Below are 57,671 nucleotides of genomic sequence, written 5' to 3' on the forward strand. Positions count from 1 at the left end.
TACGGCCAAGAGCAAGAAATCAACATCAGCGCAAAAGCGGGTGACGATATCGAAGAGCTTGCGACTTACATTAACGGCCAAACTGACCTAGTGAAAGCATCAGTAGACCAAGACGGTAAACTGCAAATCTTCGCTGGCAACAACAAAGTTGAGGGCGAGGTCGAGTTTTCAGGCGGTCTATCTGGTGAACTAGGCTTAGGCGAAGGCAAAAAAGTAACAGTAGATACTATCGACGTAACCTCAGTTGGTGGCGCACAAGAATCTGTTGCTATCATCGATGCGGCACTGAAATACGTAGACAGCCACCGCGCAGAGCTAGGTGCATTCCAGAACCGTTTCAACCACGCAATCAGCAACTTGGACAACATTAACGAGAACGTGAATGCGTCGAAGAGCCGTATCAAAGATACAGATTTCGCGAAAGAAACGACGGCAATGACCAAATCACAAATTCTATCGCAAGCGTCAAGCTCAATCCTTGCGCAAGCGAAACAAGCGCCTAACTCAGCGCTAAGTCTGCTAGGTTAATCAATTTAACAAAGCAAGAAACCAAAGCCAGGCTCATCCCTGGCTTTTTGCTTATTGGCTATAACGATTCAGATGTGTCCTGACAGTATGTTCGATAAGGCATTCATATCGATTAGATGATCTCTTTAAATTCCAATGTTTCTGCGATGGTGGCGCAGAGACACCTGAGTCAAGCAGCTGCGCAAAATGTTGAGTCACAACGCAACCTAACTTCGGGGTTTCGAATCAACTCGGCGAGCGATGATGCGGCAGGTTTACAGATATCGAATACTCTCCATGTACAAACGAGAGGGCTTGATGTCGCCTTAAGAAATGCGCACGACGCTTTTTCTGTTGCTCAAACAGCGGAGGGAGCATTGCACGAAAGCAGTGACATATTGCAACGCTTACGCTCTCTGGGGCTTCAAGCAGCAAACGGCAGTTATGACTCAAGTGATCGGCAAAGTATTCAATATGAGGTCGTAGCGCTGCAAGATGAGCTTGATCGTGTCGCGATCACGACAACATTTGCGGATAAAAACCTGTTTGATGGATCTTACGGTTCACAAAGTTTCCATATTGGCGCGAACGCTAATTCAATCTCTTTGACGTTACGTAACATGCGTAGCCATATCCCAGAGATGGGAGGGCAGCATTATGTTGGTGATGCGGTCGATAAAGATTGGCGAGTCACTAAAGATAACCAAACCCTAAAAGTCGAATACCAAGACAGTAAAGGGCAAACCCAAACGGAATCCATTGGACTCAAATTGGGTGACCGTATAGAACAGGTCGCCACTTACATCAATGCTCAACAATCGATAGTGAATGCTTCAGTAACGGAAAACAACGAACTGCAATTCTTCGCTTCTACGATGAAGGCGCCAGAGGGTGTGGTTCTCGATGGGAGTTTAGCGGATGAGCTTGATGTGAGCGCTAGTCAATTAGTCACAATGGATGACATCGATATGTCGACGGCAGGTAAGGCGCAGCTTTCAATTGGGGTGATTGATGCAGCAATTAAGTATGTTGATTCGCACCGGAGTGAAATTGGCAGCTTTCAGAACCGTGTAAACGGCTCGATGGATAACTTAAATACTGTGAATCGGAGTGTTACAGAATCCAAGAGTCGAATAAGAGATACAGACTTCGCAAGAGAATCTACGGAAATGGTGCGTTCTCAAGTGCTCCAAGATGCGACAACTGCATTACTCGCTCAAGCGAAGCAAAGGCCGAGCTCAGCACTAGGCTTGCTCAGTTGAACGTGTTTCAGCGATGCACATCGCTCAGAAAAAAGTCAGATAATAAAAAACGCTGCCATTGGCAGCGTTTTTTTCGTGTTCGATTAAGTAAAAATTACTTAGTTACACGTAGAACTGGAGTTTCACCAACAGTTACAGAACCAGAAAGCTTGTTTAGCTCTTTGATTTCGTCCATGTTAGAGATAACAACTGGAGTTAGCGTTGACTTCGCTTTCTCTTCTAGAAGAGCTAGATCGAATTCAATTACAGTGTCGCCAGCTTTAACAGTTTGACCTTCTTCAGCGATACGCGTGAAGCCTTCGCCTTTTAGTTCAACTGTGTCGATACCGAAGTGAACGAAAAGCTCAACACCGTCGTCAGACTCGATAGAGAACGCATGGTTAGTTTCGAAGATCTTACCGATAGTACCGTTTACAGGAGCTACCATTTTGTTGCCTGCTGGCTTGATAGCAATACCGTCACCAACGATTTTCTCAGCGAAAACAACATCTGGCACGTCTTCGATGTTTACAATCTCACCAGAAAGTGGCGCGATGATTTCGATAGCACCAGCGTCAGCGCTGTCATCAGATACAAGCTTCTTAAGTTTGTCAAACAGACCCATTGTGTCATGCTCCTAAGGTTTGGTTTTATTCTGTCGAATTATAGTATACCAATATAGCTCATTAGACGACTTTTTTCGCCGTCTAATGGCCATTAAGTATTGAATTACTTGGTACTACCGATTACTGAGCTTTCTCAGCAATAAACTTTTCTACCACGGCTTCGATTTCTTCTGCTGTCGGTAGAGAAAGGGCTTCTTCAGCCATTGCTTTCACTTCTGCGAAGTTAGAGTTACGAACTACTTTCTTCACTTTAGGGATAGAGATACCGCTCATTGAGAACTCGTCCAGACCCATACCTAGAAGTAGAAGTGTTGCACGCTCGTCACCTGCAAGTTCACCACACATACCAGTCCATTTACCTTCTGCGTGAGAAGCGTCGATAACTTGCTTGATCACTGTAAGTACAGCTGGTGATAGTGGGTTGTATAGGTGAGAAATCATCTCGTTACCACGGTCAACCGCTAGTGTGTACTGAGTTAGGTCGTTTGTACCGATAGAGAAGAAAGACACTTCCTTCGCTAAGTGGTGTGCGATCGCAGCAGCAGCAGGAGTTTCAACCATAACACCGATTTCGATGTTTTCGTCGAACGCGTGGCCTTCAGCGCGTAGCTCTTCTTTGTACTCTTCGATCGCTTTCTTAAGCTCACGGATTTCTTCGACAGAGATGATCATTGGGAACATGATACGCAGTTTGCCGTGTGCAGAAGCACGTAGAATGCCACGTAGCTGATCACGAAGGATTTCACGACGATCCAGACTGATACGTACAGCGCGCCAGCCTAGGAATGGGTTCATCTCTTTTGGAAGATCCATGTATGGGAGATCTTTATCGCCGCCGATATCCATAGTACGGATGATCACAGCTTGACCGTTCATTGCTTCCGCAACTTCTTTGTACGCTTGGTACTGTTCTTCTTCAGTTGGTAGCGCAGTACGGTCCATAAATAGGAATTCAGTACGGTACAGACCAACACCTTCACCGCCGTTACGAAGGATACCGTCACAGTCTTTCACTGTACCGATGTTACCGCAAACTTCTACACGGTGACCGTCAGTCGTTTCTGCGTGTAGGTCTTTCAGTTTCGCTAGCTCTTCTTTTTCAGCTAGGAATGCTGCTTTAACCGCTTTCGCTTCTTCTAGCTCAGCTTCTGATGGGTTAACAACAATCTTGTTGTTCATTGCGTCAAGAATCAGCATGTCGCCATTCTTAACTTTCTTCGTGATGTCGTTAGTACCAACGATAGCTGGAAGCTCAAGTGAGCGAGCCATGATTGAAGTGTGAGATGTACGACCGCCGATATCACAAGCAAAACCAAGCACGTAGTCTAGGTTGATTTGTGCAGTTTCAGATGGCGTTAGGTCGTAAGCAACAAGAATTACTTCTTCGTTGATATCGCTAAGCGAAACAATGTTGATGCCTAGTGCGTTCTTAACAAAACGAGAACCGATATCGCGGATGTCAGTTGCACGCTCTTTTAAGTATTCGTCGTCTAGAGACTCAAGAGCACATGCTTGCTCTTCGATCACTGAGTGGATAGCGTGATCAGCAGTCATCTTGTCGTTTTTGATAAGTGCTAGGATTTCCTCTTCTAGCTCTTCGTCTTCAAGAAGCATGATGTGACCTTCAAAGATCGCTTCTTTTTCTTCGCCAAACGTTTCAAGCGCTTTTTGCTTGATAGTTTCTAGCTGAGCTGCAGATTTGTTACGAGCGTCAAAGAAACGCTGAACTTCAGCTTCTACTTGATCGTCAGAAATAGTGTTTGTGTTTAGGACAATTTCATCTTCTTGAAGTAGTAGTGCTTTACCGATTGCAATACCAGGAGATGCTAGGATGCCTGAAATCATAGCCTTACCTTAAGTTTGGTCAACTTTATAAAACGGGAGAATAATGGGTGCGCTAACGAATAGTTTTAGCTTAGTTTTGAGCCTATTTCCAACGAAGCCATTTTGCTTTCACAAAATGGCTTCTGGAGTAGGAGACCGGATTAGTGTAGTTGGTCCATTAGAGCAACTAGGTGGTCAACTGCTTGCTGAGCTTGTGGGCCTTCAGCAGAAATAGTAACTTGAGTACCTTTTACTAGGCCTAGTGTTTGTAGTTTGAACAGGCTCTTAGCGCTAGCGCTTTTACCGTTAGAAGTCACAGTGATGTCTGCGTCGAATGCTTTTGCTTCTTTAACAAACTGTGCAGCTGGACGAGTGTGAAGGCCGTTTTCTGCTGTGATTTCTACTTGCTTCTCGTACATGTGATATACCCCAATAAATGTATTTTTTTGTTAGTTTGTGACCAGATTTTAGCTTAACTGCTTTACATCTTGTGCGCTAGCACGGGAAGAGTTCAAAGCGCGTCAGTTCTGATACTAGTCAAAAGTTTGGTAACTACGCAACTGTTTGCGTGCGTAATCACTTTGAAACCTTTTTGTGTTCTGCTTCTTTATTTTGAAGCTAGAAATAAAACACCCTGATATTACCAAAGGTAGGGCAGGGATCAACAAAAAAGCCCCTAAACGGGGCTTTTTTAAACTAAAAATTGATTTGAACACATATTATTGTTGGTTCTCTTTTTCGGTAAAGATACCTGCAAAGAGTGCTGTACTTAGGTAACGCTCACCGGAACTTGGCAAGACAGTTACAATTGTTTTTCCTTCAAATTCAGGTAGTTCCGCAAGTCGGTTCGCTGCAACAACCGCTGCGCCAGATGAGATACCAGCTAGGATACCTTCCTCTTCCATTAGGCGACGAGCCATCTCAATCGCTTCTTCTGAGGTAACTTGCTCAACACGGTCAATAATGTCTAAATCGAGGTTACCAGGGATGAAACCAGCACCGATACCTTGAATTTTGTGTGGGGCAGGTTGGATTTCTTCGCCAGCAAGTGCTTGTGCAATAACCGGAGACTCTGCTGGCTCAACTGCAACAGAAGTGATGGCTTTGCCTTTTTCACCTTTGATGTAACGGCTTGTACCTGTGATAGTACCGCCCGTACCAACACCAGCAACGAATACGTCGATTTCACCGTCTGTCGCTTCCCAAATCTCAGGGCCCGTAGTCTTTTCGTGGATTTCTGGGTTCGCTGGGTTGTCAAATTGTTGAAGAAGTAGGTACTTCTCAGGGTTGCTTGCTACGATTTCTTCTGCTTTAGCAATCGCCCCTTTCATGCCTTTCGCCGCTTCAGTCAGCTCAAGGTTCGCGCCTAGTGCTTTTAGTAGCTTACGGCGTTCTAGGCTCATTGATTCAGGCATGGTCAATGTTAGCTTGTAACCGCGAGCAGCCGCTACGAATGCTAGAGCAACACCAGTGTTACCACTGGTAGGTTCTACAAGCTCTACACCTGGCTTAAGAAGGCCCGCTTTCTCTGCTTCCCAAATCATGTTTGCACCGATACGGCACTTAACACTGAAGCTAGGGTTACGCGCTTCAATTTTTGCGAGAACTTTGCCTTTACTTACTTTGTTTAGACGAACGAGAGGTGTATTACCAATAGTAAGAGAGTTATCTTCGTAGATTTTGCTCATAGTGATGTTCCTTCATTACACGTTGTGTGAATATGGATAGAAGAATATGCGGTATGAAAAAAAGGGAAAAGGATTAAAAAGTTATATCTTATTAGGTTGGCCCAGAACTTGATAAAAGAAAAGGGAAAAGCTGGCGCTGATCCCTTTCCTTAATCTCTAATCGACTATCGTTGGTGCTTAAACTCCGCGACCCACATAGCGGTTGCACCACATATTGCTACAGGCATGACAATGAGGTTCAAAATTGGGATCGTCGTAAACACAGACACCAATACCCCAAAGCCATAGGCCTTACCTTGCTTTTGTTTCAATTTGTAACGCATGTCGTTAAATGGGATTTTATGGTTATCAAACGGGTAGTCACAATATTGAATCGCGAGCATCCAGGCGGTAAAGATAAACCATAAAAATGGGCCTACTGTTTGTCCAAGGGCAGGGATGAGCAATAACAGGAATAGGCCTATTGCTTTAGGTAAAATGTAAAGGAGCTTTCTCCACTCACGAGCTAAAACGCGAGGAACATCTTTCAGGACGGCAGTGAAACCATCATCATTTACTTTTTGTCCCGTTAAGTACTCTTCCACTTTTTCAGCCAAGAGGCCATTGAATGGCGCGGCGATAAAGTTCGCGAGCGTGCTGAAAAAATAGGAGAAGGTAGCGAGTATCGTCAGAGCGAGTAAAGGCCAAAGAATGTAAGTTAACCAGGATAAAAACTCAGGCAGCTGCCCAATCCAGCCTTCTATCCATATATTAAGGTTTGAAAATAGATAGAAGATGGCACCACCTACAAGCAAGATATTTGCAAGTAGAGGTAAGATGACAAAGCGCCTGATTTTAGGGGCAAGTGCCAATTGTATCCCGTATAGAAAATAACCGAACCCGGTTCTCTGCTGATTGTTTTGCTTCATGTCTATTTTGGCTTCGTGTAAATGAAAACTCATTGTACCTGTGAGGACTTTTCTTTCAATGCCCTGACAAATGACGTCTTGTTAAGTGGAATCGTGGCAAGAATCACAACAAAAAACGGAACTTCTTGCATTAAGTTGTTCTAAATCTACATATAGTTTTGGTAAAGTAAACGTATCATTCAGATTTATTGCACTTGGGTTGCTGCTCAAGGAACTGCGAGTAGTAAAAACAAGTATATTGAGAGTAAATAATGCAGGAATTGCGATTCGTACTCATTGTTGTTGGCGCATTAGCCATCGCGGCATTACTGTTTCATGGTTTATGGAGCAGTAAAAAAGAAGGCAAAGCAAAGTTTGGTAACAAGCCACTTGGTAAGCTGGATGTTAACCAAGAAGACAAAAATGATCTTGTTGAGAAAGAACGAGACTTCGCTCCCGCTCCTGAAGATGACTTTGAGATCATTCGCAAAGATCGCAAAGAACCAGATTTTGGGATGGCGAGCTCTTTCGACAACAAGTTTGAATCTGACCCGTTATTCGGTGGTCCATCTGAAGTCAAACAGACGCAGCAGGAGCCGGATGACATCCCTTCATTTGTTGCAGAAAAAGATAAAGAAGAGGACGTTGAGCCTGTTGTTCAAGCAACAGTAGCTGAAGAGCCATTCCAGCCCGCTGTGGAAGAAGACGCTATTCCCGCCGCGTTTGATATTACGGAGAAAGAACAGCAAGTCGAAACGGTTAGTGAGCCTGTCGTTGCAGAGCCTAAGGAAGAGCCAAAGCCAGAACCTGAAATGCAAGTGATTGTATTGAATGTGCACTGTGCTGGTGAAGAGCCATTTGTTGGTACTGCTTTATTTGAAAGTATGCAACAAAACGGTCTAATTTATGGCGAGATGGATATTTTCCATCGTCATGTTGACTTGTCCGGTAACGGCAAAGTGCTGTTTAGCGTCGCTAATATGATGCACCCTGGTACGTTTGAGCATGCTGATCCTGCTGAGTTTACAACGAAGGGTATTTCATTCTTCATGACATTGCCTTGTTATGGCGAGGCTGAACAGAACTTCAACTTAATGCTCCGAACTGCGCAGCAAATTGCTGATGACTTAGGTGGTAACGTACTTGATGACCAGCGCAACTTAATGACGCCAGATCGTTTAGCATCTTATCGACGTCAAATAGTTGAGTTTAATGCCGCTAACGCATAATCTTAACAGCAAATAATAATAGGGCTCCGGATGGAGCCCTTTTTCTTGGATTTCCCAACCTCACCGATTGAAAATACACGGGGCTTTACTATGTCTGAATCAGTACTTCAGCGACTAGAAGAACTAAAAGAGTCGTTGCATTACCACGCTGTGCGTTACTACGTGGAAGATAACCCAGAGATCCCTGATGCCGAGTACGACCGTTTAATGCGAGAGTTACTGGATATTGAAGCTGAGAACCCTGACTTAATAACCGTAGACTCGCCAAGCCAACGTGTCGGTGGACAACCTCTCTCTGCGTTTAGCCAAGTGACACATGAAGTACCGATGCTTTCGCTTGATAACGCGTTTGATGATAGTGAACTTGATAGTTTCCACAAGCGCGCACAAGAGCGCGTGGGCAGCCAGAGTGTGAAAGAATACTGTTGTGAGCCTAAATTGGATGGACTCGCCGTAAGTTTGTTATATGAGAATGGCGTATTAGTTCAGGCGGCCACTCGAGGCGATGGTACTACGGGTGAAAACATCACAGAGAATGTGCGTACGATTAAAGCCATTCCTTTAAAACTCAGAGGTAATGACTGGCCAAATCGTCTTGAAGTTCGTGGTGAAGTCTTTATGCCGAAAGTTGGGTTTGAAAAGCTCAATGAATTAGCAAGGAAGAAAGGCGAGAAAATCTTTGTTAATCCACGTAACGCTGCGGCAGGTAGCTTACGACAATTGGATTCACGTATTACGGCTTCTCGTCCGCTTAGCTTCTATGCATACAGTGTAGGCGTGGTGCAAGGCGCAGAATTGGCAGCAAGTCATTACGAACGCTTTTTGCAAATCAAATCTTGGGGACTGCCAATGTGTCCGGAAACTAAGCGAGTTGAAAGCTTGGCGGATGTAAAAGCTTACTACCAAGATATATTGCAGCGTCGTGATGCCCTCCCTTATGAGATCGATGGTGTCGTTATTAAAATTGACGATATTGCCGTGCAAGAGCGTCTGGGGTTTGTTGCTCGCGCTCCACGTTGGGCGATTGCCTACAAGTTCCCAGCACAGGAAGAAATGACGACACTGAATGAAGTGGAGTTCCAAGTCGGTCGCACTGGTGCGATTACACCTGTTGCTAAACTAGAGCCTGTATTTGTTGGCGGGGTAACGGTAAGTAATGCGACGCTTCATAACGCAGATGAGATAGAACGTCTGCAGGTCAAGATTGGTGATCACGTTGTGATCCGCCGTGCTGGCGATGTTATTCCGCAAGTCGTATCTGTCATCAAAGAGCGTCGACCAGAAACAGCTCGAGATATTGTTTTCCCAACTCAGTGTCCTGTTTGTGGTTCGCATGTTGAGCGGATCGAAGGAGAAGCGGTAACACGTTGTATGGGGGGCTTAGTTTGCCAAGCCCAACGCAAACAAGCGCTAAAACACTTTGTTTCTCGTAAAGCGTTAGACGTTGACGGTTTAGGCGATAAAGTGATCGAGCAGCTTGTTGATCGTGAGATGGTGAAAACTCCTGCTGACTTATTTAAGTTATCAGCGGGGATTTTAACCGTACTAGATCGCATGGGGCCAAAGTCTGCGCAGAATATTGTGAATGCGTTAGAAAAATCCAAAGAAACAACTTTACCTCGGTTTTTGTATTCACTGGGGATCCGTGAAGTTGGCGAGGCAACCGCAGCAAACTTAGCAATGCACTTTAAAACGTTGGGAGCGATCCAAAATGCTACCGAAGAGCAGTTGATTGAAGTGCAAGACATCGGTGCTGTGGTTGCTCAACATATCACGACTTTCTTTAGTGAAGAACAGAACCAAGCGGTGGTTAAAGATTTGCTTGAACAAGGAATTCATTGGCCAGAGATTAATACTACTGAGCAGGTGGGGGAATTACCATTAGAAGGTAAAACAGTAGTATTAACGGGAACACTTTCTCAACTGGGGCGTACAGAAGCCAAAGAAGCCCTCCAAGCACTGGGGGCTAAAGTGACGGGTAGTGTTTCTAAGAAAACCGATATTTTGTTTGCTGGTGAAAATGCAGGTTCGAAGCTCGCAAAGGCACAAGAACTGGGTATCGAAATTAAAACAGAACAAGACTTACTCGAATTGATGAATTAAGTCTTCTCAAAAAAGCTAAAAAATAACTAAAAGCCCCGTATGGTAAGCATGCGGGGCTTTTTCTTGTTCATAATTAAGTGTTTTTTTATTGAGTAATTGATGCCTTTGTTCTTTTCAGTGATCAAGATCGAACCTTGGGTTATTGGTTTTTTTGGCTTTTTTAGTCTGCGAGTGACTTCAAGTTGATACTTTCAGGCTAAATTTAAATGTTTGATTTTAAATGATATTTTGTTGAGTTGTGTTGGTGTTGTTAAAAATAAGATCTGGATCAATAAGTTATATGGAACTTTGGAGTGGCTCATATTTTTTTAGAAAAAAAATAAGTTCCATTTGGATGTTTTTAGCTGCGAAGTTAGTCTTAATCACGTGGATACACGGTGTGTATGCAGGAACTAAAAAAGCCAAATTAGAAATAATGAGGTTTGATCAGGAATTTACTTCTCTCCTTCGGCGGCCAACTAAAGGTGAGATAGAAAAATACAGCTATATCCATTTTTAGGAGTTTTTCCATGGACAAATTTTTTAAGGTTTCAGCGTTAACCGCAGCAATGTTTGGTGTTGTTGCTGTCGCTCCAGCTACAGCGTCTACTGAAAGTGCAGCAGGTGGCGAGTACGTAGAGAAAGTGAACGAATTTATGCAAGACTCAAGTCTGAATGCATTATTCATAGTTGATACTCGTTCACGAACTCGTACAACAGGTAAGCCCGGCGGTGAAAATGGTGACCGTTGGAGTCGTCTAAACTACTCTTCTTACAACGCAATTTTAGACTTCACTTCTGGCTACCACGATGGTTGGGTGGGCGCAGATGTTGCGGCTTACTACTCTGGCGATCTTTACAACGATAGTCTTTACAATTCAAACGAAGGCTACCTATGTAACGAAATCTCAACTTGTAACAACCTAGACTGGGGTGCAGGTGATGGTCAGCAGCTTAAAGTTTACAAAGCAGCGCTGAAATTCAAAGCAAACGAAAACTTTAATGCTCGTTTCGGTATGTTACAGGCTGGTGGTAACGGTACAATCGGTAACGTTTGGAGCTTTGTACCTGGTACTTACCGTGGTTTCGAACTAAACGCTAAACTTGGTGATTTCAACCTAAGCTACTTTGGCGCAGACCAATTTACAGCACCTTGGCTGCTTCACGAAGATGATTACGCACCAGCGCTTTGGTCTGACACTTCATGGAGCTACCTACACTCTCTAGGCCTAAACGGTAACCTAACTGACAGCTTGTTTATGCAACTTGGTTTGGGTCAAGCTACTGGCGTTCAATATGCAAATGGTGTTGACTGGGGTGCAGGTCAAGTAACTAGCTACCACAACGAAACTGACAACACTTCTTACAAGGCTTACTTGAAGTACACTGTTAGTGACCGTACAACTCTAGCATTTGATTTCTACGGTGTTGACGATGATGTGAAATACGATGGTCTAGGTTTCCACACTGGTCTATCTTTGAATCAATCTTTCGGCAAGCTAGCTTGGATGTCTGAGTTGCGCTACACAGACACAGATAACCGTGCGGACTTCGTTCCTCGTACTATTCATACATATGGTATGAACAATGGTACTTGGTCTCAGTGGTGGGACGCGCTGTCTGACTGGAACAAAGCGGGTGAGCTAGCATGGTACAACCGTCTATCTTACAACCAAGGTAACGGCTGGAACTACTACCTAGGCTTTGGTTACGGTACTGGCGCTGACTCTGCAGCAAGCGGAGCATCAGGTGACTGGGATTACGAAAGCGAATACGCAGTTAACGCAACAGTATCTTACTCACTACAAAGTGGCGCGCTTAAAGGTTCTACCATTCGTTTACACGGTACAATCCTAGAACGTGATGAGTACGCAGGTGCTGGCGATGCGGATGAAACAGACTTACGTCTACAAGTTCTTATCCCTTACAGCTTCCACTAATACTTAATTAGATAATAAAAGGAGCCGCTAGGCTCCTTTTCTATTTCACTTCTCGGCCGTCGTATATTTTGCAATATAACGGTGGCAACATATGTACATTACCGTTTGGCAACTCACACTTTATCTCTGGGCCTAACGTACGACCACCGGATGCACCATTAGCATGAGTGGTTAACGGAATTATGGCAAAAGATATTACTAATAGACCAGATAAAAATCTCATAATAATCACCTTAATATAAACTTTAAATATCTACGTGCTTGTATAAACCGTGACTACGCAGAAAGGCAAGGTTGAATAGGGCTCTTATATCAAACTAAGCTCTTACTTCTTTACTATTCCCATTCCCCACCTCTAAATCGACACATTTCACTTGGAATATTCGTAACGTCGCCACTTGGCATCTTACATTCGACTATAGGTCCCAAATTAGTTGTACCGCCGTTTCCGTTGTTGTAGGCAAAGGAAGAAAAAGAAAAAATACCGCACAACATTAAAAAGAGAAGCTTATTCATAGTACATCCTCTTACTTACCAAATAAAAAGCACTCAACTTAAATGCTTATGCGTTAAGTATGTATCCGAGGATAAAAAGATCAAAAAATAATTCAATAAAGTTTTATTTTTTAAAATAAATTTAGATCGATAATTTACCTAAATATATTTCTATCTTATTGATTGTCGTGTGTTGAATAATTAAATAATAGGAAATGGTAGGTAGGGTATTAATAATATTACTAATACTTATTTTTTTCTCGATTTTAATTAAGGTAATGAAATGAAAGCAGTTGTTTAGATTAAAGTAATGGAGCATGATTTGCCCCATTACTTTGGCATAAATTAATTAGAATCAGGCTCAATGATTAAAATAATACCTTCAACATCGGTGATTCTTACGCGGGTACCGGCTGGAAGTGCTTGATCCGATTGTGCGGACCATGTGGTATCGGCTACCTTGATGCGATTGAGCCCGACGGAAAAGTCTTCTTCAAGGATAAGAGTACGCCCAATTAACTGCTTGTACTTTTGGTTCAGATCTCTTTCTTGGTCTTCTTGCTTGTCTTTAGACCATTGTCGTCGCCACCAAAGCCAGGTGGTGATTAAGCTGAAGCTTGCAAAGCAAAGCCATTGTAATTGCCAGCTCATTGGCAAAACGGTCATGATTGCTCCAACGATAAGTGCAGACACCCCGAGCCAGAGAAAATACCCTGCGGTACCAAGTAGCTCAACTGCTAAAAGAGCAAAGCCAAACGCTAGCCAATGCCAGAAAGAGATACCTTCCAGCAAACTAAAAAAGTCCATAAATTATTCTTTACCTTGCTGTTTAAACATTTCTGCTATCCCTGCAACCGAGCCCATTAGTCCGGTTGCTTCTAATGGAAGCATAATGATTTTACCATTTTCGGCTTGACCAATGCTCTTGATCGCTTCGGTATAACCCTGTGCAATGAAGTAATTGACGGCTTGCATGTCACCTTTTGCAATGGCTTCGGAAACCATGTAAGTCGCTTTTGCTTCTGCTTGCGCGGCACGCTCACGTGCTTCTGCATGGAGAATAGCAGACTGCTTTTCGCCTTCAGCTTTTAATATCTCTGATTGTTTATGACCTTCGGCCTTTAATATCTCAGCTTGGCGAACTCCTTCTGCTTCAAGAATTTCCGCACGCTTATTACTTTTCCAGAATCTAATAAAAACGTGTCAAATTTTCTTAAATCATACGAGTTGTCGGAAGACAAAAAAGTCTAATCAATTTCTATCAAGGTTTTGGCGGATAGGCGACACCCGTTACCGAGTGCCGCCCTCCTTAGAACCGTACGTGCAACTTTCACTGCATAAGGCTCAAGCCTCCACAAAGGCGTACTAAGTTACCCACCTGCCATTAAGGCAGATTTTGCAATACACACCCAAAGCTTTAATACGTGCAATCAACAGCTTTCCAATTACAGGATTACCATAGAGCGCAGTAAGAAGATGCACTAACTTCAAATGAAGTCATCATTTGCGTTTCTTCATAAATAAAGTTCTTCAAGTTTTCTTGCAACGGGAGACCAACTGGAAGTGGGCCCACTTTCGTGCCAGACATAAGTCTGTATCTGCATCATTACAATACAGCATTCGCTTTCTCCAGTATCCTCTACCTGCACAACTATCGGCAGTCTTCACAGACCGCTTTCCCAGAGGGAGCAATACAGGCTTACCCTGTTCCGTATGTCACGCAATATCAGTTTAGATGCCCACTATAATGCGGAGAGCGTATCGATCACGAAAGAGTATTGTCCAACCTCCTTCCTACTCTCGTACCTTTTGGTCACAGCGCATTAACCACTTCCGCTGTTTCATCGTATAACGCATCTTACATGGATTCACTTTCATTCATCATGCTGACACCCTAGCACTTACCCAAATTGTGGTTTTCAGGAGGAACATCTTCTCGCGATTCTGTTCCCGTTCAGTGGTTCACTGAACTTCGTTACATTGTCAGGCTCGCTGCTTTATTCAGAGCCTTAGGGTCATCTGGTGATACAGATGGTGCACTCATATAGCGGTGAACAGCGCTTCATACGACTTCAGGTCGCACGGACATAAATGAGTCAGTGGCTTTGCAAAATTCAAATTAACTCAACTATGGAAAATCCTAATAAACAAACTAAAAGACCTACCTTCCCACTCACTATAAAATCGTCACTACTTATCAGGAATTGACCGTCATTTCATTTCCCGATAATCTCAATTGTAAAACAGTTGCTTATCAACAAATTTAATAATTAGCTGAGCATTCGATCCCATGACGACTTCCAAAATCGATCTGAACGACCTACACGACAAGAACATAAACTATTTGATTGGTGCAGGTGCATCAGCAGATCTATTCCCTACGCTTGCGTTAAAGATGAAGACCGATGGCAAAAAGGAAACCATTGAAACGTTAGCAACTGAGTTCGATAAGACTGGAGCCGAACACCTCAAAGCCTTACTGTTCATGTACTACTACGAGGAATGCATCAAGCCTGTTAGTTCTGTTGATTTCACACACTTGGATGATAAAGAGCAAGTAGTAATTGATAATTATAAGAAGTTCATGAAATTGAACCTTGAAATACTTCGTAGAAAACGGGGTTACGACAGAAAGATTAATTTCTTTACTACGAACTATGACTCCTGCCTTGCCTATGCAGCAGATGAACTCTACGAAGAAAAATCCATTCGATTTAACATCAACGACGGTTCTCGGGGCTTCCATAAGAAAATTGTTGAGGCTCGTAACTTCGATTGCATGACTACTGAATCAGGTATCTTCGACAGAAATAAAGAAGTCCAACGACAAATCAACCTTATTCATCTTCACGGCTCAGCATTTTGGCGTAAGCACAACGATTCTATCCTTGTCGACTACTCATCTGCGGAGCAAATCGTTTCTGAACGTTCAATTGACAGCATTTACTATAGCGACTTCAAAGGTATGTTGGAAAGCGGTAAAGACAGCGTAGAATCGTTATACTCCATCGACATTGACGAGTCTCACGAGAATACGTTTAATCTTACTCAGCACCAATTCTACGAAGAATACAACCAACTCCCTATCGTGAACCCTACAAAATGGAAGTTCCACGAAACAGTATTTGAAGAACACTATTACCAAATGCTGCGCCACCTCAGTTACGAGTTAGAAAAACCAAATAGCGTATTGATTACTTTCGGATTCTCTTTTGCTGATGAGCACATCAGGAACTTGATTAAGCGTTCACTGGCAAACCCTACTCTACAGGTATACATCTGTTGCTACAGAGAAACCATGATCCCTGAGTTGCAGAAATATTTCTCTGACTTCAATAACATCAAATACATTGTCCATGAAGAAGGCAAAGCATTAGATTTCTCTTACTTCAATTCTCACGTCCTAACACTTGGTGAGGATGACGCATGAGCATCTTCATTGGTGAGGTAACAGCGGTAAATGGAATTCAAATTACGTTGACCGTTGATGAGACATCGAACAAAGACACCATTTTCTATGAAGGTCAGCGTTACAAAGGTATCTCTATCAGAGAGTACGTTGCTATTCAGCGTGGTTTCCGTGATATTGTGTGTATCGTTGAGGGTGAGTACTTAGATGAAACACGTTTCCAAGAGAACACCGATAGAATCGAGTACGTCCGAAAAGTGCATGTTCGCCCGATTGGCTACATTGAAAATGGAAAGTTCTTTGAAGGCATCAAGTTCTTACCGTTAATCCGTGACCCTGCATTCCTCTTACCTGAGCAAACCCTTAAAACGGTTTACTCATCTAGTGCTGAATCAGATTTCTGCATTGGATTATTGTTAAAAGAAGGGATTGAAATATCTCTACCTTGGCAAAAACTGTTTAATACTCACATTGGTATTTTCGGTAACACTGGTAGCGGTAAATCGAATACTCTGACGAAACTCTTCACTACTTTGTTCGATGAAAAGCATGAGCAAATCAAACCTGTCAGTAAGTTTGTATTGCTTGATTTCAATGGTGAGTACACCAAAGATCAGATTGTTTCTTCTTCTGAAAAAAACGTTATTGACCTCAACACTGATAAAGCAAAACATCAATTCCCGCTAGCAGATCACGAATTTTGGAACGCAGAGACTCTTTCTATTCTTTTTCAAGCCACTCCGAATACACAAAAACCTTTTATAAGCAGTGTATTGAGAGGGCGTGAAAAATATAAAGATTCTCCAAATAGTTTGTTACGCTATATCAAAGAAACGATTAGGTTCTGTTTTGTATCAACATCACAGAAGCCAGAAACTCTCGACTTGTTAAAACGAGTGGTTGGAGCGATCAATGGTCAAGGTGTATTAACAAGGCTAGAAAACATTATCTGGCATTCGAAACAAAATAAATTCAAATACGAACCGATGCATAATGCTTTCTTCGATACGCAAGAGCGGTATACCGAGATACTTGAACCATACGTGTCCAACATCACTCTTGATGAATTATCTCCGTTCGCAGAGTTCACACTACGCTGTGAGTTAAAACTCATTTGGGATGTTATGTATGGCTCCGTTCAATTTGAACACATTCAACCGCTTCTAAAACGTGCGGAATCATCTCTCAACGGACTATCCAAAGTAATTAAAGTTAAACCTAGTGATGAAGAGGATGGAGATGAAGATCAGGCACTAACCGTCATTTCACTGCGCAACTGCAACCAAGACGTGAAGAAAATCATCCCACTTCTTGTTACGAAGCACTATTACAATTCTCACAAAAAACAGGTTAAGGAAAGCCCACCAGAAAAGACACTGCACCTAATCATTGATGAAGCACATAACATCCTTTCTCAGCAATCAGTACGTGAACAGGCCAACTGGAAAGACTATCGTTTAGAGCTGTTTGAAGAATTGATCAAGGAAGGTCGCAAGTTCGGTATCTTCCTGACGTTATCGAGTCAACGTCCTGCTGATATATCGGCAACGATTATGTCTCAATTGCATAATTTCTTTATCCATCGTTTAGTTAACGACCGTGATTTGTTCTTGCTGGATAACACCATAAGTACATTAGATTCTGTCTCTCGCTCGTTAATTCCGAACTTAGCAAAAGGCTCTTGTATAATCACTGGTACTTCGTTTGATTTACCTATGCTGATTCAAGTAGATGAGCTGAGCGATATCAGCAAACCTGACAGTAATGACGTTCTTTTAGATAACCTCTGGGCAGTTAAAACCGAAGAAGAGCCTACTTGGCCTCTGAATTAGTCTAGTATAGGGTTCTTCCTAGTTGTCTACATTTTCATTTCATCCGACACTTCGAAAAACGGAGCTGAACAAAGTCGTCCTAGACCTGATGTTCTAGGACGTTTATATCAGATTGGAAAAAGTATGTTGATTCCTTGACCGTTTGTTATACGTTTATAAGAACGCAAATACCGATATTACAAATTCTTGTTCTCTTTCACCTAACCAGAGGTCTAGTAATTTACGATCGGTTGCAATAACACCGCTATTATCGTCAAATGTGGCTATATAACTTACCGTTTCAATAGGTCGAATTAAACCATTATCGTCCATAAAGTAACCTGAAGATAATAGCTCTTCTGTTACTTCATCAAAAGTTGCTCCAAATTTATCTTTTAGCCAACATGAACTTTCAGATACATCAAATTGCCCGCCACGGATTAACATCAAATTTGTTAGAGTAATAGCAGCTTCACTAAGAAAAGATGGTGTCCATTCAACTTTCGCCTCGCGTTGCAACAGCTTTTCTGATGGCTCATTTGTCCTGTACCACCAACCCACTTGTTCACCTTCTTTACGAGCAATAGCCGTTAACAATGGAGAAAGGTTCTCTGTTTCTAGTGTATCTTTCCATGGCATTGAAACGTCAAAATACAATGATATTTTTGACCAGATAATCTCTAGCATCATATAAGCAGGGTTGTGACGAGTAGACGATACAGCAATCCAATTGTTCACGCCTCTGAGAGCCATGTACGGGAACCCGTTATTTTTCACCAAACAAAAATTGTTTGCGGTTACAAGCGTAGGAAATGAAGGTATTCCAAATCCAATACCATTACTGTCCTTTTCCTCAGAAAGGATGTCAACAAACGCTTTTCTCAGCCCAGATTCGGTTTTATATCCTCCATAGCCGTGAATGATACTCGCAGGTGCATAGCATTCTTGAACAAGAGCATAAAAAAGGATGCCATCTTCAGGCTCTAAGTCATGTATGTTGTGATACTTTTCTGGTGCAGGTTTTCCCGTAATTTGCGAAAAAAGTTTTGACGCAGCAGTTAAATCAGGTTCGTAACCGTCTTCTATTAACTTTTTCTCAAAAAGCTGAGCAAACTTTTGACGTATTTTGTTTAGATGCTCAAAAGCGTCTTTGAAATCCGTTTTGTTCAGTGTTTTCTTTACTTCGAAAATACATAGCACCAGCTCGATATCATAAATATATTGTTCCGTTAAACCATACCTTTCACCGTCACCATGAACCAACATACAGTCAATTTGTTCAGGCAGCATTTCCCCAGCCACAGAAATAAAGCCTGAGACTACCTTAAGATCTAGCCCCTTAGGGATAATAAAGTTACTGTCGATTCCTTGACGAGTAATTTCTTCATATGCACTACCTAATGTCGGCATATGAGGCATTTTAATGCCTTCAACTAGCTGAGACTCTGTCGCTATAAATTGCTCCAATATCTCGGATGCTTTTTCTATCATTATGTCACCAAACTGACTGAAACGTATTACGCCTCGTTAGACAGATGATGTCAGCCGTAAAATACACAGCTTAACTCTTTCAATCCGTCAGAAATCGACGGGCAAGCCTGATGCAACCTAACGTTACATAAGCAGAGCATTGACCGTCGAATCCACAAAGTGCAGACATATTCTATCTAACTACCATAGTAAACTGAGTACATAGTTAACCATTAGCTGAAGTAGGTCAACTAATGGCATTAGTAACGAGTCAAGGTTGTTGAGCTAAGCAGCGGTTCCAATAACGTAACCATCAATGTTTTTAACGCTTTTCCTTAAAAACCTCAACGTTCCGCCTTTAGACGAAGGCCAAATTGCTTTCAAGTTTTCATCACAAATGACTTCATTTTTACCATCAGATAACTTTGTTGCCCTAAATACACACTCTCCAAAAGCTTTAGGTTGTTTGTCGGGTGCTAAACCAACCAATGTAACGAGTGTCTTACTGACGGCTAGCCCAACTCCAATATCTACTGCTGGAAGTCGATAGCGTTCGAATAACGCCTCATTAACAAGATCTCTTACATCACCTATCGCATTTTTGGCTGCTCTATGGGACGCGTATATAGCCTGCTCCCTTAAATCAGCATCTATTCGAAATAGGGCTAAAATGCCATCACCCAAGTATTCTGTGACACTTCCTTCTTCCTTGCTAACTGCATAAGCTAAAGCTGGAAGTAGTGCTGATGTTTCATAGTAGACTCTTTGCAACCCTGAGACATCTGCATATTTCGGGCTGATAGCGCACATCAGATGCTTGCTGGAGTCCCTCATATCTGCAACAAAAGCCACGAACTCATCAATAACAGTCTCTCCATCTCGAACAATGTCATGGCCCGGAATTTTTGAAGGTTCAGCAGAGTTTGTGACACTTTCGTACATAGAGTCAATCGCTATGGTACGATTTGCCTTTAGGAGGTGTCCTCCTTCCTGCCACTGCTTTTCAGCTCGATCCAGACTAGAGCCAATTATTTTTCTTAACTCATTTTTTTCGCTAACTTTAAGCATATTTTACCTACCGACTAAATTCATAAAAAAACATAAAATCAATTAAATACATCACTGAGATTTGAGGTAGATAAATGCACATAAGCCTACTGCAAACCAAATAGCAGAAAGCCTCAGAGAAAAGTTCAATCTGTGTAACTTAATCTCCCGAATATAAATCAGCTTCATATGCTCGAACGACAACTCTAGCTCAATGTCATCTGGCGTGTCAGGATATGTTGCTGCAAAGCTTGCTATATCCTTGTCAGCCTTGATGAACTCTCTGTTTAGAAGTGAGTCTAGAAATCCGAAACGATAAAGCCCGCCACTATAAAAAGTACCTTTACAGGCACTCTCATTTACGATGTGACTTGAGGGATTATCTATTGCTGAGATTGTCCTCACAAGTGAGCATATCGCTAGAAACCAAAGGGTAAAAAAGAGATAGGTAACGGCGTTATGCTCTATGAGCGTAGATAGTTGCTCTAGATAGTTCCATATCTGAGATATCTTTGAAAATGGTAAAAGTAAACCAGTTAACAATGCACCAACCTTAACATCAGTAGCGCGAATCGTTGCTTGGCAATCTTGAATGGCAGCCATAATGAAATCTGACTTACTATCCATTGTTCTTTACCCATTCATTCATGCCAATACTAATAACGTTCCCATGGTAGCAAGAACGGTTGTAATTTTTTGTTAGCAGCTTTTTGTTCGACTCCTTTAGGTTGTCATAGAATACATCCGACACCATGATTTCGTAATCAGCACCAGTTTTATTGCCATAGCCACAAAGTTTCGCTGCTTCACTGACTAGAGTTCCAAGCCATACGACTTCGTTGATACCACTGCCCTTGTAACCAGATTTGATTAACAATGAACTGCCATATGATGCACCAATACCAACAGTCAGTTCAGAGTAGTTCCGTTTTCTAAGTTTAATGTTCAGGACATCAATCAAAGAGGAAACACGAAAGGCAACTTCAAAAACGTCATCTATATCTCTTTGATATGGCGTATCAAATATCCCCCAAACACAGTCTCCTTCAATGCTAATCTCATTAACTTTTGGGTGATTTCTCATGATGGCGACCAGTTCAGAGATGTACGTTTTGTAAATCTTTGCTAGTACTGGTCTAGTATGCTTGTCATTGATGGCTTTTGAGCCTCGAATATCAACAAAAAGAGCTGAACACTTTACGTTGAAACCGTTAGTAAACGTGAGGTCATCACGCGAAGGTATTGAGTCTTTGTTTTTGTAGTTTGCGTCTGCGCCTTTTAGGATTTCGTCAATGCGCTCTCTGCTTTTGGTGAAATCATAAGCACTATAGCTCGCCTTCATTAATTTTCCCTCTTAGTCTTGAGTGCGGTATGAGGCGTGAACACCATCTTGGTCGTGGGGTAGGGACTCAAAAAAAGGCCACTCCCTATGCGCATTGTTACAAATGGTCATTATATGGCTCCTAGCGTTTCTTATTGGATTGCGAGAGGACAGAGGCAGCAAACTCTTTAGTTTCGTCGCTGTATTTGTCACTTTGGAGGATGGCAGAAGCTTTGGTTTCCATCTCCTTCCCAGTTTGTTTGCCTTTGTCTGCCTGTGACATCGCGCTCGCAGCCAAGGATTTCTTGATTTTTGATGCTTTGGGATCTGAAAGGGTTTTAGCGGCCTTAGATGCCAAGTTTTGGGATGTGGTTTTTTTATTCATAAACCCCTCCAAAGGGCTGATTATTAAGTGACCATATACTATGTAGGGGCTATTTCTGTGATTTCAATGCCAGAAATAAAATATTGTAAATCAACATGATAATGATAAAAAAATCAATAGCAGGAATCCGCTCGATAGAAGTTAGTGTTCTTATAAAGTGAAGAATCAGTTGTGAGGGGGTGACTCGAAATGAAGAAAGAATGTCAGTTTAAAAGAGCACCACTACATAAGTTTTGAGTATCTGCGAAATGAGCAATTGACGGAGAAAATGGCTAGTATTGAACAAAAAAAGAGAGGCTAATGTGTGCTTCAAGTTAGAAATACTAATCGTTGATATCATGACCTCTAACTCAACTTTGAGGCATATTTGAGCTAGCCACACGGGCTAGCTCAAACATGATGACAGCCATTAATTAGTGAGCTTTGATTTACTGACCGATTGGGTAACTAACTATAGTTTGAAAGTCAGTTAAAGCCATCATTTGGTTTCCTTTAAGTTCATGAAATGGGAATTCAGCGTACTCAATCCCAAGGGACGATAAGTTTAAATACAACTTATTATCAGACAGATGTAACTGCCTTGCATGGGCAGGATATGTCCCTTCATTCTTTTTGGTGACCATAAAAGCGATAGGAAAAAAACTAAGGAGACTAACGTTAGCAATATGTCCGTTGTTATAGAATGCGACTAACTTTGCACTAAAGTGCTTGTTAAAGGGGTAAAACCAATAGTAGATATCATGAGTATCTTGTATAGCATCATTATCTCCCAGAACAAACTCTTTCAATGGCTGGAAATACGGTGATTCTTGAGGTTCTACTTTGCACTCTTCTACTGAAGTCGCAGCTAATATGTGCCCAATCATCGCTCTTATAAACTTCACAGCATCTACATCGGTATCAATTACAGGATAAAGTGTGCCTGCGTTTCGGAAGTAGTTATTTATCTTATTTGTCAATGACTTGTATACTTTTGCAACTTCAACATCATTTGCGCCAAGGTGATGATTATTACAATGATGGCAAATTGTCTTAAATTTGCTTCCATTAGGAGAAGGGACTCCCTTCACCTTAGAGCTGCCAGTCCCTATCATTTCACATATATGACGTTGCTCAACTTTGGTAACTGTTATCGCACCTTTGGGCGGAACATGATCTGAAGATAATCGTCCATAAGAGTCGCAGATTAAGCAATACCCATTTGTAATTTTGGTATGTGCGAAGCGCTTTGAAATACTTTGACTGTACTTACCCACTATAATTTTTACTCCAAGGAATAAAAGCCTACAGACTAGACTAGGCAATTAATGTTCATTTAATCATACTGATACATTACTGGTATAAAGAAAAGTAATTCAATTAAAGGACTACAAGAATGGGGGATGTTTCAGACGTAGCTTCGAATGGGGCAAAACTGTTTCAGCCATCATAACTTCGAGTCACGTCGATAACGGAACAGCCTACATAACCATACCAATTGCTTGAGCAACATCAGCTTTTTCTTTCTTATTAAATACGCTGCATATTATGATTGTGGAACATGTGCTTTAATCTACGTTCTCCATTATGGAAGCAATCAAAAGGCTAAGGAGCATTTAAGATGTGTGATTGATTGGTACGCTAATTTTAAATCGCGCTAAGTACACTAGAAATCGACGAACGCTTCTTGAAATAACAGTTATCCTCAAACCCCAAAATTTAGGTAAATACAGTTTACAAGTAGGATCTAGAGATGAATTTTGTAGTTCTTGGTAGAAATGAAAATACTTTTCAATCAGTTAACACTGCCTTTCTGACAATCGATCATTGGAACGATTACTCCTTTGTCACAATGTTCTATCTGACAGTATACGATGAGAAAGGAATAAAACATGATATTGGTAATGTAAAAATAGCCTTTAAAGGGCAAACTACCGAGATAAGTACACATACAACACTGGGTAAACAGTTTTCCGTATTAGGTGAGCAATATTTCTCGTTAGGGTCTGATGTTAATTACTATAAAAAACTAAACCAGCTAAGCACTGCGCTTAAAGAAGCCATTTTAAAGGCTCTTGAAGATATCGTTTATAAGCCAGAAAAGATAAAAGTTATTGAAGATGAGGATGTTTTAAACACTTCTCTTTTCCGTGGTATCACTTTATCAGATGTTCATGGTCAGTTTTCGAGAGTTTTAGCTGGATTAGCTGAATTATCTGATTTCGACTTCAACTTTGTACGAAATAACTTAGAAGGCTTTTGCGACCTAAAAATACCTTTTAAAGTAAAAGTAGGTTCAATCCCAAGCACTAACATCCATGCTTTTATTGGTCGAAACGGGTGTGGTAAAACGACTATCTTAAATGGGATGATCAACGCAATAGCTAACCCTAACGATGGAAACTGCTACTTTACCGAGGATAGCTCTTTTTTTGAGTCCAGAATCCCTAATGGTTACTTCCGCTCTCTGATATCAGTATCTTTTAGTGCCTTTGACCCATTTACGCCACCTCAAGAGCAGACAGACCCTGCGAAAGGTACGAAGTATTTTTATATTGGCCTAAAGAACAGAGGCAACAAGGACGAGCTTAATTCTCTAGAAGACCTACGTAAAGACTTCGTTTCAGCGTTAATAGGTTGTTTACGTAATGAAGATAAAAAAACAATTTGGCTTGAAGCAATAAACAAATTAAGTAGTGACCAAAATTTCGAAAATATGGGGTTAAGCATTCTTAATACAAGGTATCAAAATTTAAAGCAAAGTTACCCTAGTGCTCAAGTTGATAGTGAACATTTTAACGTTTTGTTTTACAAAGATATTCATAACTACTTACGTCGTATGAGTTCTGGGCATGCGATCGTACTATTTACGATAACTAGATTAGTGGATACGGTAGGTGAAAAGTCACTCGTATTGTTGGATGAGCCAGAAGGACACCTACACCCACCTCTTCTCTCTGCATTTCTGCGTACTTTGAGCGATCTACTTTACATCAAAAATGGGGTCGCAATAATTGCTACACACTCCCCAGTTGTTCTTCAGGAAATACCAAAGTCCTGTGTTTGGAAAGTTATACGTTCAAGAGAAGTCATAAGCACGGAGAGACCAGAGATAGAAACATTTGGAGAAAACTTGGGCGTATTGACACGTGAAGTGTTTGCACTCGAGGTCGCCAATTCGGGTTATCATTCTTTGTTAACTAAGTCAGTTGATTCAGGTGCATCATATGAAGATATTTTGGCTGAATACAAAGGGCAGATTGGGCTTGAAGGTCGAACCGTCTTAAAGGCCATGGTTTTAAATAGGGAAGCTGGAAAATTACAATGAAAAAGCTAAGTCTTCCTAATATATCTTTTAATGATATGTTAACTAAGTGCTCTCAAGGAATGGAACAAGTAAATGTTCGTAAGAACTTCATTTCATTATTTCCAACCTTTCAAGCAAAAGAGCTGCAATATAGAACACTAAGTATGGGTGGGAATTTATACACTTACCCTAAAACTAAGCCTTTAACCAACACGACTCAAGTCGTTGGCCACCTTACTAAATCAAAGCTAATTAATTTATATGAAAACAACCTGAGAAATAAGGACAAACCTGCGAGAGAGTACTACGATTCATTACTAGTATCTTCTGGAGAGCGTTGCCCGTTTTGTGGCGATATTGGTCACACGAAAAACTTAGACCACTTTTTGCCCAAAGCTCATTTCCCTGAATTTTCAGTTATGCCGCTTAACCTAGTGCCTTCGTGTCGTGACTGTAACATGGGGGAAAAAGGGCAGACTTATGCAATTCGCGCAGATGATCAAGCCATTCACCCATATGTTGATAAAAACATCTATTATCAAGAGCAATGGGTGTTTGCAGAGTACATTGATGAGGATGATGGTGCACTACGTTATTACGTCCGTTGCCCAGCAGCTTGGAGCTTAGAAGACAAAAATCGGGCTGAAAACCACTTCAATAGTTTAGATCTAGCAAGCCGATACCGCTTAGAGGCAGGCAAACACTTAAGTGAAGTAATCGACCAAAGGAATGCGTTTATAGATGTAATACTCAGCTTTAATGCGCATGCTACACCACAAGCAATAAGAGATGCATTTGTTAATGCTAATCTCCAACCCATTATAAATTCAGGTCAATTTCCTAATCATTGGAAAAAAGTAATGTACCAGTGTTTAGCTAACTCGCTCGCGTTCTTTGAGAGATGAATGTAAACCTGAATTGTTCACGTTGCACGCACTTCCGGGTAATTTTTGGTAAGGTATATACACATTAGCAAAAGGTATATGAGCTGTTATTCTAACTAACAAGTGGGCAATTCTGTGCTTGTGCTCTCTGCTGGATTAAGACTGAGAAAGAACTAGGTAAACAGGAAAAATAGCTTACCATTATTAATGGTAAGCTTCATTCCCCGATCACTTTCAAGAAGTACTCCTGCAAACCCAGCCTAAACTGGCGTGTAGAGTTTGCGGCATTTTTATAAATACGCCCCTGAACATCCAACTCCATCACAGGGCAGTTTTCCCAATGCTTAGCCTGCTTGCTGTAGTCAAGGTTCCCCAGCTCTCGCCCTGCATTTTCAAGTACGTCAGGCGACATACCATCCGTCACAAGTTTATGAATAACTAGTCCTAATGCTTGCCAAACCTGAGGAGATAGTTGATACCCTGAGCGATTATTGACGAACGATTCTTTCAAAGGCTTCAGCCATCCTCTCATGAATGCTGAGATGTTATTCATATAACCACATGCAAGTACTGATGTTAAACTCTCTCCCGATTCCAATGTTATGTCTTTAGGCATCTTGCTGTACTCTTGAGTGCCAGCTCCGGCTACCGCGCCAACGAGCAACTTAAACAGAACATATTGGGTGGTAATAGTACTCTCAGACACCTTTACATGTTTAGCATCAAAGTTGACACCACCATAAGACTCGATCTCAGTCTCTTTGATTAACTGAAGAATAAATGGGCGCAATGGGAAGTCACTTTCTCCAGACAAGCTATTACCTTCACTAACATGAGGCAGATTTAGAGCTGTGTCGAAGAGCGAGCTTTTTTTAAATAAATGAACGATATCTGCGGTATTCAACCCTTTCTCATCATCAAAAATAACTCTAACTTCAACATCTTCCATTGCTAATCGTTGCCGAGCGAGGCTTTTTTGATTGATTTCTTTCACACTTAACCTTGAACTAAATAAGAAAGTCTTAATTCCTAACATTCTGCAAATAGCCACGAAGGTCAGTACATTACCAACAATATGGGTACTGCTCGAATTGAAAGTCAAAGATGACAGACTTCGAGAAGTTCCATCCAAGACAGGCTTCCCCTCAATAGCAAACGTGATAGATAGTGGTGCAAAAACCTCGCCTTTGACCACACGCTCCTCAAGCTCGGCTTGAATAGCTTTTACTTTATCTAAGTTTGTTGCATTGGTTGCTGCATCAATGATCCACTTCAATTCTGATCTAACATTCTCGGCGGAAAAATAGGCATCAATCGCAACCATCGGCATGGCTGTAATAAGAGTTTTACAAGTTTTGCCCTTAGTCGAAAGCAACATGCCAGTTATTTTTTGTTCTAAGGCTTTCAATTCTTTATATCCAACATCGTGTTTATCGCAGTTTAATTTACAAATAAAATTTGATCCGACAAGCGCGTCGGATCAATAATGTTCTGTGAATACTACCTAATTCGTACTCTTGCGCACTATGTTGCCACAGGAAGAACAAAGCATGAAAAACATGACAGAACCACGTATCGGAGATACCAATGAGATCTCAAATGCAGATCTAGAGAACTCGATTGTAAACAGCCTAGTCAGTCACTTTGACGAAAGTGAACGAACTAGCTATCTAGCCAGTTCAACCAGTCTGCTCAAAAACTCGACCGAAACACTTTCCCCCACTCAGCTAGAAGAAATTTTCAAAGAGAACGCTAAGTACTACGCTGGGGTAAAGACTATACAAACGACGCTTAAACACGCCACTATTTTCATTAGTCCTCAGCTAGCGAGAGATATGTTGACGTTTTCTAGTCGCGGCACGGTAAATAAAAAAAACAAAAACCGACGATTGAGCAAAACCAAGGTCACAAAATATGCAGAGTCGATGCGGCGAGGCGAGTGGTGTCTCACTGGCGAACCAATAATCATCTCTAATGAAGGCGAGATCCTGAACGGTCATCATCGATTAGAGGCCTCGTGCGAGGCTTGTGTAGGCTTTATAGCACCTATAACTTATGGCGTTACCGATGATTTGAGTTTTGCACATATCGACGTTGGAAACATACGTTCACGAGCACAAGTTTTAGAGATGGCAGGTGTGACGGTTAGCGCTTCAGTACTTTCTCGCGTCGCCATGCTCGCCAAAGCGTTTGACATGACTAGAAATCCATTTGCCTTTCGTGGGACGCAAGGAACATCGTTTCAACCCGCAGAAATACTTACATATGTGGAAGAGCACAATGAACTAGCTCTTTCGGTTCATTTCATCTCAGAAGTGTTTAAAAAGCATCGACTTGAAAGCCAAGCATCTGAAACGATCTATGCGTTCGCACACTACCTAATCAAAAAACAACTATCTGTTTGCGAGTATAAAGAGTTACCTCTTTGTCCCGAAACTTATCTAACTCGTGTAATCTCCTCATTAGGGCTTAGCTCTGAGGAGGATATCGAATATCAGGTTAGGAATTACCTTCAGTCAATTGTTCACGAATCAACATCTTATTCGCTTCTTTGTAAACTATCCGCGATCTTTAAAGGATGGAATGCACATCTAGGTCTTACGATTGCAGGCAATAAGATTTCCGTACGTCGAGTTGCTCGCTATAAAAAAGATGAAAATGGGAACAAAATTCCGCTTACCGCTGCTGGTAATATTAACGAGCCATTTACCGTCCCATGCGTACCCAAAGGCCCTACCCCAAAACGAATTCAGAAACAAAGCAATGTCCAAATAAAACAATAACAATAAAGGTGGTTAGGCAGGCATAGCGTAAGCCTGCCTTGTTAACTCTAGAGAGTAACGATGACGTTCGATAAGTAAGGGGGAATCTATGAGAGAGCTAGTCCAAGAACTGAGCCTGCTGGATAAAAACGCTTTGCATTTGTTTACGGTCGATAATGTGAGGATACAAGGGAATTTTGCAGAGTTTGACTTAACTATCCAAACGTCATCCCAGATTTTGAGCCAATGGCTTATAACATGTAAGCACTGCCTAAAAGCTAAGATAGATCACACAAATCTAGCCAGAGAGGTAACAATCAAATACGACATATTCATCGTTGGCAGTAGCTACTTTTCAGGGGCATATTTTGATGCCACGAGGTTAACTTCATGACTTCGGAAGACATACTTCACATAATACAAGACGAGATGGGAGAGAAGGTAATCGCATCGGTCACATTAAGTGATGCCGGAAACCTTATCGTCCAGTACGGCGATAAGGTTATGGTTTACAAAACTGCCACCTCGGCAAAGCCTGCATCTGAGCTATTAAAAATAGTGGCTGATTTCATCAACTGATTTTCCCGTCCAATCATGAGAAAAGCCTTCTAAGATGCTTGGGCTTAGCTTTTGGCCATCAAATAGTCGGCAAGCCTCACAACGTATTCTAGTTTATAGCTCATACTTGATCTTACACATCCGCTAGTTAGTCACGACTAGAGCGTACTTGTCGGCCTGCGAGTATAATAACTCACAATTGAAAGAAGTTTTTTACAAAGTGCAGGAAACTGCATTGTTTAAGATAACCGCAACCAATCCATTAAGTTAATGACGTTACTTCTGAGTCGGTCAAAGAATGTTATTCTCTAGATCATCACCTAGAAGTTTTTTACAATCGCCCATTATCTGGCTCAAACGTTGAGAACAGAAATCGAGAACCTGCTCGTTAGCCATACCATTTAACCTCGCTATATCGTGTCGTAGCTCCATGATCTCATCAAAAAAATTATCAGCAGCGTTTAGTCGCTCAATGTTTCTATCAATATTTGTCCATATTCCGAGTTGCTCCCAGCCTAACTCAACATAAAACCATAGGCTTTCATGATCTTTGTGTCCTGTTAGTTCCGATATCCGCTTCAAAATAGTTGTATAATCAGCATCTTCGAATGACTGCTGTGACCTACCAGTTTCCTGCATTTTCAGCTTAAGGTGCGAGGCAACCTGTTGAGTGATGAATCTAATTCGGAATTTTCTGAAACATAGATTTGAATCTTCAAATCCAGCAGCACTGGATAATCTAACAAAGTCCTTAGTTATGGAACTTTTGCTAATAGCCTGACCACGTTCCCCTAGAAGTAAGGTTTTAGGGTCTATATAGTCCGGATAATATTCAGATAAGGCGCTGACAAAAGCTTTTCGGCTGGATATGTAACGCTTAAATCTAAGGCTGTCTATCATTTTAAACGGAAATTTTCTGATTGGGGCTTGCTCCTTTTTCCGCTTTAAAGTAGGAATATTAAGCGATTTTGATGCTAATACTTCTTGTTCAGGTTCGATGTCTATTAGCTCTCCGGGCCTTAATCCAGTCCGTTTCATAAGAAATACAGTAAACATACGTCTAGACCGCAGATACTCGCTAGTAACAGCCTGAAGGTTGCTTGGGATGCCCTTCAACGAATTAGAGGACGCTTGATCAATAATTTTTTCAATTTCTTGTATTTGTTTCTCTGTGATTGCTGTCCTCGGTTCAACGCTGACCGACGAGGGTATAGCGCGGTGAGATAGATAATGTGAACCTGAACGGTCAAACTCTAATATAGATATCTTATTCTTGAATTTTTTGAGATTCCTAGATGCATTTTTTCTATTGTGGTTGACTTTAATCTTTACTGTAATTTGCGCACAATCCTCCTTTTCACCAATTAAGAAGGTAGATGCTCGATTTAGGAACCGCTGCTGATACCAAACAAGAAATTTCAAAGTTGTTTGAAGTATGTTAATAATAGTATTTGAGTTACGTTTTAATACTATAGGCTTATTATTATCTCGTTCACTTGATAATTGTTCTGCAAGATTAAAAATGTCATTATCAGTTAAGGCGCTAAAATTAATATTATAAGCATGACAGTATCGAATTATATGTGTAAGGTTCCTAGCATGAGCTTCCAGAGTTCCTAGTGCTACTCCATCCGTTTGTATATCTAAAATATAGGAATTTACTGCGAAGCAGGGTTTACCATCAGGAAATTTCACAAAAGGAAAATCTTCGACAACCGCACTAAATCTTGAGTACAAGATATCAGAAGGAGTGGCTTTGGAATCATCTGTTGTTACAGACTTTACAGAACGATAGAGTTGTTTGGGTTTCATTGTTCGCCACCTTCAATCACATAAAACTAGTGAACTGTATTTGTGTTGATACCAATTGCTAAAATCTCACCAAAATCCTTCCTGTGACGACGCATAATATTATCGATACGTGCATTAATTCTATCTGAAACCATTTTATCCTCTTGAAGAGATTTTATATTGGCAAGAAGTTCGGAATATGCCTTAGTCAACAATAAATTCATTAACTCTGTTTTATTTGAACTTTCTTCTAATTCTTTTCGTTTATTTTCCGAACGACTCAACTTAGAAGTAACTGTTTTTCCATTCTTCCTATACTTTATTTTTTCGTACAGTGTTGCCCTAAGTTCATTAAGAAACTTAAACCCATCTCCATCTTTGCAGTGTTCGTTTAGAGACTTATTTGCTGCCTCCTTCATTGTGTTGAGTGATATTTCTGAAAACTTATTCTTTACAGAAAGTTTTGCAAAATTTCGTTGTCCTGACAATGAAGCTATATGAGACTCGGGAATAGAGGAGGGGTTCTCTATACCTCCGAGTAAATATTTGTAACGAGAATAAACATTGTTAATACTATTACTTCGCATTATAAATAGCCTCTCCAAAAATCAGTGATATTTCAAAGCTCACTAGTTGACCATCATCAGTTTCACACTGGATAGAGTGAGGTTTTAGATAAAATCCATCTTCATTTCTAAGATCTCGCACGTACTGTTCCCATTCATTCTGATGTATAAATTCTAGGCTTGAAACACCAAAATGTTTGCATACTAACTCACGTAACGCTTCAAATGAATCATCAACGTGAGTGAAGTCGTCATATCGATCTTGTGATGACAGGCAGTGTATTGCAAAGTCTGCTTCGAAGGCGCAAAGATCTGTGCGAGGGAAGTTTGCTTCAACATATCTATAAATATGTTCTGCGTCTACATGACCTGCAATATCTCTCGCAGCATCAAGTACGTTAAACCTACCATGCCAAAAAAGTAGAATTAGAAAAAATTTTCGCATCTCATGGACTCTTACATACCACCGCCTTTTATGCTCGTCCAACCTGATTTTTAATTTATCACCGAGATTATCAAGCTTTGTGTTTAATACACCTTTTGAAACCCTGCCTACATTAGTAAGCCCAGATAAAGGAGCGTAAAAAAGTGTATCAGAGGTGTCTGTGCCCATAATAATATCGATGCCATTACCTAGCTTCTGTAACAACTCTATAGATTTAGCTGTTATGTATGGTATCGGTTTTATCACTTCCTCATAAGCCTCCCCGACATTACTCTTACCCAAGTAAAGTTTGAGATAGTATCCACCTCCGAGTTCATGATAGAGACAGTCACGTTTTAGATTAATAATCTCATCATCTCGTGATGGTTTCATGATAGCAATGAGAATAGCACTAGCAGCCATAACGTCACCTAAGCAACTAAATAGGTCATATTCTTCTGAAGTGTTTTTATTTTTTGTTTTAGATGTAGAGGTGTGAGGATATGACAAATTTAGTTCTATACATAAATCTCTATATTTTTCCAATCTGCTCAGTCTATTAAAAAGGAGTCTATTTTTTCGCATAATAGAGGCTTCAATATTTATATCTTTAATTTTTGATGGTTTATATGATTTATCTAGGAATTCCAAATATAGGTCAATTAAATTTTCACCATATTTGTACACTAGTTTCATAGCCCCGTTCATATACGACAATCCAATATCAATTGGCAATAAAGGAGTTCTTCCATCAATCTTAGTGTATTTCATTGCCGCTTTTCGGGCGGTATTAATGCTGAGGTAACATGGATTTGGTGAGGTTTCAGGCAAGTGTCTATGTGCAAATAACAGAACCTCAAAGTGACCAGTAATGGCGACTAAAGAGTTTTCGTTTGAGGGGTTATTTAGCGCATCAGTTAGTAGGGGAGTTCGATGACCATGGTAGTCTGATTTGATATTATATTTAACTAGCAGTTCACTTTCTTTTAATTCAATCTCGAACTGACGAAGAAATGCTCGCATTCTCTCAGATGACATTGATTCTTTATCACAATTCAAAATACTTGATATTCGTTGTAAATCAAAAACTAGTGCTCCCTTAAATTCACCAGACTTTAAGGGGCGCATTAAATTTGTTTCCCTTAATTTCAAGTAAATGCTTTTGCACAATTCCTCATCGATGTTTGGGATGGCGGAATATACCTCGAGTGGGCATTCTGAATTGAATGCAGATTGATAAAATAGTAATAACGCACGTTGAGGTAATTCTAAAGCAAAGGTTATCCCACCTTTTGAATAGTTTATACTGAATTGATTTAATCCTTGCTGGTCTAATAGATTAAACCCATACTTATGGGGTAAATATCTGTCTTCATATAAAACCAGAAATTTTGCTAATACTAATAAGCTCCCTGTAACATCATGCCATCGCCTGTTACCGATAACTTTTCCCGTTATAATACCATTACGGAAAAGAAATGACGTTTTTTTTATATTATCAAGAAGTATTCTGTATCTGTCATCACATAAATTGTTACCATTTGGCAATGTCACGTTCCAAGTAATATTATCAGTTTCAACACCCTTACCATCAATAATTGAACCTTTTCCCCTCTTTGTTGTGTACCATATAGGTGACTCAAAATCATTTAACAGCCAACTTGCCTTGTATTCACCACTAAAAGGTAAAACACTGTCTCTTGCATGTTCTAATATGGCTTGTATTTCATCAGCATCATCGAGTTGATAACCAGTTGTGTCAGTGTTAAACGGATATACGTTTTTTTTAGATGCAACCATTTTGAGTCCACTCAGATTTTAAGCCGAACTTACTAAATTCTTTTTCAAGGCTATCTTTTAGATTAATTGCCGTTTTATGGCACTCTTTTAATGCACTAATATCATAGCTTTCATCCTGTTCCTTTTTAGATTCACATATATGTACAATCATGTGTTTGAGGTTGATGAAATGTATAGGTGCTAAATTTGTATTGGGATCTATGAGATTTCTTTCAGTATTGTTTAGCTTGGTAGCTAAGTCGCAATAACAATATAGAACTGCCAAGGTTTTAGGGTCAATTCTCAAATTAAATACTGCATTACTATTTTCGGTCTGATCTTCACATCCAAAAATAAATGCAAATCTATCCCCTAATTTCAAGTTTATCAATGAATCTATCGGGCTGCGCCCCCTTTCAGAGCAAAAAAATATTTGTGCCATAAAATACGATAAGTCAGCCATAGATTGAAAATCAGACACCTCAATTAGATAGTCTTCATCATATGCCGATAATATGATAAGTGTTTGCTGAAATCGCCTTATTATTCTGTTATTCCACATCTTTAAGAGCACGGGTGGTATATAATTCTCTAGCGTAACTCGTTCTGTATTTCCTAGAGTTTTCGCCATTTCCCTAATGGAGCCACATTCAAACCAACGCAACACACCCATTGTATTTCGTAGCGAACTTAGTGATACGTTGTAACCTGCTAGTTCCGGATAGAGTTCAGACATGGAAACTACACCGCTATCCTTCGAGGGAATCAACAGTACACTCGCACTTCCCTTGAGTGGCCCAAGCTTCGCTCCATGCTGATACCCAAGAAATAGAAATTGATGATGGCTGTTTCCTGAGGATTTCATTAATTTTCTTACTGGCTCTGTAGCACGTATAATGAACTTAATTACCTCTCTTGATTTTTCGGTAAGCACAACCACCTTGCGGTCTGTAGCCCTCGGTTTGTCAACACTAAATAACAAAGATTCTTGGTCATCTGTGATTTTTAGATATGAGTTCCCATATTTGTTTTCTAGTTTAGCATTCAGAATAGAATCGGGGTTAATTCTGGGATGTTCATGTATCAAAATAATGGAGAGGGCTATCATGTCGAGACTAGATAAAATCCCAAGAAATCGATAGGGCAATTTATTTGATCGGAAAAGTGCGGCTTGTTCTGGGCGCAACTCTGAACAACCTCTTAGATATTCTCCTGCATATCTGATTTTTGCGGACACCTTTGATGAATTAGGTGGAAAATATGGGTCATTGCATAATTGCTCGGTACTAATAACCGAGCAATTATCTCCCCTGTCCAATAAGTATCGCAACCTTGCTAACAACCACCTATATCCGTCATGGAAAAACTCTTGACTAATTATAGAGGGAACTTTGCCGAGCTTATTGGCTTTAGGGCGACCAGTGTACCTACGGTGCCCACCTTTCGCCAAGGTGTCCTCTAAAACCCTATCTGTTAAATCTTCTACTGCGTTTTTTCCGAACTGATGATCAGCTTTTAAACAATGAAAATAGTGTAGCGCGGCGTTTAATAGGGTCTGTGTGCTATCGAGCAGTTCGTTGTATATAGTATCGAGATAATCGCTATTAGTTCTTGAATAGTCGATATTTACTAAAAGCTTGGAAACCCGCTCCTCGGCTTTTTTAGGTTTGAATTTTGTTAATAGTTGCTGGTTTTTGCTCTTAGATGCCTCAGCCCTGCTAGGTATTTTGGGAACTTGGACATCCAATGGAATTAACCCGCTTTCCTGCAAGTGCCCCAGCGTGATGCTAATACTGTGGTTCCAACAATGCGTCTTAGTTGATAATTTTTTCGTTGAGGTTAATAGATAATGACGAAAATATTCATGTAGGAAAATCTGCCAGTGCCTGACTTCTGTGGGTAGTGATGCTTGAGAGTGTGATAAATAGGCCACAAATGTAAATACGAAATTTTCAATCAGTTTAAATTGACCTTCTATGGTGTTGTATCGCCCGCTGAATTTGGCAACCTCCTGCATATAACGAATCAAGATCGATTCGTCAACGACTGTGGGTGAAGCATCGACAGATCGAGTAAGATCTCCGCCCTTGGGGTTGGCGGCTTTGAAGGTGAATTTTTTGCCTACGTTTGTAACACATAACTGGCTCATTCTGATTTAATCGCCGTGTCAAATAGTAATGTGTCAAATTTAGTAGAAGATGTGAGATATTTCCAAGAAAAAAACCATATAGATTATATGGCAAGGCTTTTTGTGGTGAGAGTGGTAGGTGCTATTTGACACCTAACGGTGTCCAGAAAATCTCACGCTCGGCTTTCATTTGCGCATTCATTGCAGCGGTCAGATCGGCTGGTGGCTGGACATCTTTAATCTCAATTCGTGTGACTTTTACGCCCCAAGGGTTTGTTGCTTGGTCAACAATCGCCAACAGCTTAGAGTTGATCATGTCGCGTTGGCTCAGCATTTCGTCCAGTTCCATTGAACCTAAAACGGTACGAATGTTGGTAAGGGTCAAGTTTCTAATAGCGTGTTCTAAGTCGTTGACTTCATAAGCCGCTTTGGCAGCATCGATCACTTGAACAAATCCGACAGCGTCAATAACCACGTTAGCGTTATCTTTTGAAATGACCTCTTGCGCAGGAATATCGAGAACGCGCTCCATCATATTTACTTTTTGACCAACTTTATCAACGAATGGAATGATCAAGTTTAAACCCGGCTTTAATGTGTGGGTGTAGCGTCCGAAGCGTTCAACTGTCCAGTTGTTTCCTTGCGGAACCGTTTTAATGGCTGAAGATAAGATAACGACAGCAAGAACGACGAAAATACCGATGGTGATCAGTGAATCAATTGGCATGAGTTATTCCCTTAAGTGCATAATATTCGATCCATTTTTACCTATTTATAGACAATAGACAATTGAAGTTCTGAGACCTTTGAGAGGTTATTGGTTTTTTATATGACAAAGGCCGGAAATCCCGGCCTTTGTTGTCTTCTTCCTAGAAGAATGCGACGCTTAGTACAAAATTGAGTAAAGCTGGCGACGATATTTGCTTGCTAATGCGTTACCTTGACCTAGCGCACTGAGAATATCCATAAAAGTCTTCTTCACTTCACCGTCTTGGGCGCCCAAGTCTTTTTTAAGAATATTCCACAGCAGTTCCAACGCTTCTTCATCCCGACCAACTTGGTTGTATTGTACCGCCAATTCACAAGCGAGTTCGAAGTTTGCCATGTCTGCTGCGTATGCTTGTTCTAGTCGCTGTAACTCAGGGCTATCTGCAGCCTGCAAATGCAGCTCGAGCTTGGCTATTAGGCTCTTGTAGTAGTTATCTTGATACTCGAGAGGGATAGCGTTCAGTAGTTCTTGGGCAATATCAAATTGTTTGGTTTCTAGCAAACAATCAGCCATCGCGAGTTTCACATCACCACGCTCTTGCAGCTCTGGCGGCAAAGTGTGGATGATGCTCAAAGCCTGAGCATGCTCACCTTGCTGAAGAAGTTCACTGACTTGTTTTAATAGTTGTTCATCTGGGCTTGGCAAATGCTTTTGTAGCATGGTAGCAATGGCATCAATTGGCTGGGGGCCTCCCAGACCATCGACGGCTTGACCATTTATAAACAGCGCGATAGTTGGCAATACTTGCACGCCAAATTGAGACGCTAAAGCGGGCTGATCTTCACAATTTAGTAGAGCAAGCGTAAATGCACCGTTGTACTGTTGAGCAAGAGATTGCAACTCAGGGAGTATCTGTGCGCTTTCTGGCTGAGCGTTGGCCCAAAAGTGGATCAAAACGGGCGTGTTCATTGATCCTTCAAGCGTTTCGCGAAAGTTCTGTTCTGTTATCTCAACGATAAATGGGGATTGCATCAGAGTATCCTTGCCTTGTGTCTTGTCGTTGATATTAGATATGGAGTTGATTTAGGTGAAATTCAAGCGACATTCACCATCAATAATGAATCATTCTATTTTGAGAAAACGTGAGGTAATAGAGTGAGGTTATTGCTGCTCAGGTGTTAGATAAAAAGAAAACGCTGCCGAAGCAGCGCAATTCTAATGCTATTTGTTAGTGCGGTATCAAAATAGGATGAACATGGTCAACACTACACCCACACTAAGCCAGTTAAGCTGATTTAATGTCATTGTTGCCTCGCAGTAGTATAAACATTGCTACAAAACGTAATGGGTGGCGATACCAAATCTAAGCAACTCAATCACTTTGGGCGAAAGAATCCCCGCTGAATTGCGTAGAAATTGATTCGTTTAGTTGAGGTTTTTTTAACCTACATGTTCATAATGACATCACATTGTTACGGTGAAATTACATTTCGACAAAACTTTTTTATGCAGCCTGTCGCAAAATTTTATCAAGTACACGGGTTGGTAATAGTCTTTTCAAGACTGCGAATAATTTAGTCGGTGTAGTAATTCGATAACGAATTTTCGGTGAAACGCTAGTTAATGCATGAAGAACTGGTGCGATGCACGACTCTGCAGGCAAAACAAATCGATTATTAGACTTGTCGTTGTTGAGTCGCTCTCTTTGTCCTTCATAAGCATGACGATGGGGGCTAGATTCAATATCAACCCACTTCTCAAAGGCTCGTAATGCATTGTTTCTAAATTGAGTTTCGATCGGTCCTGGTTCTATCAATGCCACTTTGATATTCGTATCCGCAAGCTCTAGCCTGAGCGTATCTGTCCAGCCTTCTAAGGCAAATTTTGATGCATTATAGGCACCACGGTATTTCATTGCGGCAAAACCAAGAACAGAGCTGTTTTGTATGATGCGTCCTTCGCCTTGCTGGCGCATATGAGGAAGCACCTCTCTGACCAACTGGTGCCAACCAAAAAAGTTGGTCTGAAATTGATCTTGAAGAGCCTCGGTGGGTAAGTCTTCCAGTGCTCCGGGCTGACCATAGGCACCATTATTGAACACTGCGTAAAGCTTACCTTCTGCTAACTCTAGCGCTTGCTTCACGCCCGAAGAAATGCTTTCTGGGCTATTTAGGTCTAGATTGATGCAGGTTAGCCCTTCATTAATTAGGCGCTGGACATCTTGTTCTTTCCTACAAGATGCAATGACATTAAATCCCTTGTTTTGTAGGGCGTGAGCGCACACGTAACCGATGCCGGTTGAACAACCCGTAATAAGAATCGACTTTTTCATAATTTAATTTAAGACTCAGAAACATTGATTGGAGCCATCATTCATCAGCTCCGGTCATGAAGCAAGTGCTTGAGTGCTGGCTCTATTCTGGAGTAGCTAAATTTAAAGCCCAGTTCGGTGAGTTTTTTGGGTTTGGCTCTCATGCTATCAAACAACAAGCAGGAAGATTCTCCCATTAGGAGTTCCATCGCCCATTTAGGCGTGAACAAGATATGCGGACGTTTTAGCGTTTTAGCTAGTGTGCCGCTGAATATACGATTAGTCACAGGATGGGGGGCGCACATATTGAATGCACCGTGGGCATGTGGTGTTTCAAGCAAGTACATGATAGCGCGGATCATATCTAGGATGTGAATCCAAGGCATGTACTGATTACCGTTCCCAAGTGGGCCGCCTACGCCAAGCTTGTAAGGTAATAGCATCTTTGCTAACGCACCACCATTAAGGCCGAGTACCACGCCAGTTCTCATTAGACAAACCCGAGTTTGCTCCGACTCTGCGCGCTTGGCTATTTGCTCCCACTTTGCACAAACCTCGTGAGGAAAGTCGTCGCGATTAACATGTAAGCACTCATCAAACGGATGGTCTTGTTGATCACCATAGTAGCCAACTGCCGAGCCACTAATAAAAACAGAGGGAGGTTCGGTGCTTGCGTGGATCAGCTCAACAATTTGCTCGGTAATTTTCCAACGACTTTTGCAGATTTTTTCTTTTTGCTCGCTGGTCCACCTTTTATCCGCAATAGGCTCACCTGCAAGATTAATGACGGCATCAACGTGATTGAGATCGGCGAACGACTCGAGCGAGTCAAGGTATTCGATATTACCCAGATCAGCATGCTGTAGGCGTTGTTTTGCTCGCTCTGGAGAGCGTGTAAGTAGCATAACCTGGTGAGTTGATAGCAGCTTGAGCAACTCCGAGCCAATAAACCCAGTGCCACCTGTGAGTAATATCTTCATGTTATCTCTTTGAATGTACACGTATTAGAACATTATAGTCGCTTTGTGCTTAGCTTGATCATCTCAACACCATTATTTCTGGGATAGTGACAAGCTGGCAGAGATACTATTAACTTCACATATTAGAAAATATGTAACTAAATGTTATAGATGGCGCTAGTGCATTCACGGTAGAAGAGTGAAATCTATGCCAGACTAGAAGTTATCGCTCATTGGAACGAGCGTAATCAGTTTGCACAATCAAGGAGGATAGGCATGGAAGCATTTGTTGCGCTTTTTCGAGCGCTCCTCAATAGTGCTCGTGACTTATTACCCATCATCATTGTTATCACTTTTTTCCAATTAGTCGTTTTGCAAGAGCCGCTGCCCAACCTGGTCTCCATTCTTTTTGGCTTGTTGCTTGTCGTTTTAGGATTAACCTTTTTTATCTTTGGCCTAGAACTTGGTCTTTTTCCTATCGGAGAGAGTATGGCTCAAGCCTTTGCAAAAAAAGGCAGTGTGTTTTGGTTATTAGTCTTTGCGTTTTGTTTGGGGTTTGGCACCACGATAGCTGAACCTGCATTGACCGCGGTAGCGGAAGAAGCCTCAGAAGTTGCGGCAGAGGGCGGAATGATCGCTAACTCAGAGCAGTCCATGCAGGATTACGGAGAAGGACTTCGAGTAACAGTAGCTCTCTCTGTGGGGATAGCCATCGTTATCGGCGTTTTGCGTATCTTAAAAGGGTGGCCGATTCATTACATGATCATTGGTGGCTATGTAGGCGTTGTAATACTGACGTGGTTTGCACCTGAAGCCATTATTGGCGTCGCTTACGATTCCGGAGGTGTAACCACGTCCACCATAACAGTACCTTTGGTCACTGCACTGGGCGTCGGTTTAGCGTCTTCTATTAAAGGGCGCAACCCTATGGTGGATGGCTTTGGTTTAATCGCTTTTGCCTCGCTGTTACCGATGATGTTTGTGATGGTTTACGGAATGGTCGTAACATGATTTCAATTGATCATTTCCTAGACACTTTATTATCGACCGTTCGAGACGTCGTTCCCATCGCCAGCATTATTTTTGGTTTTCAGTTAGCGGTGTTAAGGCGTCCTGTTAGCAACCTTAAGAAAGTTTTGCTTGGGTTCGTTTATGTGATTCTCGGGCTAGCTCTTTTTTTACTTGGATTAGAAATGGCATTGTTTCCACTTGGGGAGACGATGGCTGTGCAATTAACGGCGCCGGAGTTTTTACAAGAGTTCAAAGTATCGGTAGGGAAAGCCTTAATGTGGGTCGACTATTATTGGGTTTACACCTTCGCCTTTTTTATAGGCTTTAGTACCACGATTGCAGAGCCTTCTTTAATCGCTGTAGCGATAAAAGCAAACCAAGTCTCTGGAGGCAGTATCAGTATTAACGGCTTGCGCGTAGCCGTTGCGTTTGGGGTGGCAATTGGTATTGCATTAGGTAGTTACCGGATTGTCGTGGGCGATCCCATTCATTATTACATCATCGCGGGTTACATCGTCGTTGTGATTCAAACGTTTTACGCTCCTAAGCTTATTGTTCCACTCGCCTACGATTCTGGAGGCGTAACAACTTCTACCGTCACTGTCCCACTTGTAACTGCATTAGGGTTAGGGCTTGCTTCGACCGTCCCTGGAAGAAACCCAATGATTGATGGCTTTGGCTTGATCGCGTTTGCCAGTCTATTTCCTATGATCTCTGTGATGGGCTATGCGCAAATAACCCAGTGGCTGAATAAAAACGTCTCGGAGGAAGAAGAAAATGCGCTTTAAATTGATACTTGCGTTTGTTGAAGACAGCAAAACAGACAAGGTGTTGGACGCTGCACGCGATGCTGGTGCGACCGGTGCTACAGTGATTAACAATGCTCGCGGGCAAGGTTTAAATCAAAAGCGAACGTTTTTTGGTTTAACGCTAGAAGTGCAAAAAGATGTGCTGCTGTTTGTAGTCGAGGAACATCTTTCTCGACACATATTAGAGACCATTAATGAGGTTGGTGAATTCGACAGAGAGTCGGGGCAGGGCATTGCTATTCAGATCGATATTGAAGATGCAGTCGGTGTCGCGCATCAAGTAGAAACGTTGACCAAAGTGGTTGAGGATGAGTTATGAGCAGTCAAACGATAATTAGAGTTCGAGATGTAATGGCGGCTACTTATGTCATGGTTGATGGGCTAATGACAGTTTATGAAGGCATAACGCTAGCGAAAAAATACCAAGTCAAAGCACTGGTGGTGAAAAAGCGAGATGATAATGATGAATATGGCATCGTGTTGATGAATGATATCGCCAAAAAGGTGCTGGCGAATAATCGTTCTCCTCAGCGCACAAATATTTATGAAATCATGACCAAGCCCGCTTTGTGTGTCGAACCAGATATGAACGTAAAATATTGTGCACGTTTGTTTGAGCGATTTGGCATAAGCAGAGCGCCGGTCATTGAAAGTGGCGAGGTCATTGGGATGGTGAGTTATAACAATATTGTTATCAACGGTATGGTGCGAGAAGAAGTGTAATAGGTTGATATAAATGAAAAATCAACGAATTTTTTCTCAAGTCAGCGACTGTTACAAAGAACTAAAATATTTAATATATGTTAGGTTGCATATGTGTTAATTCACCATTATTCTTTGCGCCCTAAGCCTAATGTCGAGGAATCTGTATCATGCCTTTAGTCTCTTGCCCCGTGTGTGAGAAACAAATCTCAAAACGCGCTCATGCATGTCCAGGATGCGGAGAGCCCGATCCGCTGCACCATCTAGCCAAATCAAAATTTATGTCGATGGTGTTTTGGATACTGGTGTTGGTTGGAACAGCGTATGCAGCATGGTTCTATGTTTTGCCTATGGTCATTGAATCATTGCGCTATCAGTAGTATTCAAACCGTCGTAGGTTGAGCTGCTAAAAAAATGCCGTAGAATGACCTCATACTTTTTGAGGAGACGATGTCGTGAAACTATTTTTTGCCTCAGACCTGCATGGCTCTTTGCCAGCAACTAAAGAAACCATTGATCTATTTTTGGCCTCTGGTGCGCACCACCTGATTTTGCTAGGAGATACGCTAAACCATGGGCCGCGAAACCCTATTCCAGAAGGCTACAACCCTCCACAGGTAGCAGACTTATTGAACCAATACAGTGATCAAATTATTTCTGTACGTGGCAACTGTGATAGTGAAGTGGACCAAATGCTATTAAAGTTTCCAATGATGATGGATTACTCATGGGTGCTACTTGAATCTGGCAAGAGAATCTTTTTGACTCATGGTCACTTGTACAACTCTGAAAAACGGCCGCCACTGCGTGAAGGTGATATTATCGCCCACGGTCATACACATGTTCCCGTCGCAGAGATGCAAGACGGAGCCATTATATTCAACCCAGGCTCGATGACATTCCCACGTAATGGCTTACCGAGAAGCTTTGGTACTCTAGAAGACAATAAGCTAACGGTAAAAACGCCAGAAGGCGAAGTATTAGCACAAACCATGATTTAACGGTTTTACTAAGTAAAAAAATAGGGAGCGAATTGCTCCCTATTTTGTGTCTGAATGTCCTAAATCGCGTTCTGGGTCGATAATGTCTCTAACGCGCTGTTTTAGCACCTTGGCTTCAGGAAAGCCGCTGTCTTTTTTCCGTTCCCAAATTTGCTGGCCATTACAGAAAATTTCGAAGCGACCACCTGTGTCTGGGTGTAAGCTGATTGTTTCTATTTCTTCACTAAAAGTATGCAGTAATTCTTGCGATAGCCAAGTTGAACGCAACATCCAGTTGCACTGGCGGCAGTAATAAATATCAATGATTGCTTTATCCATGAAACTTTCCTTTTAATCTTTTTAAACCAGCAACTTGATGCCCACCGCAAACGTGAGAATTTCGAATGCAACTTTAATCACTCTGTTACTGTATCGAGTCGCGGCCCATGCGCCTAAACTGCCGCCTAGAAAAGAGCTTAACAATAAAACAGGTAACCAAGCCCAGTGAATAGGCGCCCCTGCCTGTACGACGGCAATGCCTCCAATGCCATTCCAAAACAGGCCGACACAAATCATGGTGTAAGCAACGGCTTGTTTGTAGTCGTAACCAAACCAGCGCACCAAAAATAGTGTCACGAGCAAACCAGAACCTGCGGTAAGAGATCCGTTAATGATGCCGATAAACAGTAAGCCAATTCCACCAATAACCCAACCAATAGGATGACGGTTGCGTATTACTTCAGCTTGGCCTAGCGATGTCTTAAGTCGCGAGTAGATACCCAGCGCTAGGATCATCGTGCCGAGCATCTTTTCCGCGATACCATCAGGGATCTGTACAATTAAGTTAGCCCCTAAAATCACGCCAATACTGCCGGACAAGATAAGGTAGAGCGCGACTTTCCATTTAATAGTGCCTGATCTTAAATGCGTGCTTGCTGCGCCTAAGCCTAAAGCGACCGAAGCCACCTTATGTGTGCCTAGCGCAACGGAGAACGGTAAGCCGAGAAAGATGAGTAAAGGGAATTGAAGCAAGCCTGCTCCGCCACCGGAAAGTGAAGCCAGCGTGTTGGCGATTAGTGAACCGAAAAAGAGAGTAGTGGTATCTAGCCAATCCATAAGCAAAACAAAGGGGGCGTCTTGCCCCCTTATCATCCAATCAAAATTAGTTTTTAAACAGTACCGAAGAACCGTGGTTCAAGCTAGTGAGCAATAGTGTTTTTTCGTTCACGACGTCAATACGACGACTTTGCTCTGCATCTAGCTTAAAAATTTGAGTAATTAAACGTAGCTGTGCTTCGGAAAAGTCTTTTGATTGAGAAGATGAAATATCTTTAAACTCCGAAGGCGAGACCAACAAATAGTTGTCACTTACTTCCCAGCGGCCTTTTTCCGAGATATTTATCGTTGATTCTGCGGTTGAACCTTGAGCGAATAGTTTTATATTTGCTACGCGAATATAGTCACCATTAGGGAGATATTTCACGTTTGATTCAACATTAACTCGGCGTAGTGGGCCGACAGTATCGTCAGGCAAGCTGTCTGTAATGACTGTCACCATGGTCGACTGCCATTCGTTTGCTGTGAGGAGCTGCTCCACTTTTAGGTCACTTCCCCAATACAACCAACTACTGAAAAGAACGGATACGGCCAAAACCGCAGATGCTAATTTAATCTTCATATTGGCCTCCTTTATTTGCAGATGTCTGTTGGATCGTTTTGACCTGCGAAAATACGCAGTGTTACGTTCTCGTAAGAGTGGTTACTGTCATGAATGTAGTTCAGAATCAGCTGGTTATTTTGTCCACCAGTGGCAATCACTTCTACTGGCAACGAGTCTTCTGCATGGTGCTTCACGTAGCGCTCAATGCATTGCTCTATTGAAGGCAACCAGTTGTTGATTTGAGGGTGATTTACAGGTGTCATCACTGGTACATTTTGATACTCACCAATTTGACGGAATTGGGATTCCGCAGGGTTCGTGAATAACAATACGCAAACAGGAAGCAGCAGAGACAAAAAGATAATGACACGCGGTAGCCAGTTAATCGTGTTAGATGCTGGCTTCGGCTGAGTTTTAGTCGGCTCTACTTGAGGCTCAATATCAGCAGTAGTATCGGTCACTACCTCTGTCGGTGGCATATCGCTCGCTTCTAACTCCACTGCTGGCGCTTCTTGTTCAGAAGCGGTTTCTTCAGCGTCAGTGTTAGAGTCAGTAGAAAATGGGCTCAAGCGTTCCACTGAACAAATGAGTTGGTAGCCACGTTTAGGTACCGTTTTAACAAACTCTGGAGATTTTGTTGAATCCTTCAACATCTTACGCAGAGTAGAAATCGCTTGAGTCAGGCTTGAGTCATCCACCTCAAAACCTTGCTCACGCCAAACAAACTCGTGAAGCTCGTTACGGGTTAAAACTTCGTTTGGTCTCTCTGCCAACATCAGAAGTATACGGCTTTCGTTGCTTCCTAATCGTACAACGTCGTTGCCGTTTTGTTGGTCAGCGAGCGAATTACTATTTGGATCAAAGGTGAACCTTTGAGCAAGTAGAAATTTGGTGCCAATGTTAGTCATTTAGTTCTTCTTAGATGGATGATGTTGTAATTATGGTGATTTATGTCACAAAATTACCGGGGCGCTTGGAGTGCGCACGACATTTTAGATGCTTTTAGACGGGTAGGATAATTAAAATTTTCTAAAAAAACACCGTTTTTAGCAATATTGACCTTGAATTTACATTTGTCAGCCACATGTTAAATGACATCTCGGTAAGGTGATTTCAAGGGGAAAGTCACAAACTTGTCCCTATGAAAAAGCCAATTAGTTTAGATGTTATGGAGCACACATGAGCGAAACCGTATCTCAAAATAAAGAAACTCGTGGTTTTCAATCAGAAGTAAAACAACTACTGCACTTAATGATCCATTCTCTTTATTCAAATAAAGAGATCTTTTTGCGCGAGCTGATCTCTAACGCATCAGATGCATCAGACAAACTGCGCTTTCAGGCGTTATCTAACCCAGATCTATACGAAGGTAATGCAGACCTTTGCGTGAAACTGTCGTTTGATGAAAGCGCAAATACCTTAACCATTTCTGATAACGGTATCGGTATGAGCCGTGATGATGTGATTGAGCACTTAGGAACAATCGCAAAATCTGGTACAGCTGAGTTTTTCTCAAAGCTATCTGAAGAGCAGAGCAAAGACTCTCAGCTTATTGGTCAGTTTGGTGTTGGTTTCTACTCGGCATTTATCGTAGCTGACGCCGTTACCGTGCGCACTCGCGCTGCGGGTCTAGCCGCTGATGAAGCGGTACAATGGCACTCAGCGGGTGAAGGTGAGTACACCATCGAAAACATTACCAAAGAGTCACGTGGTACCGACATCATTCTTCATATGCGTGAAGAGGGTAAAGAGTTTTTGAATGAGTGGCGTCTACGTGACGTTATCAGTAAGTACTCTGATCACATCGGCATTCCTGTTTCAATCCAAACTGTCGTTCGTGATGACGAAGGCAAGGAAACAGATGAGAAGAAGTGGGAGCAAATCAACAAAGCCCAAGCACTGTGGACGCGTAACAAATCTGATATTTCAGAAGAAGAGTATCAAGAGTTCTACAAACACGTATCACATGACTTTGCCGATCCCTTGGTCTGGAGTCATAACCGTGTAGAAGGTAAAAACGACTACACGAGCTTACTATACATCCCATCGAAAGCACCTTGGGATATGATGAACCGCGACCACAAATCAGGCTTGAAACTGTACGTACAGCGCGTATTCATTATGGACGATGCAGAGCAATTTATGCCGTCATACTTACGCTTCGTACGTGGTTTAATAGACTCAAACGATTTACCGCTAAACGTATCGCGTGAGATTTTACAAGACAATAAAGTGACTCAGTCTCTACGTAATGCTTGTACTAAGCGCGTGCTAACGATGCTCGAGCGTATGGCCAAGAATGACGAAGAGAAATACCAATCATTCTGGAAAGAGTTTGGTCTTGTGATGAAAGAGGGCCCTGCGGAGGACTTTGCAAACAAAGAGAAAGTTGCAGGTTTATTGCGCTTTGCTTCAACTGAAGTGGATTCTTCTGAGCAAACTGTGGGCTTGGCGTCTTACGTTGAGCGCATGAAAGAAGGTCAAGATAAGATCTACTACTTGACGGCAGACAGCTATGCAGCTGCGAAAAACAGCCCTCACTTAGAACAGTTCAAAGCGAAAGGCATTGAAGTTATCTTGATGTACGACCGCATTGATGAGTGGCTGATGAACTACTTAACTGAGTTTGATGGTAAACAGTTCCAGTCAATCACTAAGGCTGGGCTTGATCTAAGTCAGTTTGAAGATGAAGCAGAAAAAGAGAAGCAAAAAGAAACCGAAGAAGAGTTTAAGTCGGTTGTAGAGCGCACGAAGTCTTACCTAGGCGATCGTGTGAAAGAAGTTCGTACGACCTTCAAACTCGCATCCACGCCTGCTGTTGTGGTAACGGACGATTACGAAATGGGCACTCAAATGGCGAAGCTTCTTGCGGCAGCTGGTCAAGCTGTGCCGGAAGTGAAATACATCTTTGAGCTAAACCCTGAGCACGAATTGGTTAAGCGTATGGCTGACGAAGCCGATGAAGAAGCGTTTGGTCGCTGGGTTGAAGTTCTGCTTGGTCAGGCAATGCTAGCGGAGCGAGGCTCTATTGAGGATCCAACAGAGTTCTTAGGAGCCGTTAATCAACTTTTGACTAAGGTGTAATAACCTCTGCAAATCAAAAAGCTCGCATTTCGCGAGCTTTTTGTTTGTTGTCGCAAAATTTTGCATCTCAAGTGCTGAGTTAATAATCAATAGGGCGTGAAAGAGGGTACTGTTAACATTCTTTAGTCTTAATACACTCTTTGCTCAGAGAACCTGTGATAGAATCTGCGACTTGAATGTGAGTAATAAGGCGTGTATTTTTGCTCGCCTATATACGTTATACCGAAACTTATCGTTGCAGGTGCTTCTCAGGTTTGATGTCTAAGAGGTCAGCTATTGTGAGCTTCGGTATAAATCTTAAATATTAAAGAGGATAAATCATGCGCATCATTCTTCTAGGTGCTCCAGGTGCAGGTAAAGGCACACAAGCAAACTTCATCATGGAAAAATACGGTATTCCACAAATCTCTACTGGTGATATGCTTCGTGCTGCTATCAAAGCAGGTACAGAGCTTGGTAAACAAGCTAAAGCTGTTATTGACGCTGGTCAGCTAGTTTCTGATGAAATCATCCTTGGTCTTATCAAAGAGCGTATCGCTCAAGAAGACTGTGCAAACGGTTTCCTACTAGATGGTTTCCCACGTACTATCCCTCAAGCTGACGGCCTAAAAGAAATGGGCGTAGACGTAGACTACGTTATCGAATTTGACGTTGCAGACGATGTAATTGTTGAGCGTATGGCTGGTCGTCGTGCTCACCTTCCTTCTGGTCGTACTTACCACGTGGTTTACAACCCGCCTAAAGTGGAAGGTAAAGATGATGTAACTGGTGAAGATCTTGTTGTTCGTGATGACGACAAAGAAGAAACAGTACGTGCTCGTCTAGGTGTTTACCACGAGCAAACTGCGCCGCTAATCAACTACTACGGCAAAGAAGCTGAAGCAGGCAAGACTAAGTACCTTAAGTTTGATGGTACTAAGCAAGTAGCTGAAGTTAGTGCGGATATCGAGAAAGCACTATCTTAATTTGCTGAAGTCAAAAATTTAATATTTTGATATATTGAAAGCGGCCCAAGTGGTCGCTTTTTTTAGTTTACTCGTAAACATATATCTAATTAACTTCAGCTCGGCTATTCGTTACTTCGAGGTTACTTAAATATATGAACCAAGCCGTTTACCATGAATAGGATGTTATGAAAGAGAATAATAAACAGGGTGTACTCCTAGTTAACCTGGGAACTCCTGACGCACCAACCGCTCCTGCCGTAAAGCGCTTTTTAAGTCAGTTTCTTCATGATCACCGAGTGGTAGACATGACTCGATGGCTTTGGTGTCCACTATTGCACGGCGTTATCCTTCCTATCCGAGCTCCTAAAGTTGCCAAACTCTATCAATCAGTATGGATGGAAGAGGGCTCGCCGTTGATGGTGTACTCTAAACGCCAAACTGAAAAGTTAGCACAAAAGCTTGATATACCTGTAGAGCTTGGTATGACGTATGGTAACCCAAGTTTACAATCAGGCTTTGAAGCCCTATTGGCGCAAGGCGTTGATGAAGTCATTGTTTTACCTTTGTATCCGCAATACTCGGGCACAACAACGGCAGCGGTTTCTGACGGAATCACTAAAGCATTTAAAAACCTGCCGGTGATGCCAGGCTTTAGCTTTATTCGTGATTATTACAATCACCCGAAATATATTGAAGCGTTAGCGCATTCAGTTCGTGAACATTGGCAAAAGAATGGCCAGGGAGATTACCTGCTGTGTTCTTATCATGGTATTCCAAAACGCTATGCTGACAATGGTGATGTTTACCCACAGCATTGTGAAGAGACGACTCGCTTGCTTGGGAAAGCGTTAGGTTTAAGCGAACAACAAATTGGCATGACGTATCAGTCCCGATTTGGGAGAGAAGAGTGGCTTCAACCTTATACCGATAAGACCCTAGAGGCACTTCCTGCAAAGGGTGTGAAAAATATTAATGTTGTGACCCCTGCATTTTCTTCAGATTGTTTAGAGACGTTGGAAGAGATCTCGGAAGAGTGTAAAGAGATTTTCCTTGAAGCAGGTGGTGAAAACTTTACCTACATCCCTTGTTTGAACGATAGTGAACTTCATATCGAGATGATGGTTGAGTTAGTTCAATCTAAACTTTAGATACAAAAAAGGGTCGCAATAGCGACCCTTTCTACGTTTAGTTGAGCGATCAAGCAACTTGTACTTGCTGCTCTTCTACTTGCTCTGCCGTGCTGTGCGTATTTTCAGCGCCATGCATCCAGCGAACGAGTGTATTAGAGAATAGGAGCAAAATTACGCCACTTACGGTTGCGCTGACCGCAATACCACTAAAGATAGCCATAGCGCCTAACTCGCCTACGTGAGAACCCACATAGCCCGCAACATAGTTAGCAATCGCATTACAGCCAAACCATGCACCCATCATAAGTGAAGCTAAGCGAAGCGGTGCTAATTTAGTCACCAATGAAAGACCAATTGGTGATAAACACAGCTCGCCTAATGTGTGGAAGAAGAAAGCGCCGACCAACCATAACATCGATGTTTTTACTGTTGTATCTCCACCTTGTTCTAGCACTGCGCCAACCATACAAAGGAAACCAATCGCCAAGAAAAATAGTGCCATCGCAAATTTCACTGGCGAAGTAGGTTCACGTTTACCCAATTTTACCCAAAGGACAGCCAGAACTGGCGCTAGAGTAATAATGAAAAATGGGTTTAGTGATTGGAACCACGCAGCAGGAACTTCGAAACCACCAATCATGCGATCAGTATATTGTTGAGTGTAGATGTTCATCAGACCACCAGCTTGTTCAAAGCCTGCCCAGAAGACAATAGTGAATAAGCTCATGACCAGAATTACTTTTAGTCGATTCACTTCTTCTTTGGTGAGTGGCTGCTTCGTGGTGGCGTTTTTGTTGTTTAGATCTCGTTTCGCCGCTGGTTCGCGACCAATATCACCAAGCCATGATTGAGCCAGTACCATTTGCATCACTAGGCTAACCAGCATACCCACACCAGCGGCAACAAAGCCAGCTTTCCAACCGTAAGAGGTTGTCACAGAGCCAGAAACGACGCCGGCAAGTAATGCACCTAAGTTGATACCCATATAAAAGATAGTGAATGCGCCGTCACGACGGTTGTCACCTTCTTGATAAAGGTCGCCAACCATGGTTGAGATATTTGGCTTAAAGAGACCGTTACCAGTGATAAGTAGGCCAAGACCTAAATAGAAACTGTGTAGCGAACCAATACCTAAAGCATCAGCAGGAAGTGCAAGAGTAAACTGGCCGATGGCCATTAACGCGCCACCAAGCAAAATTGAGCGACGTTGACCTAAATAGTTATCTGCTAGGTAACCACCGATAAGAGGCGTGATATACACAAGCCCTGTGTATATGCCGTATAGGTCTAATGCGTCTTTGGTTGACCAGCCAAGGCCGCCATTCATTGTTGTATCAGTAAGGTAAAGCACGAGAATGGCACGCATTGCGTAGTAAGAAAAGCGTTCCCACAGTTCTGTACCGAACAATAAGAACAGGCCACGTGGATGACCAAAATATTGATGTTGGTTTGACATAAGCTCTTCTAATAATAGTTATTACATTTTTTAACGACTTCTACGTATACAATGCAATTCAACGAGTGACAAATAATAAAATTTTGCCATTCAACTATTTTTGTTTGTTAAGTGGCTGTTTTTGATTGGATTTGCAGATTATATGATGGTGTATTGGTTGTGTTACAAACTTAATTTCCATTTTTGCCTATGGACTTCTTTGTCGTAAGTTGCTGAAAAATGTCGTTAATGCGAGCGATGTATAATCATACTTTTATAGATAAACTGAATATCAATGACTCAACTTTGGCTTAATGCTAGGATAAAAACAAAATAGAATTGGCTAGTAAAAAGATGAAACGTTGGTATCTACTTTATTGTAAACGTGGGGAGCAGGTTAGGGCGAAACAACACCTTGAAAATCAAGGTGTAGAGTGCTTTTATCCAACTGTAGAAGTTGAGAAGATTTTGCGCGGTAAAAGACAAAAAGTCGAGGAACCGCTGTTTCCTTGTTACGTATTCGCTTACTTTGATTATGAGCAAGGGCCAAACTTCACCTCAGTCCGCTCTACTCGAGGTGTTGTTGACTTTGTGCGTTTTGGTGCTCAACCGAAAGAAGTTCAAGGTGACTTGGTCTTCGAATTGATGCAGCTAGAAAAGTGTTGTAATGACAATACCGTTTCTGAATGTATGCCAAAACCAGGCGATCAAATTAGAGTTAAAAGCGGTCAATTTGCGGGCATAGATGCCATCTTCCAAGAACAAGATGGTGAGAAACGCTCAATTATGCTAGTTCAGATGATCACCAAGCGTGTGCCTGTCAGCATAGACAATAGTGATTTAGATTTAAAATAGCCTAATTCCATCAAACATAAAAAGAGGTGCAAAAGCACCTCTTTTTGATCGTATCTAATTTTCTGTCTGTTTTAAAAGGATTGGACGAACCGACCCTTATCTTTATCGTAGAGAATTAGTATGAGTCGTTGTGAACGGTCTGTACTGCACGACCTGATGGGTCAACACAGTTTTGGAACGATTCATCCCATTCAATCGCCTTCGCTGAAGAACACGCTACTGAAGGGCCTCCTGGTACACACTCTGCTGCTGATGGAAGTGGGAATAACTCTTCAAAGATTTCACGGTACACGTAGCCTTCTTTTGTCGTTGGCGTGTTGTATGGGAATCGATATTGAGCTGTTTCCATCTGCTGGTCTGTCACTTTCTGTTCTGCTACTTCTTTCAGCGTATCGATCCAGCTGTAGCCAACGCCATCAGAGAACTGCTCTTTTTGACGCCATGCGATCGATTCTGGCAGGTAGTGCTCGAAGCACTCACGAAGGATGTGTTTCTCCATTTTACCGTTGCCACACATCTTGTCTGCTGGGTTCAAGCGCATTGCTACATCAATGAACTCTTTATCTAGGAAAGGTACGCGTCCTTCAACTCCCCATGCTGCCAGCGACTTGTTAGCACGAGCACAGTCGAACATGTTCAGAGCAAGCAGTTTACGCACTGTCTCCTCGTGGAACTCTTTCGCGTTTGGCGCTTTGTGGAAGTAAAGGTAGCCACCAAAGATTTCGTCAGCGCCCTCACCAGACAATACCATCTTGATACCCATCGCTTTGATCTTACGACCCATTAAGAACATAGGTGTTGATGCGCGGATAGTCGTCACGTCATACGTTTCAATGTGGTAAATCACGTCACGAATCGCGTCCAAACCTTCTTGAATCGTGTACGTCATTTCGTGGTGAACGGTACCAATTTGGTCGGCAACTTCGCGAGCTGCTTTCAGGTCAGGCGCGCCTTCTAGGCCAACAGCAAAAGAGTGCAGTTGAGGCCACCAAGCTTCAGACTTTTCATCATCTTCAATACGCATCGCTGCAAAGCGTTTTGCTACCGCAGATGTAATAGAAGAATCTAGACCGCCTGAAAGAAGTACACCGTAAGGCACGTCAGTCATTAGTTGGCGTTTAACAGCCGCTTCTAGCGCTTCAGTCAATTCTTCTTTGCTAGTGCTGTTACCTTGTACTGCTGCGTACTCGTTCCAGTCACGAACATAGTAACGTGTTGGCTCAGTATCTTTAGAGCTGTAGTAGCTACCAGGAGGGAATTCACTTACTGTTTTACATACTGGAACAAGAGCCTTCATCTCTGATGCCACATAGTAGTTACCATGCTCATCGTGACCTTGATAAAGAGGGATAATACCAATATGGTCACGGCCGACTAAATACTCATCTTTTTCTTCGTCGTAGAGCACAAAAGCGAAAATACCGTTTAGTTCTTCAAGGAGATCTGCACCCATATCTTGGTAAAGTGCAAGAATGACTTCACAGTCTGAATCGGTTTGAAATTCGTACTTTCCTTCGTAACGAGCACGAATTTCTTTATGGTTGTAGATTTCACCATTGACGGCAAGGATGAGCTTCTTATCAGGGCTGTATAGCGGCTGTGCACCACTATTTAGACCAACAATCGCCAAGCGCTCGTGCGCTAAAATAGCACGCTCTGAAGAGTAAATCCCAGACCAGTCTGGGCCACGGTGACGAAGTTTTTTCGACATCTCTAATGCGATAGGGCGCAATGCGGCTGCATCGCTTTTAATGTCTAAAATGCCAAATACTGAACACATACTACATCCTTACTAAACTAAACAATTTCTAATCGGTATGGTTTAAATTTGCCATTACTAATAAAAAAAGCAACGTTTTGTGATTAAAAAAATGATAAAAGGCCTTGTTGTATGGAAAATATTTAACTCAACCGTTGTTTTGGTGAATGAGATCAAGGTTTGGTATAAAAACTATACAAAAAAGGCTTTCTATCAATAGAAAGCCTTCCGAAAAATATCAGTGCTGTTGCTTATTTAATTGGTGTGAATTTAGGTTGAAGTTGTTTACAGACGTGTCGAGCAAAACCGCTACCAGCTTCACTATAAATATTGAATGCTGCGTCAACGCCATTTTCAAGTAAGCCTTCCAATTGATCTGGGTATTCGGCGATAGCGGCAATTTGCCCCTTATATTTTCTGCGTTTAAGCTGCTCAAGTGCTGTTTGGTTACCTTGATGATGTGGCATTGCAAGCAGAACCAGTTTTACATGACCTGTATCTAAAATTCGCTCCCAGAAATCCGGGTCGGTGGCATCACCAGAAATCACATTTCTTCCTTCTGAACGATGATGATGTGCAGCGTCTTCACGAATTTCTATACCCAATGAAATTTTGCCATAGCGTGAACGTAGCTCATCATAAGCGCCCGTTCCAATACGCCCCATACCTAAGATCAATACTTGGGCATGACCTGGGTTGATGAGTTGGTCGCGTTGATTGAGCTTTTCTACCGCTGTCTCTTGCAGCCACTTACCTGAATGTTGATAAATTTTATGGCTAAGGCGGTTAAGTGGCGCGGAAATTACAAAGGATACCGACACCGCAACCGCAATCGCAGCAAGCATATCACTTGGCATCCAGCCCATTTTATAGGCCAACCCAGCAACAATAAGACCAAACTCACTGTAGTTAAATAGTGATAAAGAGGCGAGCAAAGAGGTACGTACTCGAAACTTAAAATGATTAATAGTGACGAAGTACAAGAGTCCTTTGATTGGTAGCAGTAAGATAAATAGCAGGGCGAGAACGACGCCATTCACGCTCAATGAGGCGGATAAACCAATGTTCAAAAAGAAGCAGACTAAAAAGAGCTCCTTCATATTGAATAATGACTTGGATAGTTCTGAGGCTTTTGGGTGACCTGCGAGTAGCATGCCTAAAATTAGCGCGCCCAAGTCTGGTTTCATCCCGACCAACTCGAATAGCCCAGCACCGACAACAAGCGCGAAGAAAATACCGAATAGCACCAGCATTTCGCCGTGGCCAACTTTATCGAGCAGCTTATAGAATAGGGGACGAAGGAAAGGCAGTGCGAACAAACCGATGGCATACCATTCTGGGACTTTTCCGGTTGAAGCAGTCAGGAATACTACGGCAAAAATATCTTGCATGACCAAGATACCGATCGCGAGTGTGCCGTAGGTCGCGTTCATTTCGCCTTTTTCTTGCAATGCTTTTACGGCAAAAACGGTACTAGAGAACGATAGTGCAAAAGCTAAAAGCAGGATTTGGCTGCCGTCCATACTGGCTAGCGAAGTCAAGCCCAGTAGTTTTAAGCCGGATAACGCTAGGGCAAAAAAAGCGGTAGAGAGTATGTTGTGGGCGGTTGCCCCTCCCCATATTTCTTTGGACAGCAGGGTTTTTACATCGAGTTTGAGTCCAATAGTAAACAGAAGAAGAGTAACACCAAGATCTGCGAGAGTGACAATAACGTCATTGCTTTGGTAACCAAATGCATGCAAGCCAAATCCAGCTAGTAGAAAACCAACGAGGGGAGGGAGGCTGCATTTAAGCGCAATAAAACCAGCTAAAAAAGCGGCTGTAATTAGAATAATTTCCATACTGTTGAGCTGTATTCCTGATATACAAAAACGGGCTGTGAAAACACAGCCCGAGATTGTAACTCAATTGGTTGTATAAACTTAGTCTTCCAGTAACTTTTGTAACAAAACTCCGTTTAGCATAGCGCGTTTAATCATCGCAAATGCGCCCATCGTTGGCTGCTTATCAATGTGAGAAGCCACGATAGGGAGGTCGTTATGGAAAGTTTTAAGAGATTGATTCTCTACGTTGCGTTGAATTGCAGGGAAAACAATATCTTGTGCTGCAGTAATATCGCCAGCAATTACAATTTTCTGTGGATTAAATAAGTTAACCGTAATCGCAATCGCTTTACCTAGCTGGTTGCCCACTCGCACTAAACTCTGTTTCGCAAGTTCATCACCATTCATTGCGTGCTGACATACCGCTTCAATTGTGATGTTTTCAAGGTCGGTTAAGCTTGATTCGTATCCTTGAGTAATCAGTTGCTTCACTCGTTGAATAATCGCTGGGTTTGCAGCTACGGTTTCTAAACAGCCAAAGTTTCCACATTGGCATTGCTCACCAAGCGGGTCAATTTGGATATGACCAATTTCACCGACGTTGCGGTTAAAACCAAGAAAAACCTGGCCGTTAACGATAATACCTGCGCCAGTACCGCGGTGGACGCTAACCAAAATAGAATCCTGGCAGTCTTGGCTTGCTCCAAAGTAGTGCTCAGCCAACGCCATGCCACGTACGTCGTTGCCAACAAAGCATGCTGTATTAAACTTCTCTCCAACAATTTCACCGAGAGCAAGATTATCGATATCGGTATTAGGCATGTATTCGACCACGCCAGTTGTTGGGTTAACAAGGCCCGGTAAAGTGATGCCGATAGCGATGAGTTGATCAATTTTGTCTTCGCAACGGCTTACGAAATCTTTTAATAAATCGATAAGCCCTGCGATTAAGTCTGCTTGGTTAGTGTAGTGCAATTCATGCTGATCTTCTGCCAGCGCGGTACCACCTAAATCGTATAAACTGAACTGTACGTAATCTCGACCTAAGCGAACGGCAATCGAATGAAAAGGTTTGACTTCAGTAGTCAAAGAGATCGCACGACGACCACCAGTTGAAGCTTGTTGGGCGACCTCCTTAATAAGGCCGCGCTCTAAAAGTTGGCGGGTTATTTTGGTAACACTAGCAGGCGCGAGCTGACTCACGTCCGCGACTTGAATACGGGAGATAGGACCTTGCTGATCAATCAGCCTATATACCGCAGCGCTGTTAAGCTGTTTTACTAAATCTACATTACCAATCTGTCCGCCATTCATGCTTAATTTTGCTCGTATTGTCCGTTAACAACCGTCGCTTTTA

At 42.0% G+C, this 57,671-nt stretch carries 50 protein-coding genes and 2 pseudogenes (1 of these 52 running past the window's edge); 21 read left to right on the top strand and 31 right to left on the bottom strand.

The window, feature by feature from the left end; all coding sequences use genetic code 11:
- A partial coding sequence (locus R7044_RS16520; RefSeq protein ID WP_206946719.1) for a flagellin occupies nt 1-528 on the top strand: 528 nt, incomplete at its 5' end.
- 116 nt (nt 529-644) lie between these two features.
- Entirely contained in the window at nt 645-1,769 is a 1,125-nt protein-coding gene (locus R7044_RS16525; RefSeq protein ID WP_213880673.1) for a flagellin, read from the top strand.
- 94 nt (nt 1,770-1,863) lie between these two features.
- On the opposite strand, the gene crr is transcribed toward R7044_RS16525, so the two are convergent.
- From crr to cysZ, 5 genes are all read right to left on the bottom strand, one after another.
- Complete coding sequence (gene crr, locus R7044_RS16530) at nt 1,864-2,373, bottom strand: PTS glucose transporter subunit IIA (protein WP_005382041.1); 510 nt, start codon at nt 2,371-2,373, stop codon at nt 1,864-1,866.
- Nucleotides 2,374-2,494: 121 nt separating this feature from the next.
- Entirely contained in the window at nt 2,495-4,219 is a 1,725-nt protein-coding gene (ptsI, locus tag R7044_RS16535) for a phosphoenolpyruvate-protein phosphotransferase PtsI (RefSeq protein ID WP_005389298.1), read from the bottom strand.
- Nucleotides 4,220-4,359: 140 nt separating this feature from the next.
- Nucleotides 4,360-4,617, bottom strand: a complete 258-nt coding sequence (locus R7044_RS16540; RefSeq protein ID WP_005382043.1) for an HPr family phosphocarrier protein — start codon at nt 4,615-4,617, stop codon at nt 4,360-4,362.
- A 300-nt stretch (nt 4,618-4,917) separates the two neighbouring features.
- On the bottom strand, nt 4,918-5,886 hold the full coding sequence (cysK, locus tag R7044_RS16545) for a cysteine synthase A (protein WP_005382045.1): 969 nt from the start codon (nt 5,884-5,886) through the stop codon (nt 4,918-4,920).
- A 164-nt stretch (nt 5,887-6,050) separates the two neighbouring features.
- The gene (gene cysZ, locus R7044_RS16550) at nt 6,051-6,794 is read right to left on the bottom strand and encodes a sulfate transporter CysZ (protein ID WP_025998633.1); all 744 of its coding nucleotides are present in this window, start codon (nt 6,792-6,794) and stop codon (nt 6,051-6,053) included.
- A 251-nt stretch (nt 6,795-7,045) separates the two neighbouring features.
- On the opposite strand from cysZ, the gene zipA reads away from it, so the two are divergent.
- From zipA to R7044_RS16565, 3 genes are all read left to right on the top strand, one after another.
- The gene (gene zipA / locus R7044_RS16555; RefSeq protein WP_005382051.1) at nt 7,046-8,002 is read left to right on the top strand and encodes a cell division protein ZipA; all 957 of its coding nucleotides are present in this window, start codon (nt 7,046-7,048) and stop codon (nt 8,000-8,002) included.
- A gap of 90 nt (nt 8,003-8,092) precedes the next feature.
- Complete coding sequence (gene ligA / locus R7044_RS16560) at nt 8,093-10,105, top strand: NAD-dependent DNA ligase LigA (RefSeq protein ID WP_017634827.1); 2,013 nt, start codon at nt 8,093-8,095, stop codon at nt 10,103-10,105.
- A 509-nt stretch (nt 10,106-10,614) separates the two neighbouring features.
- Nucleotides 10,615-12,024, top strand: coding sequence for a hypothetical protein (locus tag R7044_RS16565; RefSeq protein ID WP_005382055.1), 1,410 nt, complete (start codon nt 10,615-10,617; stop codon nt 12,022-12,024).
- A gap of 840 nt (nt 12,025-12,864) precedes the next feature.
- Here R7044_RS16565 and R7044_RS16570 read toward each other — a convergent pair.
- A complete protein-coding gene (locus R7044_RS16570) occupies nt 12,865-13,326 on the bottom strand; it encodes an NfeD family protein (protein ID WP_047102904.1) in 462 nt (153 codons plus the stop codon).
- Between the two features lie 3 nt (nt 13,327-13,329).
- Nucleotides 13,330-13,695, bottom strand: a pseudogene (locus R7044_RS16575) (SPFH/Band 7/PHB domain protein); the annotation flags it as partial.
- A 1,114-nt stretch (nt 13,696-14,809) separates the two neighbouring features.
- Here R7044_RS16575 and R7044_RS16580 point away from each other — a divergent pair.
- Both R7044_RS16580 and R7044_RS16585 read left to right on the top strand, forming a co-directional pair.
- The gene (locus tag R7044_RS16580; RefSeq protein WP_222716742.1) at nt 14,810-15,949 is read left to right on the top strand and encodes an SIR2 family protein; all 1,140 of its coding nucleotides are present in this window, start codon (nt 14,810-14,812) and stop codon (nt 15,947-15,949) included.
- Nucleotides 15,946-17,760 (top strand): ATP-binding protein, encoded by a 1,815-nt coding sequence (locus tag R7044_RS16585; RefSeq protein WP_222716741.1) that lies wholly within the window; start codon nt 15,946-15,948, stop codon nt 17,758-17,760. Before R7044_RS16580 ends, R7044_RS16585 begins: the two co-directional genes overlap by 4 nt.
- Before the next feature lie 153 nt (nt 17,761-17,913).
- Here R7044_RS16585 and R7044_RS16590 read toward each other — a convergent pair whose 3' ends face one another.
- The 6 genes from R7044_RS16590 to R7044_RS16615 all read right to left on the bottom strand — a co-directional run bounded on the left by R7044_RS16590 (nt 17,914) and on the right by R7044_RS16615 (nt 23,218).
- The gene (locus R7044_RS16590; protein ID WP_222716740.1) at nt 17,914-19,230 is read right to left on the bottom strand and encodes a DUF6602 domain-containing protein; all 1,317 of its coding nucleotides are present in this window, start codon (nt 19,228-19,230) and stop codon (nt 17,914-17,916) included.
- A gap of 264 nt (nt 19,231-19,494) precedes the next feature.
- Nucleotides 19,495-20,277, bottom strand: coding sequence for a hypothetical protein (locus tag R7044_RS16595; RefSeq protein ID WP_222716739.1), 783 nt, complete (start codon nt 20,275-20,277; stop codon nt 19,495-19,497).
- A gap of 51 nt (nt 20,278-20,328) precedes the next feature.
- Nucleotides 20,329-20,883: a hypothetical protein gene (locus tag R7044_RS16600; protein WP_222716738.1), complete on the bottom strand. Its 555-nt coding sequence runs from the start codon at nt 20,881-20,883 to the stop codon at nt 20,329-20,331.
- Nucleotides 20,876-21,598 carry an adenylate/guanylate cyclase domain-containing protein gene (locus R7044_RS16605; protein ID WP_222716737.1) on the bottom strand — a complete coding sequence of 241 codons (723 nt, stop codon included), beginning with the start codon at nt 21,596-21,598 and terminating at the stop codon, nt 20,876-20,878. The genes R7044_RS16600 and R7044_RS16605 overlap by 8 nt, the downstream gene beginning before the upstream one ends.
- Before the next feature lie 121 nt (nt 21,599-21,719).
- Nucleotides 21,720-21,962, bottom strand: a complete 243-nt coding sequence (locus tag R7044_RS16610) for a hypothetical protein (protein WP_222716736.1) — start codon at nt 21,960-21,962, stop codon at nt 21,720-21,722.
- A gap of 428 nt (nt 21,963-22,390) precedes the next feature.
- Complete coding sequence (locus R7044_RS16615; protein WP_222716735.1) at nt 22,391-23,218, bottom strand: metal-binding protein; 828 nt, start codon at nt 23,216-23,218, stop codon at nt 22,391-22,393.
- A gap of 476 nt (nt 23,219-23,694) precedes the next feature.
- On the opposite strand from R7044_RS16615, the gene R7044_RS16620 reads away from it, so the two are divergent.
- Both R7044_RS16620 and R7044_RS16625 read left to right on the top strand, forming a co-directional pair.
- Entirely contained in the window at nt 23,695-25,269 is a 1,575-nt protein-coding gene (locus R7044_RS16620; RefSeq protein ID WP_222716734.1) for an AAA family ATPase, read from the top strand.
- Nucleotides 25,266-26,153, top strand: coding sequence for an HNH endonuclease (locus R7044_RS16625; RefSeq protein WP_222716733.1), 888 nt, complete (start codon nt 25,266-25,268; stop codon nt 26,151-26,153). The genes R7044_RS16620 and R7044_RS16625 overlap by 4 nt, the downstream gene beginning before the upstream one ends.
- Nucleotides 26,154-26,349: 196 nt before the next feature.
- Here R7044_RS16625 and R7044_RS16630 read toward each other — a convergent pair whose 3' ends face one another.
- Entirely contained in the window at nt 26,350-27,510 is a 1,161-nt protein-coding gene (locus R7044_RS16630) for a hypothetical protein (RefSeq protein WP_222716756.1), read from the bottom strand.
- Nucleotides 27,511-27,658: 148 nt separating this feature from the next.
- On the opposite strand from R7044_RS16630, the gene R7044_RS16635 reads away from it, so the two are divergent.
- Nucleotides 27,659-28,915: a chromosome partitioning protein ParB gene (locus R7044_RS16635; protein WP_222716732.1), complete on the top strand. Its 1,257-nt coding sequence runs from the start codon at nt 27,659-27,661 to the stop codon at nt 28,913-28,915.
- Nucleotides 28,916-29,284: 369 nt separating this feature from the next.
- Entirely contained in the window at nt 29,285-29,473 is a 189-nt protein-coding gene (locus R7044_RS16640; RefSeq protein ID WP_025621703.1) for a hypothetical protein, read from the top strand.
- Between the two features lie 270 nt (nt 29,474-29,743).
- On the opposite strand, the gene R7044_RS16645 is transcribed toward R7044_RS16640, so the two are convergent.
- The 8 genes and pseudogenes from R7044_RS16645 to R7044_RS16680 all read right to left on the bottom strand — a co-directional run bounded on the left by R7044_RS16645 (nt 29,744) and on the right by R7044_RS16680 (nt 40,140).
- Nucleotides 29,744-31,264: a site-specific integrase gene (locus tag R7044_RS16645; protein WP_222716731.1), complete on the bottom strand. Its 1,521-nt coding sequence runs from the start codon at nt 31,262-31,264 to the stop codon at nt 29,744-29,746.
- Nucleotides 31,265-31,290: 26 nt separating this feature from the next.
- Nucleotides 31,291-31,830 carry a hypothetical protein gene (locus R7044_RS16650; RefSeq protein ID WP_222716730.1) on the bottom strand — a complete coding sequence of 180 codons (540 nt, stop codon included), beginning with the start codon at nt 31,828-31,830 and terminating at the stop codon, nt 31,291-31,293.
- The gene (locus R7044_RS16655) at nt 31,820-34,033 is read right to left on the bottom strand and encodes a hypothetical protein (protein WP_222716729.1); all 2,214 of its coding nucleotides are present in this window, start codon (nt 34,031-34,033) and stop codon (nt 31,820-31,822) included. Before R7044_RS16655 ends, R7044_RS16650 begins: the two co-directional genes overlap by 11 nt.
- Nucleotides 34,020-36,161: a hypothetical protein gene (locus tag R7044_RS16660; RefSeq protein ID WP_017045489.1), complete on the bottom strand. Its 2,142-nt coding sequence runs from the start codon at nt 36,159-36,161 to the stop codon at nt 34,020-34,022. The genes R7044_RS16655 and R7044_RS16660 overlap by 14 nt, the downstream gene beginning before the upstream one ends.
- 154 nt (nt 36,162-36,315) lie before the next feature.
- Nucleotides 36,316-36,867 (bottom strand): annotated as a pseudogene (locus tag R7044_RS16665) (SPFH domain-containing protein); the annotation flags it as partial.
- 159 nt (nt 36,868-37,026) lie between these two features.
- The gene (locus tag R7044_RS16670) at nt 37,027-37,881 is read right to left on the bottom strand and encodes a co-chaperone YbbN (protein ID WP_054578026.1); all 855 of its coding nucleotides are present in this window, start codon (nt 37,879-37,881) and stop codon (nt 37,027-37,029) included.
- A 472-nt stretch (nt 37,882-38,353) separates the two neighbouring features.
- On the bottom strand, nt 38,354-39,181 hold the full coding sequence (locus tag R7044_RS16675) for an SDR family oxidoreductase (protein WP_025766996.1): 828 nt from the start codon (nt 39,179-39,181) through the stop codon (nt 38,354-38,356).
- Nucleotides 39,182-39,225: 44 nt separating this feature from the next.
- A complete protein-coding gene (locus R7044_RS16680) occupies nt 39,226-40,140 on the bottom strand; it encodes a TIGR01777 family oxidoreductase (RefSeq protein ID WP_205390754.1) in 915 nt (304 codons plus the stop codon).
- A gap of 255 nt (nt 40,141-40,395) precedes the next feature.
- On the opposite strand from R7044_RS16680, the gene R7044_RS16685 reads away from it, so the two are divergent.
- From R7044_RS16685 to yfcE, 6 genes are all read left to right on the top strand, one after another.
- The gene (locus tag R7044_RS16685; RefSeq protein ID WP_005382077.1) at nt 40,396-41,130 is read left to right on the top strand and encodes a DUF1538 domain-containing protein; all 735 of its coding nucleotides are present in this window, start codon (nt 40,396-40,398) and stop codon (nt 41,128-41,130) included.
- Nucleotides 41,127-41,918 (top strand): DUF1538 domain-containing protein, encoded by a 792-nt coding sequence (locus R7044_RS16690; protein WP_205390755.1) that lies wholly within the window; start codon nt 41,127-41,129, stop codon nt 41,916-41,918. Before R7044_RS16685 ends, R7044_RS16690 begins: the two co-directional genes overlap by 4 nt.
- Nucleotides 41,908-42,258, top strand: coding sequence for a P-II family nitrogen regulator (locus R7044_RS16695; protein WP_005382084.1), 351 nt, complete (start codon nt 41,908-41,910; stop codon nt 42,256-42,258). The genes R7044_RS16690 and R7044_RS16695 overlap by 11 nt, the downstream gene beginning before the upstream one ends.
- Entirely contained in the window at nt 42,255-42,662 is a 408-nt protein-coding gene (locus R7044_RS16700) for a CBS domain-containing protein (protein ID WP_031781352.1), read from the top strand. Before R7044_RS16695 ends, R7044_RS16700 begins: the two co-directional genes overlap by 4 nt.
- A gap of 149 nt (nt 42,663-42,811) precedes the next feature.
- The gene (locus R7044_RS16705) at nt 42,812-43,021 is read left to right on the top strand and encodes a hypothetical protein (RefSeq protein WP_005382086.1); all 210 of its coding nucleotides are present in this window, start codon (nt 42,812-42,814) and stop codon (nt 43,019-43,021) included.
- A gap of 75 nt (nt 43,022-43,096) precedes the next feature.
- The gene (yfcE, locus tag R7044_RS16710) at nt 43,097-43,642 is read left to right on the top strand and encodes a phosphodiesterase (RefSeq protein WP_005389637.1); all 546 of its coding nucleotides are present in this window, start codon (nt 43,097-43,099) and stop codon (nt 43,640-43,642) included.
- A gap of 39 nt (nt 43,643-43,681) precedes the next feature.
- On the opposite strand, the gene R7044_RS16715 is transcribed toward yfcE, so the two are convergent.
- From R7044_RS16715 to R7044_RS16730, 4 genes are read right to left on the bottom strand one after another with little or no spacing between them, the layout of a single operon-like run.
- Entirely contained in the window at nt 43,682-43,960 is a 279-nt protein-coding gene (locus tag R7044_RS16715) for a SelT/SelW/SelH family protein (RefSeq protein ID WP_005382088.1), read from the bottom strand.
- Nucleotides 43,961-43,981: 21 nt separating this feature from the next.
- Nucleotides 43,982-44,737 (bottom strand): sulfite exporter TauE/SafE family protein, encoded by a 756-nt coding sequence (locus R7044_RS16720; protein WP_017819959.1) that lies wholly within the window; start codon nt 44,735-44,737, stop codon nt 43,982-43,984.
- A gap of 46 nt (nt 44,738-44,783) precedes the next feature.
- Nucleotides 44,784-45,299, bottom strand: a complete 516-nt coding sequence (gene toxS / locus R7044_RS16725; RefSeq protein WP_005382091.1) for a transmembrane regulator ToxS — start codon at nt 45,297-45,299, stop codon at nt 44,784-44,786.
- Nucleotides 45,300-45,310: 11 nt separating this feature from the next.
- Complete coding sequence (locus R7044_RS16730; protein WP_205390756.1) at nt 45,311-46,189, bottom strand: transcriptional regulator; 879 nt, start codon at nt 46,187-46,189, stop codon at nt 45,311-45,313.
- Nucleotides 46,190-46,460: 271 nt separating this feature from the next.
- On the opposite strand from R7044_RS16730, the gene htpG reads away from it, so the two are divergent.
- The 3 genes from htpG (at nt 46,461) to hemH (ending at nt 50,460) form a co-directional block, all read left to right on the top strand.
- Nucleotides 46,461-48,365 (top strand): molecular chaperone HtpG, encoded by a 1,905-nt coding sequence (htpG, locus tag R7044_RS16735; protein WP_017819957.1) that lies wholly within the window; start codon nt 46,461-46,463, stop codon nt 48,363-48,365.
- Nucleotides 48,366-48,685: 320 nt separating this feature from the next.
- Entirely contained in the window at nt 48,686-49,330 is a 645-nt protein-coding gene (adk, locus tag R7044_RS16740) for an adenylate kinase (protein ID WP_005382094.1), read from the top strand.
- A 167-nt stretch (nt 49,331-49,497) separates the two neighbouring features.
- Nucleotides 49,498-50,460 (top strand): ferrochelatase, encoded by a 963-nt coding sequence (gene hemH, locus R7044_RS16745; RefSeq protein WP_064353706.1) that lies wholly within the window; start codon nt 49,498-49,500, stop codon nt 50,458-50,460.
- A gap of 49 nt (nt 50,461-50,509) precedes the next feature.
- Here the strand turns inward: hemH and R7044_RS16750 are convergent, their stop codons facing one another.
- Nucleotides 50,510-51,898 carry a peptide MFS transporter gene (locus R7044_RS16750; protein WP_005382097.1) on the bottom strand — a complete coding sequence of 463 codons (1,389 nt, stop codon included), beginning with the start codon at nt 51,896-51,898 and terminating at the stop codon, nt 50,510-50,512.
- A 333-nt stretch (nt 51,899-52,231) separates the two neighbouring features.
- Here R7044_RS16750 and rfaH point away from each other — a divergent pair, with 333 nt between their 5' ends.
- A complete protein-coding gene (rfaH, locus tag R7044_RS16755) occupies nt 52,232-52,732 on the top strand; it encodes a transcription/translation regulatory transformer protein RfaH (RefSeq protein ID WP_005382098.1) in 501 nt (166 codons plus the stop codon).
- Between the two features lie 115 nt (nt 52,733-52,847).
- Here rfaH and asnB read toward each other — a convergent pair whose 3' ends face one another.
- The 4 genes from asnB to nagA form a co-directional block, all read right to left on the bottom strand.
- Nucleotides 52,848-54,512, bottom strand: coding sequence for an asparagine synthase B (asnB, locus tag R7044_RS16760; RefSeq protein WP_005384979.1), 1,665 nt, complete (start codon nt 54,510-54,512; stop codon nt 52,848-52,850).
- A 230-nt stretch (nt 54,513-54,742) separates the two neighbouring features.
- A complete protein-coding gene (locus R7044_RS16765) occupies nt 54,743-56,332 on the bottom strand; it encodes a cation:proton antiporter family protein (protein ID WP_005384981.1) in 1,590 nt (529 codons plus the stop codon).
- 81 nt (nt 56,333-56,413) lie between these two features.
- The gene (gene nagC / locus R7044_RS16770; RefSeq protein WP_005382105.1) at nt 56,414-57,628 is read right to left on the bottom strand and encodes a DNA-binding transcriptional regulator NagC; all 1,215 of its coding nucleotides are present in this window, start codon (nt 57,626-57,628) and stop codon (nt 56,414-56,416) included.
- A gap of 2 nt (nt 57,629-57,630) precedes the next feature.
- Nucleotides 57,631-57,671, bottom strand: the final stretch of a protein-coding gene (gene nagA / locus R7044_RS16775; RefSeq protein ID WP_005384983.1) for an N-acetylglucosamine-6-phosphate deacetylase. 1,096 nt of this gene lie beyond the right edge of the window; 41 of the gene's 1,137 nt are visible here — the last part of the coding sequence; its start codon lies off the right edge, out of view; the stop codon is at nt 57,631-57,633.

The organism is Vibrio sp. 1402 (assembly GCF_033340275.1).

Coding starts and splice junctions, on each gene's coding strand:
- R7044_RS16525 (WP_213880673.1), top strand. CDS start 645: ATGATCTCTTTAAATTCCAATGTTTCTGCGATGGTGGCGCAGAGACAC.
- crr (WP_005382041.1), bottom strand. CDS start 2,373: ATGGGTCTGTTTGACAAACTTAAGAAGCTTGTATCTGATGACAGCGCT.
- ptsI (WP_005389298.1), bottom strand. CDS start 4,219: ATGATTTCAGGCATCCTAGCATCTCCTGGTATTGCAATCGGTAAAGCA.
- R7044_RS16540 (WP_005382043.1), bottom strand. CDS start 4,617: ATGTACGAGAAGCAAGTAGAAATCACAGCAGAAAACGGCCTTCACACT.
- cysK (WP_005382045.1), bottom strand. CDS start 5,886: ATGAGCAAAATCTACGAAGATAACTCTCTTACTATTGGTAATACACCT.
- cysZ (WP_025998633.1), bottom strand. CDS start 6,794: ATGAAGCAAAACAATCAGCAGAGAACCGGGTTCGGTTATTTTCTATAC.
- zipA (WP_005382051.1), top strand. CDS start 7,046: ATGCAGGAATTGCGATTCGTACTCATTGTTGTTGGCGCATTAGCCATC.
- ligA (WP_017634827.1), top strand. CDS start 8,093: ATGTCTGAATCAGTACTTCAGCGACTAGAAGAACTAAAAGAGTCGTTG.
- R7044_RS16565 (WP_005382055.1), top strand. CDS start 10,615: ATGGACAAATTTTTTAAGGTTTCAGCGTTAACCGCAGCAATGTTTGGT.
- R7044_RS16570 (WP_047102904.1), bottom strand. CDS start 13,326: ATGGACTTTTTTAGTTTGCTGGAAGGTATCTCTTTCTGGCATTGGCTA.
- R7044_RS16580 (WP_222716742.1), top strand. CDS start 14,810: ATGACGACTTCCAAAATCGATCTGAACGACCTACACGACAAGAACATA.
- R7044_RS16585 (WP_222716741.1), top strand. CDS start 15,946: ATGAGCATCTTCATTGGTGAGGTAACAGCGGTAAATGGAATTCAAATT.
- R7044_RS16590 (WP_222716740.1), bottom strand. CDS start 19,230: ATGATAGAAAAAGCATCCGAGATATTGGAGCAATTTATAGCGACAGAG.
- R7044_RS16595 (WP_222716739.1), bottom strand. CDS start 20,277: ATGCTTAAAGTTAGCGAAAAAAATGAGTTAAGAAAAATAATTGGCTCT.
- R7044_RS16600 (WP_222716738.1), bottom strand. CDS start 20,883: ATGGATAGTAAGTCAGATTTCATTATGGCTGCCATTCAAGATTGCCAA.
- R7044_RS16605 (WP_222716737.1), bottom strand. CDS start 21,598: ATGAAGGCGAGCTATAGTGCTTATGATTTCACCAAAAGCAGAGAGCGC.
- R7044_RS16610 (WP_222716736.1), bottom strand. CDS start 21,962: ATGAATAAAAAAACCACATCCCAAAACTTGGCATCTAAGGCCGCTAAA.
- R7044_RS16620 (WP_222716734.1), top strand. CDS start 23,695: ATGAATTTTGTAGTTCTTGGTAGAAATGAAAATACTTTTCAATCAGTT.
- R7044_RS16625 (WP_222716733.1), top strand. CDS start 25,266: ATGAAAAAGCTAAGTCTTCCTAATATATCTTTTAATGATATGTTAACT.
- R7044_RS16630 (WP_222716756.1), bottom strand. CDS start 27,510: ATGTTGCTTTCGACTAAGGGCAAAACTTGTAAAACTCTTATTACAGCC.
- R7044_RS16635 (WP_222716732.1), top strand. CDS start 27,659: ATGTTGCCACAGGAAGAACAAAGCATGAAAAACATGACAGAACCACGT.
- R7044_RS16640 (WP_025621703.1), top strand. CDS start 29,285: ATGACTTCGGAAGACATACTTCACATAATACAAGACGAGATGGGAGAG.
- R7044_RS16645 (WP_222716731.1), bottom strand. CDS start 31,264: ATGAAACCCAAACAACTCTATCGTTCTGTAAAGTCTGTAACAACAGAT.
- R7044_RS16650 (WP_222716730.1), bottom strand. CDS start 31,830: ATGCGAAGTAATAGTATTAACAATGTTTATTCTCGTTACAAATATTTA.
- R7044_RS16655 (WP_222716729.1), bottom strand. CDS start 34,033: ATGGTTGCATCTAAAAAAAACGTATATCCGTTTAACACTGACACAACT.
- R7044_RS16660 (WP_017045489.1), bottom strand. CDS start 36,161: ATGAGCCAGTTATGTGTTACAAACGTAGGCAAAAAATTCACCTTCAAA.
- R7044_RS16670 (WP_054578026.1), bottom strand. CDS start 37,881: ATGCAATCCCCATTTATCGTTGAGATAACAGAACAGAACTTTCGCGAA.
- R7044_RS16675 (WP_025766996.1), bottom strand. CDS start 39,181: ATGAAAAAGTCGATTCTTATTACGGGTTGTTCAACCGGCATCGGTTAC.
- R7044_RS16680 (WP_205390754.1), bottom strand. CDS start 40,140: ATGAAGATATTACTCACAGGTGGCACTGGGTTTATTGGCTCGGAGTTG.
- R7044_RS16685 (WP_005382077.1), top strand. CDS start 40,396: ATGGAAGCATTTGTTGCGCTTTTTCGAGCGCTCCTCAATAGTGCTCGT.
- R7044_RS16690 (WP_205390755.1), top strand. CDS start 41,127: ATGATTTCAATTGATCATTTCCTAGACACTTTATTATCGACCGTTCGA.
- R7044_RS16695 (WP_005382084.1), top strand. CDS start 41,908: ATGCGCTTTAAATTGATACTTGCGTTTGTTGAAGACAGCAAAACAGAC.
- R7044_RS16700 (WP_031781352.1), top strand. CDS start 42,255: ATGAGCAGTCAAACGATAATTAGAGTTCGAGATGTAATGGCGGCTACT.
- R7044_RS16705 (WP_005382086.1), top strand. CDS start 42,812: ATGCCTTTAGTCTCTTGCCCCGTGTGTGAGAAACAAATCTCAAAACGC.
- R7044_RS16715 (WP_005382088.1), bottom strand. CDS start 43,960: ATGGATAAAGCAATCATTGATATTTATTACTGCCGCCAGTGCAACTGG.
- R7044_RS16720 (WP_017819959.1), bottom strand. CDS start 44,737: ATGGATTGGCTAGATACCACTACTCTCTTTTTCGGTTCACTAATCGCC.
- toxS (WP_005382091.1), bottom strand. CDS start 45,299: ATGAAGATTAAATTAGCATCTGCGGTTTTGGCCGTATCCGTTCTTTTC.
- R7044_RS16730 (WP_205390756.1), bottom strand. CDS start 46,189: ATGACTAACATTGGCACCAAATTTCTACTTGCTCAAAGGTTCACCTTT.
- htpG (WP_017819957.1), top strand. CDS start 46,461: ATGAGCGAAACCGTATCTCAAAATAAAGAAACTCGTGGTTTTCAATCA.
- adk (WP_005382094.1), top strand. CDS start 48,686: ATGCGCATCATTCTTCTAGGTGCTCCAGGTGCAGGTAAAGGCACACAA.
- hemH (WP_064353706.1), top strand. CDS start 49,498: ATGAAAGAGAATAATAAACAGGGTGTACTCCTAGTTAACCTGGGAACT.
- R7044_RS16750 (WP_005382097.1), bottom strand. CDS start 51,898: ATGTCAAACCAACATCAATATTTTGGTCATCCACGTGGCCTGTTCTTA.
- rfaH (WP_005382098.1), top strand. CDS start 52,232: ATGAAACGTTGGTATCTACTTTATTGTAAACGTGGGGAGCAGGTTAGG.
- asnB (WP_005384979.1), bottom strand. CDS start 54,512: ATGTGTTCAGTATTTGGCATTTTAGACATTAAAAGCGATGCAGCCGCA.
- R7044_RS16765 (WP_005384981.1), bottom strand. CDS start 56,332: ATGGAAATTATTCTAATTACAGCCGCTTTTTTAGCTGGTTTTATTGCG.
- nagC (WP_005382105.1), bottom strand. CDS start 57,628: ATGAATGGCGGACAGATTGGTAATGTAGATTTAGTAAAACAGCTTAAC.